At 67.3% G+C, this 55,619-nt stretch carries 55 protein-coding genes (2 of these 55 only partly in view); 22 read left to right on the top strand and 33 right to left on the bottom strand.

Features of this window, described 5'->3' with window-relative positions:
- Positions 1-92: the beginning of a hydrolase gene (locus RXV88_RS10100; protein ID WP_316292488.1), read on the bottom strand. Its footprint begins 415 nt before the window's first position; only the first 92 of its 507 coding nucleotides appear in the window; it begins with the start codon at positions 90-92; the stop codon falls past the left edge of the window.
- A gap of 135 nt (positions 93-227) precedes the next feature.
- Between RXV88_RS10100 and RXV88_RS10105 the strand changes: the two genes are divergently transcribed.
- The 4 genes from RXV88_RS10105 to RXV88_RS10120 are packed head-to-tail and all read left to right on the top strand — an operon-like array spanning position 228 to position 1,698.
- A complete protein-coding gene (locus RXV88_RS10105; protein WP_316292489.1) occupies positions 228-539 on the top strand; it encodes a DUF4342 domain-containing protein in 312 nt (103 codons plus the stop codon).
- Entirely contained in the window at positions 532-891 is a 360-nt protein-coding gene (locus RXV88_RS10110; RefSeq protein ID WP_316292491.1) for a GerW family sporulation protein, read from the top strand. The genes RXV88_RS10105 and RXV88_RS10110 overlap by 8 nt, the downstream gene beginning before the upstream one ends.
- A 7-nt stretch (positions 892-898) precedes the next feature.
- The gene (locus tag RXV88_RS10115; protein ID WP_316292493.1) at positions 899-1,453 is read left to right on the top strand and encodes a DUF2953 domain-containing protein; all 555 of its coding nucleotides are present in this window, start codon (positions 899-901) and stop codon (positions 1,451-1,453) included.
- Positions 1,450-1,698 (top strand): hypothetical protein, encoded by a 249-nt coding sequence (locus RXV88_RS10120; RefSeq protein ID WP_316292494.1) that lies wholly within the window; start codon positions 1,450-1,452, stop codon positions 1,696-1,698. The genes RXV88_RS10115 and RXV88_RS10120 overlap by 4 nt, the downstream gene beginning before the upstream one ends.
- Here RXV88_RS10120 and RXV88_RS10125 read toward each other — a convergent pair.
- The 4 genes from RXV88_RS10125 to acsA are packed head-to-tail and all read right to left on the bottom strand — an operon-like array spanning position 1,695 to position 6,878.
- A complete protein-coding gene (locus tag RXV88_RS10125; protein WP_316292496.1) occupies positions 1,695-1,940 on the bottom strand; it encodes an acyl carrier protein in 246 nt (81 codons plus the stop codon). The genes RXV88_RS10120 and RXV88_RS10125 overlap by 4 nt on opposite strands.
- Positions 1,937-3,142 (bottom strand): dihydrolipoamide acetyltransferase family protein, encoded by a 1,206-nt coding sequence (locus RXV88_RS10130; protein WP_316292497.1) that lies wholly within the window; start codon positions 3,140-3,142, stop codon positions 1,937-1,939. The genes RXV88_RS10125 and RXV88_RS10130 overlap by 4 nt, the downstream gene beginning before the upstream one ends.
- A complete protein-coding gene (pdhA, locus tag RXV88_RS10135) occupies positions 3,139-5,136 on the bottom strand; it encodes a pyruvate dehydrogenase (acetyl-transferring) E1 component subunit alpha (protein ID WP_316292499.1) in 1,998 nt (665 codons plus the stop codon). Before pdhA (RXV88_RS10135) ends, RXV88_RS10130 begins: the two co-directional genes overlap by 4 nt.
- A complete protein-coding gene (gene acsA / locus RXV88_RS10140; protein ID WP_316292500.1) occupies positions 5,133-6,878 on the bottom strand; it encodes an acetate--CoA ligase in 1,746 nt (581 codons plus the stop codon). Before acsA ends, pdhA (RXV88_RS10135) begins: the two co-directional genes overlap by 4 nt.
- Positions 6,879-7,041: 163 nt before the next feature.
- Here acsA and RXV88_RS10145 point away from each other — a divergent pair, with 163 nt between their 5' ends.
- The 8 genes from RXV88_RS10145 to RXV88_RS10180 all read left to right on the top strand — a co-directional run bounded on the left by RXV88_RS10145 (position 7,042) and on the right by RXV88_RS10180 (position 15,636).
- A complete protein-coding gene (locus RXV88_RS10145) occupies positions 7,042-8,280 on the top strand; it encodes an efflux RND transporter periplasmic adaptor subunit (RefSeq protein WP_316292502.1) in 1,239 nt (412 codons plus the stop codon).
- Positions 8,273-8,989 carry an ABC transporter ATP-binding protein gene (locus RXV88_RS10150; protein WP_316292504.1) on the top strand — a complete coding sequence of 239 codons (717 nt, stop codon included), beginning with the start codon at positions 8,273-8,275 and terminating at the stop codon, positions 8,987-8,989. Before RXV88_RS10145 ends, RXV88_RS10150 begins: the two co-directional genes overlap by 8 nt.
- Position 8,990: 1 nt before the next feature.
- Positions 8,991-10,202, top strand: a complete 1,212-nt coding sequence (locus RXV88_RS10155) for an ABC transporter permease (RefSeq protein WP_316292506.1) — start codon at positions 8,991-8,993, stop codon at positions 10,200-10,202.
- A 79-nt stretch (positions 10,203-10,281) separates the two neighbouring features.
- Positions 10,282-10,653, top strand: a complete 372-nt coding sequence (locus RXV88_RS10160; RefSeq protein ID WP_316292507.1) for a hypothetical protein — start codon at positions 10,282-10,284, stop codon at positions 10,651-10,653.
- A gap of 50 nt (positions 10,654-10,703) precedes the next feature.
- Complete coding sequence (locus RXV88_RS10165) at positions 10,704-11,732, top strand: BMP family ABC transporter substrate-binding protein (RefSeq protein ID WP_316292510.1); 1,029 nt, start codon at positions 10,704-10,706, stop codon at positions 11,730-11,732.
- Positions 11,733-11,741: 9 nt separating this feature from the next.
- Complete coding sequence (locus RXV88_RS10170) at positions 11,742-13,253, top strand: ABC transporter ATP-binding protein (protein ID WP_316292512.1); 1,512 nt, start codon at positions 11,742-11,744, stop codon at positions 13,251-13,253.
- The gene (locus tag RXV88_RS10175; RefSeq protein WP_316292513.1) at positions 13,250-14,365 is read left to right on the top strand and encodes an ABC transporter permease; all 1,116 of its coding nucleotides are present in this window, start codon (positions 13,250-13,252) and stop codon (positions 14,363-14,365) included. The genes RXV88_RS10170 and RXV88_RS10175 overlap by 4 nt, the downstream gene beginning before the upstream one ends.
- The gene (locus RXV88_RS10180) at positions 14,362-15,636 is read left to right on the top strand and encodes an ABC transporter permease (RefSeq protein ID WP_316292515.1); all 1,275 of its coding nucleotides are present in this window, start codon (positions 14,362-14,364) and stop codon (positions 15,634-15,636) included. Before RXV88_RS10175 ends, RXV88_RS10180 begins: the two co-directional genes overlap by 4 nt.
- A 2-nt stretch (positions 15,637-15,638) precedes the next feature.
- Here RXV88_RS10180 and RXV88_RS10185 read toward each other — a convergent pair whose 3' ends face one another.
- Both RXV88_RS10185 and RXV88_RS10190 read right to left on the bottom strand, forming a co-directional pair.
- Positions 15,639-16,301: a phosphoribosyltransferase gene (locus RXV88_RS10185; protein WP_316292517.1), complete on the bottom strand. Its 663-nt coding sequence runs from the start codon at positions 16,299-16,301 to the stop codon at positions 15,639-15,641.
- Positions 16,298-17,032, bottom strand: a complete 735-nt coding sequence (locus RXV88_RS10190; protein WP_316292519.1) for a DUF5765 domain-containing protein — start codon at positions 17,030-17,032, stop codon at positions 16,298-16,300. Before RXV88_RS10190 ends, RXV88_RS10185 begins: the two co-directional genes overlap by 4 nt.
- A 146-nt stretch (positions 17,033-17,178) precedes the next feature.
- Here RXV88_RS10190 and RXV88_RS10195 point away from each other — a divergent pair, with 146 nt between their 5' ends.
- A complete protein-coding gene (locus RXV88_RS10195; RefSeq protein WP_316292521.1) occupies positions 17,179-17,916 on the top strand; it encodes a glutathione S-transferase family protein in 738 nt (245 codons plus the stop codon).
- Between the two features lie 73 nt (positions 17,917-17,989).
- The gene (locus RXV88_RS10200) at positions 17,990-20,548 is read left to right on the top strand and encodes an ATP-binding protein (RefSeq protein ID WP_316292523.1); all 2,559 of its coding nucleotides are present in this window, start codon (positions 17,990-17,992) and stop codon (positions 20,546-20,548) included.
- A gap of 138 nt (positions 20,549-20,686) precedes the next feature.
- Here the strand turns inward: RXV88_RS10200 and RXV88_RS10205 are convergent, their stop codons facing one another.
- The 8 genes from RXV88_RS10205 to RXV88_RS10240 all read right to left on the bottom strand — a co-directional run bounded on the left by RXV88_RS10205 (position 20,687) and on the right by RXV88_RS10240 (position 28,704).
- The gene (locus RXV88_RS10205; protein ID WP_316292524.1) at positions 20,687-21,787 is read right to left on the bottom strand and encodes a Glu/Leu/Phe/Val dehydrogenase; all 1,101 of its coding nucleotides are present in this window, start codon (positions 21,785-21,787) and stop codon (positions 20,687-20,689) included.
- A gap of 4 nt (positions 21,788-21,791) precedes the next feature.
- On the bottom strand, positions 21,792-22,934 hold the full coding sequence (locus tag RXV88_RS10210) for a dihydrolipoamide acetyltransferase family protein (protein ID WP_316292526.1): 1,143 nt from the start codon (positions 22,932-22,934) through the stop codon (positions 21,792-21,794).
- Positions 22,931-23,911: an alpha-ketoacid dehydrogenase subunit beta gene (locus RXV88_RS10215; RefSeq protein ID WP_316292527.1), complete on the bottom strand. Its 981-nt coding sequence runs from the start codon at positions 23,909-23,911 to the stop codon at positions 22,931-22,933. The genes RXV88_RS10210 and RXV88_RS10215 overlap by 4 nt, the downstream gene beginning before the upstream one ends.
- Positions 23,904-25,025, bottom strand: a complete 1,122-nt coding sequence (pdhA, locus tag RXV88_RS10220; RefSeq protein WP_316292529.1) for a pyruvate dehydrogenase (acetyl-transferring) E1 component subunit alpha — start codon at positions 25,023-25,025, stop codon at positions 23,904-23,906. The genes RXV88_RS10215 and pdhA (RXV88_RS10220) overlap by 8 nt, the downstream gene beginning before the upstream one ends.
- A 187-nt stretch (positions 25,026-25,212) precedes the next feature.
- Positions 25,213-26,826 carry a hypothetical protein gene (locus RXV88_RS10225; protein WP_316292531.1) on the bottom strand — a complete coding sequence of 538 codons (1,614 nt, stop codon included), beginning with the start codon at positions 26,824-26,826 and terminating at the stop codon, positions 25,213-25,215.
- Positions 26,827-26,960: 134 nt separating this feature from the next.
- Positions 26,961-27,305, bottom strand: a complete 345-nt coding sequence (locus RXV88_RS10230; RefSeq protein ID WP_316292532.1) for a MerR family transcriptional regulator — start codon at positions 27,303-27,305, stop codon at positions 26,961-26,963.
- On the bottom strand, positions 27,302-28,252 hold the full coding sequence (locus RXV88_RS10235) for a DnaJ C-terminal domain-containing protein (protein ID WP_316292533.1): 951 nt from the start codon (positions 28,250-28,252) through the stop codon (positions 27,302-27,304). Before RXV88_RS10235 ends, RXV88_RS10230 begins: the two co-directional genes overlap by 4 nt.
- Positions 28,253-28,269: 17 nt before the next feature.
- Entirely contained in the window at positions 28,270-28,704 is a 435-nt protein-coding gene (locus tag RXV88_RS10240) for a thioredoxin domain-containing protein (RefSeq protein ID WP_316292534.1), read from the bottom strand.
- A gap of 245 nt (positions 28,705-28,949) precedes the next feature.
- Here RXV88_RS10240 and hydA point away from each other — a divergent pair, with 245 nt between their 5' ends.
- Together hydA and RXV88_RS10250 are read left to right on the top strand one after the other, a co-directional pair.
- Entirely contained in the window at positions 28,950-30,356 is a 1,407-nt protein-coding gene (hydA, locus tag RXV88_RS10245) for a dihydropyrimidinase (RefSeq protein ID WP_316292536.1), read from the top strand.
- A gap of 140 nt (positions 30,357-30,496) precedes the next feature.
- On the top strand, positions 30,497-31,687 hold the full coding sequence (locus RXV88_RS10250; RefSeq protein ID WP_316292538.1) for a pyridoxal-phosphate-dependent aminotransferase family protein: 1,191 nt from the start codon (positions 30,497-30,499) through the stop codon (positions 31,685-31,687).
- Positions 31,688-31,744: 57 nt separating this feature from the next.
- Here RXV88_RS10250 and RXV88_RS10255 read toward each other — a convergent pair whose 3' ends face one another.
- Positions 31,745-32,479, bottom strand: a complete 735-nt coding sequence (locus RXV88_RS10255; protein ID WP_316292540.1) for a GntR family transcriptional regulator — start codon at positions 32,477-32,479, stop codon at positions 31,745-31,747.
- Between the two features lie 135 nt (positions 32,480-32,614).
- Here RXV88_RS10255 and RXV88_RS10260 point away from each other — a divergent pair, with 135 nt between their 5' ends.
- A complete protein-coding gene (locus RXV88_RS10260) occupies positions 32,615-33,382 on the top strand; it encodes a 2-keto-4-pentenoate hydratase (RefSeq protein WP_316292541.1) in 768 nt (255 codons plus the stop codon).
- On the opposite strand, the gene RXV88_RS10265 is transcribed toward RXV88_RS10260, so the two are convergent.
- The 9 genes from RXV88_RS10265 to RXV88_RS10305 all read right to left on the bottom strand — a co-directional run bounded on the left by RXV88_RS10265 (position 33,356) and on the right by RXV88_RS10305 (position 40,734).
- Positions 33,356-34,774 carry an amidase gene (locus RXV88_RS10265; protein WP_316292544.1) on the bottom strand — a complete coding sequence of 473 codons (1,419 nt, stop codon included), beginning with the start codon at positions 34,772-34,774 and terminating at the stop codon, positions 33,356-33,358. The two genes, RXV88_RS10260 and RXV88_RS10265, sit on opposite strands and share 27 nt — an antisense overlap.
- Before the next feature lie 4 nt (positions 34,775-34,778).
- Positions 34,779-36,089 (bottom strand): TRAP transporter large permease, encoded by a 1,311-nt coding sequence (locus RXV88_RS10270; RefSeq protein ID WP_316292545.1) that lies wholly within the window; start codon positions 36,087-36,089, stop codon positions 34,779-34,781.
- Positions 36,090-36,147: 58 nt separating this feature from the next.
- The gene (locus tag RXV88_RS10275; protein WP_316292547.1) at positions 36,148-36,702 is read right to left on the bottom strand and encodes a TRAP transporter small permease; all 555 of its coding nucleotides are present in this window, start codon (positions 36,700-36,702) and stop codon (positions 36,148-36,150) included.
- 77 nt (positions 36,703-36,779) lie between these two features.
- Complete coding sequence (locus RXV88_RS10280) at positions 36,780-37,814, bottom strand: TRAP transporter substrate-binding protein (RefSeq protein ID WP_316292548.1); 1,035 nt, start codon at positions 37,812-37,814, stop codon at positions 36,780-36,782.
- A gap of 40 nt (positions 37,815-37,854) precedes the next feature.
- Positions 37,855-38,622, bottom strand: a complete 768-nt coding sequence (locus RXV88_RS10285; RefSeq protein WP_316292550.1) for an aspartate/glutamate racemase family protein — start codon at positions 38,620-38,622, stop codon at positions 37,855-37,857.
- Between the two features lie 352 nt (positions 38,623-38,974).
- Entirely contained in the window at positions 38,975-39,292 is a 318-nt protein-coding gene (locus tag RXV88_RS10290) for a hypothetical protein (protein ID WP_316292552.1), read from the bottom strand.
- A gap of 66 nt (positions 39,293-39,358) precedes the next feature.
- Positions 39,359-39,718: a hypothetical protein gene (locus RXV88_RS10295; protein ID WP_316292554.1), complete on the bottom strand. Its 360-nt coding sequence runs from the start codon at positions 39,716-39,718 to the stop codon at positions 39,359-39,361.
- 56 nt (positions 39,719-39,774) lie between these two features.
- Positions 39,775-40,521, bottom strand: a complete 747-nt coding sequence (locus RXV88_RS10300; protein ID WP_316292555.1) for an SH3 domain-containing protein — start codon at positions 40,519-40,521, stop codon at positions 39,775-39,777.
- Positions 40,522-40,548: 27 nt separating this feature from the next.
- Positions 40,549-40,734 (bottom strand): hypothetical protein, encoded by a 186-nt coding sequence (locus RXV88_RS10305; RefSeq protein ID WP_316292557.1) that lies wholly within the window; start codon positions 40,732-40,734, stop codon positions 40,549-40,551.
- Positions 40,735-41,043: 309 nt separating this feature from the next.
- On the opposite strand from RXV88_RS10305, the gene RXV88_RS10310 reads away from it, so the two are divergent.
- Positions 41,044-41,595 carry an ankyrin repeat domain-containing protein gene (locus RXV88_RS10310; RefSeq protein WP_316292559.1) on the top strand — a complete coding sequence of 184 codons (552 nt, stop codon included), beginning with the start codon at positions 41,044-41,046 and terminating at the stop codon, positions 41,593-41,595.
- A gap of 114 nt (positions 41,596-41,709) precedes the next feature.
- On the opposite strand, the gene RXV88_RS10315 is transcribed toward RXV88_RS10310, so the two are convergent.
- Entirely contained in the window at positions 41,710-43,275 is a 1,566-nt protein-coding gene (locus RXV88_RS10315) for an anion permease (RefSeq protein WP_316292561.1), read from the bottom strand.
- 275 nt (positions 43,276-43,550) lie between these two features.
- Here RXV88_RS10315 and RXV88_RS10320 point away from each other — a divergent pair, with 275 nt between their 5' ends.
- Both RXV88_RS10320 and RXV88_RS10325 read left to right on the top strand, forming a co-directional pair.
- Entirely contained in the window at positions 43,551-45,398 is a 1,848-nt protein-coding gene (locus RXV88_RS10320; protein ID WP_316292563.1) for a Na/Pi symporter, read from the top strand.
- A 48-nt stretch (positions 45,399-45,446) separates the two neighbouring features.
- Entirely contained in the window at positions 45,447-45,710 is a 264-nt protein-coding gene (locus tag RXV88_RS10325) for a hypothetical protein (RefSeq protein WP_316292565.1), read from the top strand.
- A gap of 12 nt (positions 45,711-45,722) precedes the next feature.
- On the opposite strand, the gene RXV88_RS10330 is transcribed toward RXV88_RS10325, so the two are convergent.
- Positions 45,723-46,526 carry a LuxR C-terminal-related transcriptional regulator gene (locus tag RXV88_RS10330; protein ID WP_316292567.1) on the bottom strand — a complete coding sequence of 268 codons (804 nt, stop codon included), beginning with the start codon at positions 46,524-46,526 and terminating at the stop codon, positions 45,723-45,725.
- Between the two features lie 256 nt (positions 46,527-46,782).
- Here RXV88_RS10330 and RXV88_RS10335 point away from each other — a divergent pair, with 256 nt between their 5' ends.
- A complete protein-coding gene (locus RXV88_RS10335) occupies positions 46,783-47,958 on the top strand; it encodes a CynX/NimT family MFS transporter (RefSeq protein WP_316292569.1) in 1,176 nt (391 codons plus the stop codon).
- Here the strand turns inward: RXV88_RS10335 and RXV88_RS10340 are convergent.
- The 6 genes from RXV88_RS10340 to RXV88_RS10365 form a co-directional block, all read right to left on the bottom strand.
- Positions 47,925-48,953 carry a trans-3-hydroxy-L-proline dehydratase gene (locus RXV88_RS10340; protein ID WP_316292571.1) on the bottom strand — a complete coding sequence of 343 codons (1,029 nt, stop codon included), beginning with the start codon at positions 48,951-48,953 and terminating at the stop codon, positions 47,925-47,927. The genes RXV88_RS10335 and RXV88_RS10340 overlap by 34 nt on opposite strands.
- Position 48,954: 1 nt before the next feature.
- Positions 48,955-51,000 (bottom strand): NADH:flavin oxidoreductase, encoded by a 2,046-nt coding sequence (locus RXV88_RS10345; protein ID WP_316292572.1) that lies wholly within the window; start codon positions 50,998-51,000, stop codon positions 48,955-48,957.
- 58 nt (positions 51,001-51,058) lie between these two features.
- Entirely contained in the window at positions 51,059-51,844 is a 786-nt protein-coding gene (locus RXV88_RS10350; RefSeq protein WP_316292574.1) for an IclR family transcriptional regulator, read from the bottom strand.
- Between the two features lie 13 nt (positions 51,845-51,857).
- Positions 51,858-53,216: a TRAP transporter large permease gene (locus RXV88_RS10355; RefSeq protein WP_316292575.1), complete on the bottom strand. Its 1,359-nt coding sequence runs from the start codon at positions 53,214-53,216 to the stop codon at positions 51,858-51,860.
- A gap of 1 nt (position 53,217) precedes the next feature.
- A complete protein-coding gene (locus tag RXV88_RS10360; protein ID WP_316292576.1) occupies positions 53,218-53,886 on the bottom strand; it encodes a TRAP transporter small permease in 669 nt (222 codons plus the stop codon).
- 104 nt (positions 53,887-53,990) lie between these two features.
- Positions 53,991-55,226: a TRAP transporter substrate-binding protein gene (locus tag RXV88_RS10365; RefSeq protein ID WP_316292578.1), complete on the bottom strand. Its 1,236-nt coding sequence runs from the start codon at positions 55,224-55,226 to the stop codon at positions 53,991-53,993.
- 116 nt (positions 55,227-55,342) lie between these two features.
- On the opposite strand from RXV88_RS10365, the gene RXV88_RS10370 reads away from it, so the two are divergent.
- Positions 55,343-55,619: the start of a choline dehydrogenase gene (locus tag RXV88_RS10370; protein ID WP_316292580.1), read on the top strand. It continues 1,355 nt past the right edge of the window; 277 of the gene's 1,632 nt are visible here — the first part of the coding sequence; it begins with the start codon at positions 55,343-55,345; the stop codon falls past the right edge of the window.

The following is a 55,619-nucleotide window of genomic DNA, read 5'->3' on the forward strand; positions in this document are numbered from 1 at the left end:
GTCTGGTTGTCCCAGCCGATGGGGTTGAACTTGGGGCAGCAGCCGGTGGTGTTGGTGCCGGTGTCGTAGCGGGGCAGGGCGTTGGTGTCCATGACGGGCCTCCTGTCGGCGGTAGGGACAGACTGGCATGGCGGCTGTCCGGCGGGATTGATCCATGTCACGGGGGCGCGCGCGCCGGGTGATAGCCTGCGCGGGACTCAGCCCACGCAACCTATCGGAGATTTGTCATGAACGACGCCCCCGAAGACACCAAACGCACGATCGTCGAGGAAATCGAGGTCGCCGGCAACCAGCTGGTCGACCGGGTCAAGGAGCTGGCCCAGGAAGGCAGCGTGCGCCGGATGAAGATCATCGCCGACGACGGCGACGTTTTTCTGGAAACCCCGCTCAACATCGGGCTGGCGGTCGGCGGCGTGGTGGTTCTGACCGCGCCCTGGCTGGCCATTCTGGGCGCGGTCGCGGCGCTTGTGACCAAGGTCCGCATCGAGGTCGAACGCGAGGCGGATACATCTGAGCAAAAGGAAGAGAGCCATGGATAACGTCGAAACCCTGCTCAAGGGCACTGTCGAGGAACTGGACCGCCTGCTCAACGCCAAGAACGTGCTGGGCGACCCGATCGAGCGCGCCGGCAAGACCGTCATTCCCATCGTCAGCTACGGCTTCGGCTTTGGCGCGGGCGGGTCGCGCGGCGGCAAATCGGGCGATGGCAGCGGCACCGGCGGCGGCGGCGGGATCAAGCCGCTGGGCGCGATCATCTTCGACGAGAACGGCGCGCGGGTCGAGGCGGTCAAGGGCGCGGTGTCGAACCTGGCCGAGGTGGTCGGCGACGCGGTGTCCGTGGCGATGTCCCGCTCGGGCCGTTCGGCCAAGGACGAGTCCGAGACCGGCTGACGGGGCGATGCAGACCCTCGGGCTGATCCTGCTGGCGCTGATCGGCGCGCTGCTGGCGCTGGCCGTTCTGGCGCTGGTGTTGCCGCTGCGCGTGTGGCTGGCCTTCGACACCGGCGCCAGGCGGAAACTGGCCGTGCAGGTGCAGCCCCTGGGGCGTTTCGGCCCGCGCGTTCCGGTGACGGGGCGGGCGGGCAAATCCCGCACGTCAAAGCCGAAAGCCCACAAGAAACGCCGCCCGCGCCTGCGCGGGCGAGCGATCGGCTGGGCACCTGTGAAACGGCTGATCGCCGGGGTCACCGGCGCGATTCATCTGGAGGAGGCGCGTCTCGACGCCGCCTTCGGCCTGGGCGATCCGGCCGACACCGGGCAGGCTTTCGGCCTTCTGACGCCTCTGATCTATGGCAGCGCGGGCGCGCCGCGCTCGGATGTCGTCCTGCGCCCGGTATTCGACCGGGCCTGCCTTGAGGGCACCGGCCATCTGCTCTGGCGCGCGCGGCCCGTCGCGGTGCTCTGGCCGATGGCGCGCTTTGGGTGGGAGGCCTTCGGGCCCACGGCGCGATGAGCGTCACGCTCGGCCCTTCGCACACGGTCGGGGACATCCGCTTTGCGGTGCTGTCCCGCTCTGCCGTCACGTCCCTGCCGTTCCCGCAGGGCGCGGTGGTGCACGGGGCCAAGACGCCGCTTTACGTGCTGTTCCGCTGCGGGACGCGCCTCTGGGCGCAGTCGGCAACGGGCGGCGAGGTGCCCATCGCCGAGATCGAGGCCCGCTATCCCGGTCAATGCGCGGTCTTTATGGCAGACGCCTAACCTGTCCGTGCACGCAGATAGCCCGCCAGCGCATCGAAGCTGCGCATCTGGTCGTAATCGGCCTCGGGCATCTCAAGGCCCAGCCGCTTGCCGAGGGCGGTGACCAGCGTCAGAAAATCCATTGAATCGATGTCGTATTCCTCGCGCAGGTCGGCCGCGGGGTCGGTGTCGTCGGGGTCGATGTCCGGGGCGATGCGGTGCAGTTCCTCGGTCAGGATGGTGGCGATGTCGTGCTGGGTCATAGGCTGTCCGGTGTCTGGAGGTTGCGGTCGATGGCGCGCAGGAACAGCGCGCCGCGATGGCCGTCGCTGACGCGGTGATCGGCGGCCAGCGTCAGCCGCGCGGCCAGCCGGGGTGCGACCGCGCCGTCAACGATCATCGGTTGAAGGCGCGGCGTGCCGATGCCGACGATGGCGACCTGCGGCGGGTAGATCACGCCGTAAAGCTCATCCACCCCGCGTTCGCCCAGCGACGACAGGGTGATCGTCGCGTCGGACAATTCGCGCGCCTTGAACCGGCCTGCGCGCACGCGCTCGACCAGATCGCGCATGTCGCCCATCAGCGTGTCGAGATCCTTGGTTTCGGTGTCGAAAAGCGCAGGCGCCACCAGCCCGCCGCCGCGGATGTGGATGGCGAGGCCGAGGTGGACGGCGTTGGAGGGGGTAAAGCGGTCGTCGGTGTAATGGCCGTTGAATTCGGGATATTTCTTCAGCGCGCGGGCCACCGCCTTGGCCGTCACCGCGCCCAGCAGCAGCCGCTCTTCGGGCGGGCGGTCTTGGTTGGTGGCGGTGACGAAGGCGTCGGCCGCGGTCATATCTGTCATATGCGACAGGTAGTAATGCGGGATCTCGCGTTTGGAACGCGACATCGCGGCGGCAATCGCCGCGCGCATGTCCGAGGGCGGCGGCGGCTTGGTGGTGGGTGCCAGCCCCGGAATGTCGGCGCGGGTGATCGTCTGACCGGGCGCGGCGCTCAGCGTGGCAAGGTCGATGCCCCGCTCGGTGGCCAGCCGCCGCGCGGCGGGCGTGATGCGCAGCCGCGGCGCGCCCGCCTGCGGGTCCGAGGGCGGGATCTCGGGGCCGGGCGGTTCCGGCATCGGTTCCTCGAAGGGCAGATCCTCGGGCATGGGCGGCTGCGGTGTGGGCTCTTTGACGGGCGGCTCTTCGGGCGGGATGTCGCCCGGCACCTCCGGTTCGGGCTTGTCCTGCGCGCCGGTGCTGATCGTGGCCAGCGGCGTGCCCACGGGCACCTTCGTGCCGATGGGCACCAGCCATTCGGTCAGGATACCGTCCTCGAAAGCCTCGATCTCGATCACGCCTTTCTGCGTCTCGACCGCGGCGATCACGTCGCCGCGATGCACTGCATCGCCGGGCGACAAAAGCTGTTCGACCAGCGTTCCGGCCTCCATGTCCGCGCCCAGAGAGGGCATCAGAAAAGCGCTCATGGCTTGACCTCCATCATGCGTTTCACGGCGGCCACGATCCGGGCCGTCTGGGGGATCGCCGCCTGTTCCAGATGCGCGGCGTAAGGAATGGGCGCCTCGACGCTGCACACCCGCGCCAGCGGCGCGTCGAGCTCGAAGAACGACTCTTCGGCCAGCCGCATCCCGATCTCGGCGGCGAGGCTGCCGGTCTTCCAGCCTTCGTCCACGATCAGCGCGCGGTGGGTCTTGGCGACCGAGGCCTTGATCGTGTCCATGTCCAGCGGCCGCAGGCTGCGCAGGTCGATCACGTCGCAGGAAATGCCCGCATGACCCAGCTCGCGCGCGGCCTCGATCGTCTTGAAGAGCGACCCGCCATAGGTGATCAGCGTGACATCGTCGCCCACATGGCGCAGCGCCGCGCGGTCGATATCGACCGCGCCCGCGTTCTCGGGCAGCGCGCTTTCCATGTTGTAGAGCATGACGTTCTCGAAGATCAGCACCGGGTCGGGATCCTCAAGCGCGGTCCAGAGCATCCCACGCGCATCCTCCAGCGTCGCGGGTGCCAGCACCCGCAGTCCGGGGATATGCGCGTACCAGCCCTCCAGCGAATGCGAATGCTGTGCGGCCAGTTGCTTGCCCGCGCCGGTGGCCATTCGGATGACCACCGGCACGCCGAACTGGTCGTTCGACATATGCCGCATGGTGGCGGCGGTGTTGAGGATCTGGTCCAGCGCCAGCAACGAGAAATTGACCGTCATCAGCTCGACGATGGGGCGCATTCCGGCCATCGCCGCGCCGATGCCCGCGCCGGTAAAGCCCGATTCCGACAGCGGCGTATCGCGGATGCGGTCGGGGCCGAAGCGGTCGAGCAACCCCTTGGAGACCGCGTAGCAGCCGCCGTAGCGGCCCACGTCCTCGCCCATCAGGAACACCCTTTCGTCGCGCTCCATCGCGTCCACGATCCCGGCCTTCACCGCCTCGCGGTAGGTGGTGGCGATCAGCTTGCCGGGCGGCTCGGGCGCCGGGGGCGCGGGGCGGTCGGCGGCCATGACATGGCGGGTGAGGGTCTCGACCGGTTCCCAGGTTCCGGCCTCGGCAAAGGCCACGGCTTGGGCGATTTCGGCCTCGACCTCTGCCTCGATCTGCGCCAGATCGTCGGCATGCAGCAGGTGGTTCGCTTCCGCCCAGCCCTGGAACCGCACGATGGGCCCCTTGGCGCGCCATTCGGCGATTTCCTCCTTGGGACGGTAGAGCTGGGCGTCGAACATCGAATGCGCCCGAAAGCGGTAGGTCTTGCATTCCAGGAAATAGGGCTTGCCGGTGTCCTTGATCGCCGCCAGTGCCCGCCGCGCCGCCGCCTCGACCGCGACGATGTCCATGCCGTCGACGCTTTCGGCGGCGATGTCATAGCTTTGCGCCTTCACCGCGATCTCGGTCTGGGATTCGGTCAGCGCCAGCGCCGAGCCCATGGCGTAGCCGTTGTTTTCGCAGACGAACAGCACCGGAAGATCCCAGAGCGCGGCCAGGTTCATGCTTTCGTGAAACTCGCCTTCGGCCACCGCGCCCTCACCGAAAAAGCAGGCCGTCACCCCGTCCGACCCGCCCATGCGGTCGCCGAGGGCCAGCCCCACGGCCATGGGCAGCCCGCCGCCCACGATGGCGTTGCCGCCGTGGAAATTGTGCTCGCGGCTGAAAAGGTGCATCGACCCGCCGCGCCCGCCCGCGCAGCCCTCGGCCTTGCCGTACATCTCGGCCATGATCGCGGTCATCGGCACCCCGCGCGCCAGCGCGTGGCCGTGTTCGCGGTAGGTGGCGACGACGCGGTCCTGCGCCTGCAGAACCGGGATGATGCCCGCCGCGATCGCCTCTTCGCCGTCATAAAGATGCAGAAAACCGCGGATTTTCTGCTGGGTGTACATCTCGGCGCATTTGTCCTCGAACCGGCGGATGCGGATCATTCCGTGCAGCAGCTCGCGGATATGCGCGTGATCGAGGCGGGGTTTGGTGGTGCTCATGTCTCGTCGCTTTCCAGGGTAGAGATATCGCCCTCGGGCAGGCCCAGCTCGCGCGCCTTCAGCAGGCGGCGCATGATCTTGCCGCTGCGGGTCTTGGGCAGGTTGCGGCGAAAGGCGATGTCCTTGGGCGCGACCGCCGGGCCCAGACGCGTGCGGGCAAAGCCCATCAGCTCCAGCCGCAGATCCTCTGAGGCCTCGAAGCCGGGCTTGAGCGCGACATAGGCCTTGACCAGCTCGCCCGCGGTCTCGTCGGGCACGCCGATCACGCCGACCTCGGCCACGGCGGGATGTTCGATCAGCGCGCTTTCGACCTCGAAGGGGCCAATGAGGTGGCCCGCGCTCTTGATCAGGTCCTTGTCGCGGCCCACGAACCAGAAATAGCCATCGGCATCTCGCATCGCCAGATCGCCGCTGAGATACCAGCCGTCGCGGAAGCATTTGTCGTAGCGCGCCTGTTCGTGCAGGTAGGCGCGCATCATCGACGGCCAGCCGGGGCGCAGCGCCAGCTCGCCCATGGTGCCGGGTTCGGTGATTTCCTCGGCGCCCGCGTCGGTGATCTTGACGATCCCCGCCTCGATCCCCGGCAGCGGCTTGCCCATCGAGCCCGGCTTGACGTCCATCGAGGCGTAGTTGGCGATCATGATCCCGCCGGTTTCGGTCTGCCACCAATTGTCGTGGAACGGCATGCCGAAGGTGTCGTTGCCCCAGATCACCGCCTCGGGGTTCAGCGGCTCGCCGACGCTGGCCATGAAGCGCAGGGCGCTGAAATCATGTGACTTTGCGGCGGCGGCCCCGGCCTTCATCAGCATCCGGATGGCGGTGGGGGCGGTGTACCAGACGTTGACGTGCTCGCGCTCGAGCGTGTCGTACCAGCGGTCCACGTCGAATTCCGCCTCGTCCACGATCATCGTCACGCGGTTGGTCAGCGGCGCGATGATGCCGTAGGAGGTGCCGGTGACCCAGCCCGGATCGGCGGTGCACCAATAGACGTCGCCCGCCCTGAGGTCGAGCGCCAGCCGCCCGGTGATATTATGCGCCACGACCGCCTCGTGCACATGCTGCACGCCCTTGGGCTTGCCGGTGGTGCCCGAGGTGAAATGCAGCAGCGCGGGGTCCTCCGGGTCCATCCGTTCGGTATCGAAGCTGTCGGGGGCGGCGTCCATCAGCGCCGCCAGATCCGCGGTGCCGTCCTCGGTGCCATCGATCAGGAAGACCCGGCGCAGCTCGGGCAGGCTGTCGCGGAGCTTCTTGAGCTTGCGCTTGTAAAGCCGTTTCGAGGTCAGGATGGCGTTGGCCCCGCCGATCTCCATCCGCGACTGGATGGGTTCCGGCCCGAAGGCGGAAAAGAGCGGGCAGAAGACCGCGCCCGCCTTCAGCGTGCCCAGCACGGCGATGTATAATTCAGGCACCCGGCCCAGCAGCGAATAGACCCTGTCGCCGCGCCCGATCCCTTGCGCGCGCAGGACGTTGGCGAAGCGGTTGGCGCGGTCCTGCAACTCGGCATAGGTCAGGTCCGTCCGCGCGCCCGCCTTGTCGATCCAGCGCAGCGCGATCTGGCCGCCATGCCCGGCGGCGACGTGCCGGTCCACGGCCTCGTGCGCGATGTTCAGCTTGCCGCCCGGGAAGCCGTCGATCCTCTCGCGCGCCGCGTCCCAGGTGAAGGAGGCGCGCGTCGCCTCGTAATCCGGCATGTTGCTGTGCCGCGCGGTGTCGGGGGATTTGCGTATCCTGTCGGTGCCCATCTGCCTTGCCTCCTTGACCGCACTCGGCGCCGCCTGTGGACAGGCTCTTGCCGGGGCCGACTATCGCACCGCGTCCCGGAAGGGCCCTTGATCTTGATCATTTCAGCCGCCGTCCGGGCGCGTAGGCTGGTCCGGTAAAGCGGTGGCGGAAGGTACAGGGCCGATGATCGACACCCCCGAAGAGGTTGCCGAAAAGCTCGGCCTGTCCGGCGGCAGGCGGGTTGTTCCGCCTTGGGCGCGCTACGCGGCGGCCGCTGCCGCAGCACTGGCGCTGGGGCTCTGGTGGTGGGCGGGCGCGACAGGCGGGGACGGTGTGCGCTACGTCACCCAAGAGGCCGCCATCGCCGATCTGCGCGTCACCGTGACCGCCACGGGCACGGTCGAGCCCACGAACCTGGTCGAGATCTCCAGCGAGCTTTCGGGCACGCTGGCCAGCGTCCGGGTCGATTTCAACGACATCGTGACCAAAGGCAGCGTTCTGGCCACGCTGGACACCGCCAAGCTCGAGGCGCAGCTGGCGGTCAGCAAGGCGGCGCTGGACATGGCCATCGCCCGCGTCGCCATGGCGACCGCCACGCTCGAGGATGCGCGCGAGAAATACGACACCACCCTGGCGTTGGAGGAACGCGGGATCTCGGCCCATCAGACGCTTGTGACGCAAAAGGCCGCCTTTGTCCGCGCGCAGGCAGAACTGCAATCGGCGCAGGCCGACCGCGCGCTGGCCGAGGCCAACCTGGACCTGCATCAGGCCGAGCTGGACAAGGCCTGCATATGTTCGCCCATCGACGGCGTGGTGCTGAGCCGGTCGGTCGATCCCGGGCAGATCGTGGCGGCCTCGCTCTCGGCGCCGGTGCTTTTCACCGTGGCCGAGGATCTGACCCGGATGGAGCTTCAGGTCTTCATCGACGAGGCCGATATTGGGCGCACAAAGGTGGGGCAGGCGGCGGAGTTCACCGTCGACGCCTATGACGAACGGGTGTTCCCCGCCCGCATCACCGAGATCCGCTTCGCGCCCGAGACCGTCGACGGGGTGGTCAGCTATCGCGCGATCCTGTCCATCGACAATTCCGATTTGTCGCTGCGCCCCGGCATGACGGCGACCGCCGACATCACGGTGGCAGAGCTTGACGGCGTGCTGACGGTGCCAAACGCCGCGCTGCGCTATGCGCCCCCCGCCGCGCCGGTCGAGACCGAGGACCGCAGCGGGCTGCTGGGCATGCTGATCCCCGAGCGCGAGGACCGGGCGGCCACGGGCGACGGCCGGACGCTCTGGGTGATGCGCGACGGCGCGCCGGTGGAAATCGCCATTCGCGCGGGCCAGACCGACGGACGCCGGACCGCGATCCTCGACGGGCCGCTGGCCGCGGGCGATGCGGTGGTCGTGGACCGGGTCGATGACTGAGCCGCAGGGCGCCGCCCCGCTGATCCGCCTGCGCGGTATCAGCCGGGTCTACGGCCACGGCGACGCCGAGGTGCGCGCGCTCGACGGCATCGACCTCGATGTGGAAACCGGCGAATTCGTCGCCATCATGGGGCCCAGCGGATCGGGCAAATCGACCGCGATGAACGTGATCGGGTGCCTGGATGCACCCACGGCTGGGACTTATCATTTCAGCGGGGTCGAGGTGGCCGGGCTGAGCCGGGATCAGCGCGCGCTGCTCAGGCGGCACTATCTGGGTTTTATCTTTCAGGGCTACAACCTGCTGCCGCGCACCTCGGCGCTGCACAATGTCGAACTGCCGCTGATCTACAAGGGCCTGCCCCGCGCGACGCGTCATGCGCTGGCCTCGCAGGCGCTGGCGCGGGTGGGGCTGGCCGAGCGGGCGCATCACGACCCTTCGGAACTGTCGGGCGGCCAGCAGCAGCGCGTCGCCATCGCCCGGGCGCTGGCGGGCAATCCGCAGGTGATCCTGGCGGACGAGCCCACCGGCAATCTCGACACGCATCTGTCGGCCGAGATCATGGAGGTTCTGGGCGATCTCAACCGCAACGACGGGCTGACCATCGTCATGGTCACCCACGAGGCCGACATGGCCGCCTATGCCAAGCGGCTGATCTGGATGGTCGATGGCCGGATCGAAAGCGACCGGCCGACGGACCGGGCGGCCTGACATGCTGTGGGAAACCGTAAGGCTGGCGGTGCAGGCGATCTTTCGCAACGGTCTGCGGTCGTTCCTGACGGTGCTGGGCATCGTCATCGGCGTGGGCGCGGTGATCGCAATGGTCACGGTCGGGCAGGGCTCGACCGAGCAGGTCACTTCGGATGTCGAAAAGCTGGGCAGCAACATGCTGATGGTCCTGCCCGGGCAGGACGCGATGGAAGGCGGCGCGCTGGGCAGCCCGCCGCCCATGTTCAGCACGCGCATGAACGACCTCTTGGAAGAACAGATGCCGATCATCGACGTTTCGGCCCCCATGAGCACCACGCGCGGCCGGGTGATCTTTGGCAACGAGAACCGCCGCACCGACGTGATCGGCACCGACAACCGCTATTTCACCGCCGCCCGGTGGGAGCTGGCCCGGGGCCGTCTTTTCGACGCGACCGAGCTCAAGTCCGGCAAGGCGGTCTGCGTGATCGGCGAGTCGGTGCGCAAGCAGCTTTTCGGCAGCTCGGACCCGATCGGCGAGGAGGTGCGGATCAAGACGCTCTCGTGCGAAATCATCGGGCTGACGCGGTCCAAGGGCGCGTCGACCTTCGGCAGCGATCAGGACGATTTCATCATCATGCCGCTGCGCACCTTCCAGGGCCGGATCGCCGGCAACACCGACGTCAACCTGATGATCGTCGCCGTGCGCCAGGGTGTCGACACCGACCGCGCCAAGGCCGAGATCGAGGCGGCGATGCGCGATCTGCGCCGCATCGGCGCGGGCGAGGAGGACGATTTCACCGTCATGGACATGAAGCAGCTCGCCACCATGCTGTCGGGCATCACCGACATCCTGACCGGCCTGCTGTCGGCGGTGGCCGCCGTCAGCCTGCTGGTAGGCGGCATCGGGATCATGAACATCATGCTGGTGTCGGTGACCGAGCGCACCCGCGAGATCGGCATCCGGCTGGCCATCGGGGCGCAGGCGCGGCAGGTGCTGCTGCAATTCCTGGTCGAGGCGATCATCCTGTCGCTCTTCGGCGGGCTCATTGGCATCGCGGTGGGGCTGGGGTTCGGGCTTTTGGGGGCGCACCTGCTGGCCATCCCGTTCCGCCCCGATCCGGGGATCATCCTGCTGGCCTTCGGCTTTTCCGCGGCCATCGGCATGATCTTCGGCTATTTCCCCGCCCGCCGCGCCGCGCGGCTCAATCCCATCGACGCCCTGCGCCACGAGTGATCCGCCGCGCGTGACATATGTCAATCGGCGCAGGGACCGGTCTGGCACACTTGCGCTGTTCCATGACCCGAGGAAGACCATGCAACTGGATGACGACGAAATCGGCCTGCTGCTGACATCGCTTGAGACCCGCAACGACCTCAGCGTCGCCGAGCTGGACGGGGTGGGCCACGCGCTGGCCTTCCTGCTGAAAGACCGCTTCGACGCCAAGCGCGGCGCGGCGGCCAACCTGGGCAGCACCGAAGAGGCGCTGCACATCGCCGACGAGGCCTTCCCCAACTGGTCGTTCACCATTCACGGCCGCGCCAACGACCGCGACGGCCACTGGCGCTGCACCATGCGCGAGAATGAGACCTTCGACAGCGACGCGATCATCGGCACCGGCCGGTCGCCGGTGCTGTCGCAGGCCATCGTCGCCGCGGTGATCCGGCTGGCCATGCAGGACCGCTGACCGGGCGGACGACACGCATGGGCAAGACACATGGGCAAGGAGGAAACCCGATGTTTGTACGACTGCCGAAATCCCTGATCGCCACTCTGGCGTTCGGAACCGCGCTTGCCCTTGGCGGGCCTGTCTCGGCCTTCACCGCCTGTCAGATCACCGACACCGGCGGCATCGACGACAACAGCTTCAACCAGACCGCCTGGAAAGGCGTTCTGGACGCGCAAGAGGCCTTTGGCATCGAGGGACGTTTCCTGGAAAGCCAGGCCGAAACCGATTACGAGGCCAACATCAACTCGCTTCTGGGCGGGGCCTGCGATCTGATCGTCACGGTGGGTTTCCTGCTGGGCGACGCCACCAAGAACGCGGCCGAGGCCAACCCCGATCAGCGCTTTTCCATCGTCGACTTCGCCTACGATCCGGCGCTGCCCAACGTGCTGGGGCAGGTCTATGCCACCGACGAGGCGGCCTTTCTGGCGGGTTACCTGTCGGCCGGTATGACCAAGACCAAGATCCTCGGCACCTTCGGTGGCATCAACATCCCACCGGTGACGATCTTCATGGACGGCTTCGTGCGCGGGGCGAATTACTGGAACGAACAGAAAGCCGACAGCGTCACCGTTCTGGGCTGGGATCTGGACCGCCGCGAGGGGCTTTTCACCAACAATTTCGAAAGCCTCGACGATGGCCGCGCCTTTGCCCAGAACCTCTATGAGGAAGGCGCCGATATCGTGCTGCCGGTGGCGGGGCCCGTGGGGCTCGGTTCGGCCACGCTGGCCAACGAACTGGGGACCGATGCGCTCAAGATCGTGGGCGTGGACGCGGACCTTTATTTCACCGACACCCAGCGCCAGCATGTCTATCTGACCTCGATCACAAAGCGGATGGATTCCACCGTCAAGCAGGTGATCGAAGCGGCGATGAACGACACGTTCGAGGGCGGCATTCTGGTCGGCACTCTGGCCAATGGCGGCGTGGGCCTCGCGCCGTTCCACGATATGGACGCGCTGGTGCCCGACGAGCTGAAGGCCGAGCTGGACACGATCCGTCAGGCGATCATCGACGGCAGTCTCGACATCGGCGGATAAGGTGCGCCGATGCAGGCCGAGCTGCGCAACATCACCAAACGGTTCGGCGCGACCGTCGCCAACGAGGCGGTCAACCTGACGATCCGCCCCGGCGAGGTGCTTGGCCTGCTCGGCGAAAACGGCGCCGGGAAATCAACGCTGATGAACGTGCTTTGCGGGCTTTATGCGCCCACGGCGGGCGAGATCGTGCTGGATGGCAAGCCGGTGGTCTTCGACGGCCCCGGCGACGCCATCCGCGCAGGCATCGGCATGGTGCATCAGCATTTCATGCTGGTGCCGGTCTTTACCGTCACCGAAAACGTCGTGCTGGGCGAGGAGCCGGTGGGCCCGGTCGATCATCTCGACCGCAAGACCGCCCGCGCCAAGGTGGCCGAAATCAGCGACCGCTACGGGCTGCATGTCGACCCCGGCGCGCTGGTCGAAACGCTGCCGGTGGGTGTGCAGCAGCGGGTCGAGATCCTCAAGGTGCTGTTCCGCTCGGCCGATGTGCTGATCCTGGACGAGCCCACCGCGGTGCTGACCCCGCAAGAGGTGGACGAGTTCTTCAAGATCGTCCGCGCCTTGCGCGACGCGGGCAAGGCGCTCGTCTTTATCACCCACAAGCTCAATGAAATTCTGGAAATCGCCGACCGGATCAGCGTGATCCGGCGCGGCAAGATCGTGGGCGAGGGCGATCCCAAGCAGATGACGCGCCAGGATCTGGCCGAGATGATGGTGGGCCACCCCGTGGATTTCAGAATCAAGCGTGCCGAGTTCGCGCCGAAAGAGGTGATCCTCGACGTCAGCGGCCTGACCGTTCTGCGCGCCAACCGCGAGGTCGCTGTCAACGACGTGTCGCTGAACGTGCGCAGCGGCGAGATCGTCGGCATCGCCGGGGTGCAGGGCAACGGCCAGTCCGCGCTGATCGAGGCGCTTACCGGCCTGCGGCCGGTGGCGGCGGGCCGCGTCACCTTCGACGGCACCGACATCACCCACGCCAGCGTTCGCGCGCGCCACGCCATGGGCATCGCGCATATCCCCGAGGATCGCCAGCGCCGGGGGCTGATCGTCAATTTCACCGTGGCCGAGAACATGGTGCTCGACAGCTATTACGACCGGCGCTTTTCCGGCGGGGCCGCCATCGACTGGGCGCGGGTCAGGCAAAGCACCGCCGAGGTGGTCGAGGCCTATGACGTGCGCACCCAGTCGGTCGCCTCCGCCGCCGGAACGCTGTCGGGCGGCAACCAGCAAAAGCTGGTGGTGGCGCGCGAGCTCAGCCGCGACACAAGGCTGGTGATCGCGGGGCAACCGACGCGGGGGCTGGATGTGGGCTCTATCGTCTATATCCACGAGCGGCTGATCGCAGCGCGCGACGAGGGCGACGGCATCCTGATGGTGTCGTCCGAGCTGGACGAGATCCTGGCCCTGTCAGACCGCATTCTGGTGATGTTCAAGGGCCGCGTCGTGGCCGAGTTCGACGCCTATGCCGAGGATACCGACAAACGCCGGATCGGCCTGGCGATGGCGGGGGTGGCGGCATGAGCGCGGCGATGGACAAGGCCATGCATGGCCGCTTGCTGGGCCGGACCGAGGTCGAGGATCTGATCATCGTTCCGCTTTTCGCCTTCATAGCGGCGCTGGCGCTGGGCGCGCTGACCATGCTGGCGACCCGGGTCGATCTGGCGACCATCGGGCAATCCTATGTGGCGTTGCTGCACGGCTCGGTCGGATCGCTGAACGCGCTGTCGGAAACCCTGACCGCCGCCACGCCGCTGGTGCTGGCGGGGCTGGGGCTGGCGCTGGGGTTTCGCGCGGGGCTTTTCAACATCGGGGCCGAAGGGCAGATCGTGATCGGCGGACTGGCCTGCGTGATCTTCGCCTTCAGTTTTGACGGGCTGCCCGGGGTCATCCTGATGCCCGCGTCGCTGCTGGCGGGGGCCCTGGCCGGGGCGTGCTATGCCTCGATCGCGGGCTATCTGCGCGCGGCCACCGGCGCGCATGAGGTCATCTCGACCATCATGCTCAATCTCATCTCCTACCGTCTGCTCGATTACGCGCTGCGGCTGCCTTACGTGCAGAAGGAAGGCCGCGCCGACCCGATCTCGAAATCCGTGCCCGAGGCGGCCGAGCTGCCGCGCCTTCTGACCGCGCTCGACCCCAATCTGCGGGTACATGCGGGGGTCTTTCTGGCGCTTTTGGCGGTGGCTCTGGTCTGGTGGCTGCTCTTCCGCGCCAAGCTGGGGTTCGAGTTCCGCGCAAGCGGCGAAAACCCCGATGCGGCGCGCTATGCGGGCATGAACGCCGGGCTGATCATCGTGCTGGCCATGGGGCTGGCGGGCGCACTGGCGGGGCTGGCGGGCGCCAATCAGGTGATGGGCGTGCTGGGCCGCGCCACGCCGGGGTTTTCGGCGGGCATCGGCTTTGACGCCATCGCGGTGGCGCTGCTGGGCCGGTCGCACCCGGTGGGCGTGCTGCTGGCCGGACTGCTCTTTGGCGCGCTCGAGGCCGGAGGGCGGCAGATGCAGGTCGAGGCGGGCGTCAGCATCGACCTCATCGGCATCATTCAGGCGCTGATCATCGTCTTCATCGCGGCCCCGCTGCTGGTGCGGGCGCTCTTTCCCTGGGGCTTCCGCCGCAAGAGGGCCGGGTCATGACCGCGCTGAGCGATCCGCCCCATGCCGCCCCGGCCACCCCGGTCGATCCACGCGCCGCGCGGCAGTCGCGGGTCACCGGGCTGATCCTGCTGGCGCTTGCGGCGGCGGTGGCCTTCTGGTTCGCGCCGGGGGCCGAGGCCCCCGCCACCTTCCGCATCTCGCGGCCCGGAGACGCGCTTTTCGTGCCCGACCTCATCGTGCCCGCGGGCGCGTTTCTTTATGCCGCGACGGGGCTTCTGGCCTTTCTGGGCGCGCGGCAGTTCCTGCGCGGCGGCGCGCGCTGGTCGTCGCTGTCGCTGGCCGCGGGGCTGATCCTGGCGGTGGCGGCGCTTTTGGTCTGGGCCACCTCGGGCAAGGCGTTTTCGCTGACCGGCATGATGCAGGCCACCATGGTGCGCGCCGTGCCCATTGCCCTGGGCGGCATGGCCGGGGTGCTGAGCGAACGGGTCGCCGTGGTCAACATCGCCATCGAGGGGATGCTGCTGGCCGGGGCCTTCACCGGGGCGCTGATCGGATCGGTGCTGGGGGGCGTCAGCGGGCTGTTCGCCGCCGTCGCCGTGGGCGGGCTCTTCGGCTTTATCCTGGCCGCGCTGGTGGTGACTTACCGGATGGACCAGATCATCGCCGGGGTGGTGATCAACCTCTTCGTGCTGGGTCTGACATCCTATGTCAGCAGCCAGGTGTTTCAGGAATACCGCGCGCTCAACAACGCGCCGGTGTTCCGCCCGATCAAGGTCCCCCTGCTGGGGGACATTCCGCTGATCGGTCCGATGCTGTTCAACCAGAACATATTCGTCTACGGCGCCCTGATCATGGCGGGGGTGGCGACCTATTACCTCTTTCACACCCGCTATGGCCTGCGCGCGCGGGCGGTGGGCGAACACCCGCGCGCCGCCGACACGCTGGGCATCAACGTCTACCGCACGCGGTATATCAACGTCACCATGGCGGGGATGGTGGCGGGCTTTGGCGGGGCGTGGTTCACGCTGGGCTCGGTCGGGCGGTTCGACGAGAACATGACCGGAGGGCGCGGGTTCATCGGGCTGGCGGCGATGATCTTTGGCCGCTGGCACCCGGTCGGCGCGCTGACCGCGGCGCTGGTCTTTGGCTTTGCCGATGCGATGCAGCAGAAGCTGGCGCTGTTGCAGACGCCGATCCCGTCAGAGTTCCTGGCCATGGCGCCCTATATCGCCACGATGATCGTGGTGGCCGGGCTGGTGGGCCGCGCGCGCCCGCCTGCGGCGGACGGCAAACCCTACGTAAAGGAATAGGCTCAGCCGTTTTGGTCCGGCGTGGGCCGGGCCAGATCGTCGATCAGGCGCATCACCTCGGCATCGCTGGTCTGCGAGAAATCGCGGTATCCCTGACCCACCGCGTAGAACCGCGCGGGCGTCTCGAGGCAGATCACCTCGTCGGCGAGGGCCCTGAGCTCTTGCAGGCTGTCCTCGGGCCCGATGGGCAGGGCGACAATCAGGCGCTTGGGCTTGCGCGCGCGCAGGGCCCGCAGGCTGGCGCGCAGGGTGGCCCCGGTGGCGACGCCGTCGTCGACGACCACCAGCGTCTTGCCCGACAGCGCCGGCTGCGCCTTGTCGCCCAGATAGGCCGACCGCCGCCGGGCGATCTCGGGCAAGAGAGCGCGGCCCATCTCGGCCACCTCCTTTTCGCCGATCCCCAGATTGCGGGCCAGCGGATGGTTGACCTCGACCAGCGGGTCGGGGCCGTCGACGATCGCGCCAAGCGCCAGCTCGGCATGGCCGGGCGTGCCGATCTTGCGCACGAACACCAGATCGAGCGGCAGACCGCGCGCCCGGCAGATCTCGGCCGCCACGGGCACACCGCCCCTTGGAAGGGCGATCACCACCGTGTTTTCGGGATCGAGCGGCGGCAGCGCCTGGGCCAACCTTTGCCCGGCCTCCTTGCGGTTCTTGAAGATCATGTCGCGCCCTCCACCTGTCGACCCCACCATGTCCGCGTGCTGGCCACGCGCCTTACGGCCGGGCTGAGCGCGACCAGCAGGATCATGATCGAAAAGAGACACCAGACCGCCGGCATCTCGTTGAGATTGTCCGTCAGCGCATGGGCCAGGACCGGCCCGGACAGCAGATGCATCCCCACGAACCGCCAGGCTCCGTAGAGCAGAGGCACCACAAACACCGCGATCATGTAGCTGGGAAAGGCGGGCCTGATCCCCAGCGCGTCCTCAAGCGGCAGCGTCAGCCCGTTGTAGGGAATGTTCCAGGCGATGTGCCAATCGCCCGACACGGTGCAGAGCGCCTCGGCACAAAGCGCAAAGCCCGGGCGGCAGGGGCCGACCCCCGGCGGCGGCGCGACCTGCGCCAGCATGACGGCCGTGGCCAGCGCCGCCGCCCCCAGCGCCCAGACCCGCGCCCGCGCGCGCACCGGTGCGGGCACCAGTTCCAGCGCGAAGGCGTTGATGAAGAGCGGCTGAAAGGCGATGTGCAGATAGGACAGCCACGTCACCGCGCGGTTTGCGGGCGTGCCGCATTGGTCGATGACGGCGTATCCGGCCAGCTGCAACACCTCCATCAGGGTGAAATAGCCCAGCGTCAGCCAGATCGCCGGCGGATGGCCCCGCATCCGGCTGGCCACGGTCGCGGCTCCGCCGACGGCGGTCATCGCAACGGTCGCTTCGACGCTCCAGCACATGGGGATCGGCGCTCCTTTCCCAACGACCCTACGCGGTTCGCGCGTGGCGCGACTTGATACGGCTCAAGCCGTCGCAGCGGTACAGACAAGCCTGCCCGCGCCGAAGCGGCTTCATTTTCGAGGGGCAAAGGGCTAGGCTGGGGCCCATGTCGCTGCCAATCCTCTACGATCACGCCGGGTCGATCTGCTCGCAGATGGCGCGTCTCGCGCTGGTGGAAAAAGCCGTGCCGTTCCAGCGCCGCCCGGTCGACATCATGGACACCAACGAACAGTTCGAACCGTGGTACGTGGCGCTCAATCCCAAGGCCGTGGTGCCGACGCTGGTGATCGGCAACAAGGTCGTCACCGACACCATCCGGATCGTGAACCGGGTGCAGAGCATGGACGGCCCCGACTTGTCGGGGGACGCCACCACGCAGGGCTGGCTGAAGGACATCATGGCGCCGCATTACGGTGTGCTGCTTTACCGCAACCGGCTGGATCCGGACGGCACCGCGCCGCAGATCGTGGCGCGGGGGAAATTGCTGAAGGCGCTTCTTCGGCAGCATCCCGAAATGGCGGACCTGCTGGAGGGCCGGATCGCGGGCAACCGGCGGTTTCAGGCGCTCTTGCGCAACCCCGAAGAGATCGAGACGCATCTGGCCTCGACCCGGACGCTGATAGACCGCATGGCGGCGGCGGTCGCGGATCAGCCCTTTATCGCCGGGCCGGCCTATTCGGTCGCCGATTGCTTTGCCACGGCAGCGCTGGCGCGTTTCCGGATACATCGGCTGACGGAGTGGTGGCGCGGCACCGCGCTCGAGGCCTATTACGACCGCATGAGGGCCCGGCCGAGTTTCGAGGCGGCCGGGGTCATCGACACCGGCAGCGAACGCGATATCTGACGCCGGCGCCGAAACCGGGCCGCGCACCGGCCTAAAATCTTAGCCGTATTTGCATATTTCCAAGCCCGCCGCCTTGGCGCAAAATCAAACCGGAGGCGTCTGCGAAATTTGGGCCCCTCAGGGCGGCGGATGGAGTGGCCCGGTCGTTGCACGGGCCGGAAGAGAGGACCCCATTATTGCAAATGCGGGAGGATACGGGGCGCGAAACGGCGTCGGTCACGACGGAGAGGCCCGGCTGCGGCTTCTTCTCGGGCTGTCGGATGCGATCAACGCGCTGGCCGACCCTTCCGAGATCACGCAGGAGGCCTCGCGTCTTCTGACCGAGCATCTTGACGTCGACCGCGGATATTACGTCGAGCTGGACGAGGCCGCCGGCACCGGGGTGGTCATGCGGGATTTCGTGCGCACCGACGTGCCTTCGCTCGCAGGCGACTATGCGCTGGATGAATTCAAATGGTCGATCGACAGCCTGCGGCGCGGCGAATGCCTTTTTATCACCGATGTCGGTGGCTCTTCAGCTTTGTCCGGCACGGAACGCGCGGCGCTGCTCGGCATTGGCATCGTCGCCATCATCGGCGTGCCGCTCATCAAGCAAGGGGCGTTGGTCGGGGCCTTTTGCGTGACCACCTCGCGGCCGCGGGACTGGACGCCCGGAGAGGTGTCGGTCTTGCGGGACGTTGCGGACCGCATCTGGGCCGCGATCGAAAAGGCGCGCGCCGAGGCGTCGCTGCTGGAAAGCGAGACGCGGCACAGGGCGCTGGTCGATTCGATGGACGAAGCGGTCTGCGTCTTCGAACGCCTGCCGCTGCGCCCCGACGGGCTGCGCGACTATCGCTATGTCTCGATGAACCCCGCGATGCAGAAGATGTTCGGCATCCCGGATCTGAGCGGCCAGTCAATCCGCGACAATTTCCCCGACGAGGCCGAGACGTGGTACGACGATTACGACCGCGTGCTTGAGACCGGCCAGCCGCTCCGGATCGAGCGCGCCTCGGATCCGCAGGACATGGTGCTCGACATGTTCGTGACGCGCATTGACGACGGCAGGAACACCCGCCTGCTGGCGGTGATCCGGGATATCTCGGCGCAGCGGCGGGCCGAAAGGGCCTTGCGGAAAAGCGAGGCGCGCCTTCGCGCCCTGGTGAACGCCAGCTCGGTACTGATCTACAGCCTGAACCCGGATTGGAGCGTTCTGAAACGGCTGGACGGGCAGGGCGTTCTTATGGACACCTCCGAACCGCGGCAAAGCTGGGTGAACGACTACATCGACCCCGAAGACCAGGACATGGTCCTCAAGGCCGTGCAAAAAGCCATCCGCACCGAACAAATGTTCGAGCTGGAACACAGGATCCGGCGGGAGGACGGCAGCTTGGCCTGGGTGATGTCGCGCGCGGTTCCGATCCGCGGCGAAAACGGCGAGATCGTCGAATGGTTCGGCGCCGCCATCGACGTCACTAGCCACCACCAGGCGATGGAGAGCCTGTCGGAGGCGCAGCGGCTCGAGGTTGTGGGCCGGCTCTCGGGGGCGATCGCGCATGATTTCAACAACCAGCTTCTGGTGATCATGAACAACATTCAGCTGGCGCAGATGAAGACGACAAGCGCCGAGGGGGAAAAATTCCTCGCCTCCGCCATGAAGGCCGCCGAGGTCGGCAAGAGCCTGATCAAGCGGCTGGTGGTCTGGGCCGGCGAAAGCGAGTCGCATCCGCAACGGGTCAATCTCAACACGCTGGTCACAGAGATGAGCGGCATCGTCAGCCGGATGCTGGAGGATCGCATCGCCTTCGCCACCGATCTGGCCGCCGATCTGTGGCCGGTCTCGGTGGATCCGGTCGATCTGGACAATGCGATCCTGAACCTTGCGCTGAATGCGCGGGACGCGACCGCCGATGGCGGGCAGATCAGCCTTGCGACCTCGAATGTGACCTGGGCGCAGACCGACCCCGACCGCCCCCCGGGCGCGCGGCCCGGCGATTACGTCTGCCTGTCCTTCACCGATACCGGCGCGGGCATGACCGAAGAGGTGCAGGCCCGGGCGTTCGAGCCGTTCTTCACCACCAAATCGCAGGGCACCGGCCTGGGATTGTTCAGCATCCGTGACGCGTTCCAAAGGTCTGGCGGGCATGTAACGCTCGACAGCGGGCCGGGGCGGGGGACATGTGTGAAACTCTATATCCCGCGCGCCAGCGACGAGCGGCCCCGCGAAGAAACGCCGCCGTCGACGGGCGTCAGCGCCAGGCCCGCGACCCTGCTGCTGGTCGATGACGATCCGGCGGTGCGTCAGACGGTGCGCCAACTGGTCGAGGCCATCGGCTACCGCGTGGTCGAGGTGACCGACGCCGCCGAGGCGCTTGCCCGGCTTGAGGCGCATGACGATATCCGCATCGTGCTGAGCGACATCTCGATGCCGGGGCCGATGAACGGCCGCGATCTTGCGCGCCATCTGATGACCGAGCGGCCCGACATCGGCGTCATGCTGACCACCGGCTTCAATCTGGGTCCCGACACGGGGGCCGACATCGACCGTGACACCGGCGCCGCGATCCTCCGCAAACCCTACCGGCTGAAGGATCTTGAAGCCGCGCTCGCGCGGCTTCTGCGGTCCCCGCGCAGGCCCTCCGCTCGGCCCTGAGGGCGCAAGACGGCGTCACGGGCAAAGTGCAGCGCGTCTGACGTGTCGTCGATATGCGGGATCGGACGGTGGTGCCGCAGCGACCGGTCCCCGGCAACCAGAGCGGGCGGGTTGCTCCGAGTGCCAAAGCTCGGGGCGTCAGCCGAAACGGCGCAGCGCCATGGCGGCGCGGACCCGCGCCTCGGCCATCTCGTCCGCCGCCGCGCGGGGCATCGCGCCGGTGGCGCGCGCGCGCTCCAGCACCTCTTGCGTGTTGGCGGCGATCTTCTCGGCCACGGCGGCGCGCGCGCCGGATTCGGTGCCGCCATGGTATTCGACCGACGCGCAGATCACACCGCCCGCGTTGGCGATGAAATCCGGCACCACCAGAACGCCCCGGTCGTGCAAGAGCCGTTCGGCGGCCACCGAGGCCGGGATATTGGCGCCCTCCAGCACCAGCCGCGCCTTGATGTGCGGCGCATTCGCCTCGGTGATCACGTCGGGCCGGGCGGCGGGAATCAGGATATCGCACTCTGCGGTGATCGTCCGCTCGGCGCGGTCCGTGGTCGCGCCCGGCAGGTCGGTCACGCTTTGCCCCGCCGCCTTCAGCGCGATCAGATCGTCGACGGGCAGGCCTTTATCGTCGAAGACGGTGCCGCCGCTGTCCGAACAGGCGACGATCCGCGCGCCGCGTTCCGCCAACGCGCGCGCCGCGTGCTTGCCCACCGCGCCGAACCCCTGAATGGCGACCCGCGCCCCGTCCAGACGAATGTCGCAAAAGCGCTCGGCGACCTCGGCGGCGATGCCGAGCCCGAAGCCGGTGATGCCGATCTCGTCCAGCGGGATGCCGCCCAGCACCCGAGGCAGGCCGAGGCTGCGCCCGGTCTCGTCCCGGATCCAGGCCATGGCGGTCTCGTCGGTGCCCATGTCGGGGCCGGGGATATAGCCCTCCTGCTCAGCGATGGCGCGGGCGAAGGCGCGGATCAGCCGTTCCTTGCCGGGCTCTTTCGGGTCGCCGACGATCACCGCCTTGCCGCCGCCGTGCGGCAGGCCCGCCGCGGCGTTCTTGAAGGTCATCGCCCGGGCCAGCCGGCTACATTCTGCAAGCGTCACGTCGGGCGCCATGCGGATCCCGCCGATCGACGGGCCGGCGGCGGTGGTGTCGATCACGACGATGGCGCGCAGCCCGGCGGCGGCGTTCTGCACGAAAACGGTCTTTTCGGGGCCAAACGCGTCTGCAAGCGCAAAGGGGTCGTTCATGCGGTTATTCTTCCGAAGGCGGTGGCGGGGTTTCGAGATCGGCGCGCAGAGCGGCCAGAAAGCGCGCCGCTTCGCCGCCGGTGACGACGCGGTGGTCGAAGGTCAGCGACAGCGGCAGCACGCGTTGCGCCACGGGCTGGCCGCCCTTCAGGATCACCCGGTCGGTCATCCGCCCGGCGCCAAGGATGGCGACCTGCGGCGGGCTGACGACCAGCACCGCATGGGTGCCCCCGAGGGTGCCGAAATTCGACAGCGTGAAGGTGCCGCCCCTCAGCGCCTCGGGCGGGATGGAGCGGTCGCGCACGGCGGCTTTGAGGCGGTTCAGCGACGTGCGGATGTCCGGGTCGCTGTCGGCGTTGCGCAGGACCGGGGTGAAAAGACCGTCGGGCGTGTCCACGGCAATGGTCAGATCGACATGATCGAAGAGCTGACGGCGGTCGCCGTCGAACCAGGCGTTGAGCGCGGGCTCGTCCCTGCAGGCGCTTGTTACGGCGCGGATCAGGCGCAGGGTCGGGTCCTCGGTGGCGGGCCAGGCGTCGATCACGGCGTGATCCATGATCGTGGCGGGCACGACAGCGGCGCGTGACCGCTCCATCGCCCGCGCCATGGCCCGGCGCGCGCCGCGCAGCGCGTCGCCGGGGCCGCGCGCGACGGCCAGAACATCGGCCGAGAGGACCGCGCCGCCGGGGCCGCTGCCCGCGACCCCGGCCAGATCGACGCCCTTGTCGCGCGCCAGCTTGCGCACCGCCGGACTTGCCGCCGGTCTCGGCGACTTGCCGGGATCGCCCGCGTCCGGGCCGCTCTCAGGCGCGATTGCCCCTGGGCCGACGCCCCTTTCGCGTGCGGGTTGCCGCTCCGCCGGTGTCCGGGCTGCGCCCAGATCCCCGACGATGGCGCCTGCGTCCTTGCCGGCCTCGGGGTCGATCTCGGCAAGCGCGCCGCCGGTTGGGACGATGTCGCCGACCGCCGCGATCAGCCGTGTCACGATGCCCGGTCCGGGCGCGGGGATCTCGACCACCGCCTTGTCGGTCTCGACCGACAAAAGCGGCTGGTCCGCCATCACCCGGTCGCCCTCGGACACATGCCAGGCGACGATCTCGGCGTCCGTCAGGCCTTCGCCCAGGTCGGGGAGGGTGAACACGCTCATGCGAAGGTCATCGCGGATCGGACGGCGTCGAGGATGCGCGCGGTCGTTGGCATGTAATGCGCCTCGAGCCGGGGGTAGGGCATCACCGTGTCGTAACCGGCGACCCGGCGGACCGGAGCCAGAAGCGCCGTCAGCGCGTGTTCGGCCAGATCGGCGGCGACTTCGGCCCCGAAGCCCGCGGTCAGCGGGGCCTCGTGGACGATGACGCAGCGGCCGGTTTTCAGGACCGATGCCCGCACCGCGCGCCGGTCGTAGGGTTTGAGTGTGGCAAGGTCGATCACCTCGGCCGCGACGCCCTCGGCGGCCAAAGCATCGGCGGCCTCGAGCGTCTCGGTCACCATCGCGCCCCAGGTCACCAGCGTGACATCGCCGCCCTCGCGCAGAAGAAACGCGGTGTCGAGGGGCAGGGCCGCGCCGTCGTCCGTCACCTCCCCACGCGCCGCGCGGTAAAGGCGCTTGGGTTCCAGAAAGACCACCGGATCGGGATCGCGGATCGCCGCCAGCAATAGGCCGTAGGCCCGCGCGGCAGAGCTGGGGATCACCACCCGCAACCCCGGGATATGGGCCAGCATCGCCTCCATGCTTTCGGAATGGTGTTCGGGGGCCTTGATGCCGCCGCCGTAAGGCGCGCGGAGCACCATCGGGCAGGTCAGCCGCCCCCGCGTGCGGTTGCGTAGCCGCGAGGCATGGTTGGCCAGCTGGTCGATGGCGGAATAGAGAAAGCCCATGAACTGGATCTCGGCCACCGGCCGCAGCCCGTGCGCCGCCGCCCCGACAGCGACCCCGGCGATCGCGGTTTCCGACAGCGGCGTGTCGCGGACGCGGGCAGCGCCATAACGCTGGACCAGCCCGTCGGTGGCGCGAAAGACGCCGCCGTCGATGCCCACGTCCTCGCCAAAGACGATCACGTCCGGGTCGTCCTCCAGCGCGCGGGAAAGCGCGGTGCGGATCGCCTCGATCATGGTCATCTCAGCCATGGCCTGCGTCCTTTGCCTGTGCTTTTAGATCCTCGGGCATGTCCGCGAAGAGGCTTTCGAACATCGCGCGCGCCGGTGCGGGGCCGGTCGCGATGTAACGCTCGGCGGCGGCCTCGACCTCGGCGCGTGCGTCGTGCAAAAGCGCCTCTTCCTCGTCCTTGGTCCAGCCCTGCGCCTCGGTCAGATGGGTGCGCAGGCGGGCGACCGGGTCTTCCTTCCAGTGCGGGCGCACCTCTTCGTCGTCGCGGTAGCGGCGGGCGTCGTCGGCGGTGGTGTGATCGCCCAGCCGGTAGCTTTGGCATTCGATCAGCGCCCCGCCGCCGCCCGCGCGCGCCCGCGCCAGGGCGTGGCCGACCGCATCGCGCACGGCGATGACGTCGTTGCCGTCCACCTGGACGCCCGGGATGCCCGCCGCTACGGCCTTTTGCGCAAGCGTCTGCGCGGCGGTCTGGTCGCGGCGCCGCACCGAGATGGCCCATTGGTTGTTGTTGATCACGAAGACCGCAGGCAGGCGCCAGGCGCCGACAAGGTTCATCGCCTCGTAGAAATCGCCCTTCGAGGTCGCGCCGTCGCCGCCCACCGCAACGGCGACGCCCGCCTCGCCTTTTTGCACCATCGCCAGCGCGACCCCGGCGGCATGGGGAAATTGCGAGGCGACGGGGATGCAGACGGGGAAATCCCGGCGCGGGCCTTGATAGTCGTTGCCGCGCTCGTCGCCGCCCCAATAGAGAAAGAGCTCGTCCAGCGTCACGCCCCGCACCAGCTGCGCGCCGTGCTCGCGGAAGGAGGGCAGGAACACGTCCTCGGCGCGCATGGCGCAGGCGGTGCCGACGGCGACGGCCTCTTGCCCGAGGCTCGAGGCATAGGTGCCCAGCCGCCCGGTGCGCTGCAGCGCGATGGCCTTCGCGTCGAAGGCGCGGGTTGTCACCATGGCGGTGTACATTGCCACCAGCGCGGCCCGGTCCCCGGCGAAATCGGGCAACGGTTTCAGCGCTTGGCCCGAGGGGTCCAGAAACCTGGCGACCGGGGCGGCCCGCGATTGCGCCGGGTCCTGCCCGGATTGCGGATCGGCGCGCCCCTGCGCCGCGCCTGATGTCGGGTCGTTGCCGGCCATGCCGCCCCCTCGCCGGGGCCAAGCCGCCCCGGGATGCCATTGCGAATGCTCTTGAGGTCGAAGGGTAACGCGGGAACGCGGCGGGGAATTGACTTAAGGCAAAAGCGCCGGATTTGCGTGGCTCGGGACGGCGTTCGAAGCCGGGGCGATCCGGGGGCCAAAGCCCCCGGGCCTCGTTGGCCTTGGCCTATTGGCGTCCGAAGCGGGCGGGCAGGTCCTGACCGATCCAGGCCTCCATCGCGAGATCGCTGGCGCGCGCCTCGCTCTCGGCCCAGGCCTCGGTCGCGTCGGTGCCCGCGCGGGCGGCGCGCTGGTCGATCTCTTCCAGCAGCGCGGAGCCTTCGGCATCCCCGGCGGCCTTGGCGATCATCGCCCACATGGCCGCGATCATGTAATTCCTGGGCTGCCCGGTGCCGGTCAGCCGGGCGCGTGCCTCGGCCTTCACCGCCGCCACGCTGTCCAGCGGGTCGAGAGGATGCGGCCGGTCGCCCTGAACCTCGGCCTGCACGCTCAGGATGTCGGCGAAAGGCAGGCTGCGTTCCAGCCGGTCGAGCCGCGCCATAGCGCCTTCGGCCCCGTTCGCCGCCGCGATCAAAGCCCAGCCATAGGCGTTCCTGGGGTCGCGCGGTTCCAACGCTTCGGAAAGCGCCGAGGCGGCGGCGATATCGCCGTCGCGGGCGAGGCCCACAAGCAGCCCTATCCCTGCATTGACGCTGCGCGGCGCGCCGACGCCGGTGACCAGCGCGCGGCCCACCGTCAGCTTCTCGTCTGCCGACAGGTCGGTCTCTTCGGCGGACAGGGCCCGGCGAATGGTGTCGGCGGGAAGCGCCTTGGTCGCCGCCGACGGCACCAGCGAGACGCGCGGCGCGAGAACGTTGAAGACCTCTGCCGGTTCTTCCTCCCAATAGACGAAATCGAGGTATTGCGGGTTGTCCGGGTCGATCTGCGTCTCAAGCACGAGCCGCTGGGGGGCGGCCAGAAAACCGCCCCAGGCCGTGGCCGCCGCCGCGATAAAGCCTTGCTGCGCGTCGGTTAGCGGGGGCGGCGCATCGCCCGGCTCGGCGCCGGCCCGGTTCATGTCGGTCAGCATCTGGCTCAGCATCCCGGTGACCGCATCGGGTGCGGCGGCGGGATCGGTCAGGGACGGAGGCAGGATGTTCGACACCTTGTCCCAGACGCCGAGGTTTTCCACCGACAGGACCGCCGAGTTTAGGAAGGCGACGGGCTCGGGCTCTTCCATATCCTGCGATCCGTCGAACCAGAAGTAATCGAAATCCGCTGCCAGATCGACGGCCATGAGGCCGTCGGCGACCACATGCGCCCCGACCCGCGCGCCGGCGGAGGGGATGTGGTAATCCACGGAAATCGTCGCATGGGGCACGGAGGGTTCGGCAAGCTGGAGCATGGCGAACATCGGCCAGCTGTCCGGCGGAAAGCAGGCCCGGTGGGTCTTTACCCCGTAAAGGCTGGCGCGGAGCCGCAGGTTGTCGATGTCCCCCGCCGGGGCCGAGGTCAGGACGACCCGGTCGACAGAGACCTTGCAGGCCCCCTCGTCGTCCCAGACGGGCAGCGGGTAAAGCTCGAGCTCGGTTAGCACGGCGCGGCCGGCCAGCATATCCACGGTAAGCGCCTGATAGGTCAGGTCGACCTGTGTGCGGGCTGCCAGGATGCCGTATTGGATCAGCCCTTCGGCAATACGGTCCGGGTCGAACAGATCGAGCCAGCTTTGGGCCTGTGCAGAGGCGGTCACCGGCGTGACCGTCAGGGCGAAGGCGGTGAGCAGAGAAAATGGTTTGCGCATGAAAAACCCCCGATGAAAAAAAGGTCAGGGGGCGATGGTACGGCGTTTGCCGGTGTTTGGGCAATGAATTTGGCAGGATTGCCGTCCCGGCCAGCGAACGCAGGCCCAGCCGTGGGGTCAGGCCCGCTGGCGGGTCACCTGTCGCCAGCCCCGTCCGCAGGGTTGCGCAGGGCGGCAAGAACCGCCCGGCGCACCTCGGCGGGCTGGGCGTCGACCGCCTCGGAGATGCGGCGCAGGTCGCGGCGGGTGCGGTGCAGCTGGTCGAGCAGCGTCAGCACCGTCGGCATCGCGTCCGCGGGCAGGCCGATGTCCTTGCGCAGATCGCACAGGAGCCTGAGGCGCGCCATGTCGAGATCGTCGAAGACCGGGCCGCGCGCGCCCTGGGCGGGGCGGACCCAGCCCTGGCGGACCCAGAGCCGCAGCTCGCGCAGGGTCAGGCGCTCGATCCGGGCGATGACTTTGCGTTCGTCGAGGCTCATGTCGCCCTCCTGATGTCAGCGCGCGGGTCGAACGTGGACGTCTCGCGCCAGCGCTCGGCGAGGGCGCGCATCTCGTTGTCGATCTCTTTCGGCAGCACGATCTTCAGCCGGACGGTCTGATCGCCCGCTGTGCCGCCGCGCCGGATGCCCCGGCCCTTGAGCCGCAGTCGCTGGCCCGAGGAGGCGCCCTTGGGGATGGTCATGGAGACAGGGCCGGAAATGGTCGGCACATCGACCTTGGCGCCAAGCACGGCCTCGTCGAAGGTGATCGGCAGCTCGATCTCGACGTCGTCGCCGTCGCGGGTGAAGACGGGGTGCGGTTTGACGCCGATGGTGACCAGCGCGTCGCCCGCCGGGCCGTTCCCCATGCCGGGCGCGCCCTTGCCGCGCAGCCGCAGGGTCTGCCCGTCGCGGATGCCCGCGGGCACCGCGATCTCGATCGACTTGCCGTCGGGCATCGTGACCGCCCGCTTCGCACCGCGCGCGGCATCGAGAAAGTCGACATCCAGATGATACCGCAGATCGGGCCCGCGCGCATGGGCCTCGCGCGCCCCGCCCGCGTGCCGGGCGCGCTGGCCGAAGAGCCCCGCGAAGAGGTCCGACAGGTCCTCGTCCGTGCCCGGCCCGAAGCAATGATCGTAGCCGTGGCCATAGCCCCCGTCATAGCGCGCGCCCGCGTCCTGCCCGGCGTAGTGGTGGTAGAACTGGCGTTCGGGCCGTTCCTGGCCCGATGCGTCGATCTCGCCCGCGTCAAAGCGGCGGCGCTTTCCGGGGTCGCCCAAGAGGTCGTAGGCGGCCGCGACCGCCTGGAATTCGGCCTGCTTGGCTGGGTCGTCGGGGTTCAGGTCGGGGTGCAGGGTCTTGGCCAGCCGGCGGTAGGCCTTTTTGATGGCCTCCTGCGAGTCCGACTTGGACACCCCCAGTATCTTGTAAGGATCGTCACTCATCTTTGGACATCATCCTTTCATTTTCCGGCGCTGGCGCCGACCCAATCCGCGATCTCTTGGGCGGGCGTCACACCTGTTCGACGGCCGATCTCGCGCCCGCCCCTGAACGCGATCAAAAGCGGGATGCCGCGGATGCCGTAACGGCCCCCCGCCGCAGGGAAGGCCTCGGTGTCAAGCTTGGCGAAGCGCGCGACGCCCTGCAAGGCCTGCGCCGCCTTGGCAAACTCGGGCGCCATCATCCGGCAGGGTCCGCACCACGCGGCCCAGAAATCGACGATGAGCGGGAGGTCGTCCATCCTTTCGGCCTTTTTCAGCACGTCCAGAGAGATCTCGACCGGCGCCGCACCCACCAGAGGCGCGCCGCAGGTGCCGCATTTGGGCTTGGCGCGCAGCCGGTCCTGCGGGATCCGGTTCGCCTGGCCGCAGGAGAGGCAAGTCAGTTTGATGTTCATCGGAGAGGCCCCCATACATTCCCGTTCTTGCATATATAGGGGGCCCGTGGGTGGTTGAGAATGGGCAGTTCGGAAATATCCGCAGGGGCAGAGGTTCGGAGTATGGGGTAATTTTGAGTAAAATAAATAACATAAAAACAATATATAACGCGCAATTTGATTTAATATGCTTGCGGTGCTACCGTCGCCGCTGCAAGCGCCGAATCCGGTCCGCCTCGCAAATGACATCAGCAGGGAACCCATCCATGTCCGAATTCGATCTCGTCGTGCGCGGCGGAACCATTGTGACGGCGTCCGACCGGTTTCGCGCCGATCTGGGCATCCGGGATGGGCGCATCGTCCAGATCGGTCACGACCTGTCTGGCGCGCGCGAGGTGCTGGACGCCACCGGCCGGCTGGTCCTGCCCGGCGGCGTCGATGCACATGTCCATCTGGCGCAGCCCACAAGCGACGGCACGATCATGGCCGACGATTTCGACAGCGGCACGCGCGCCGCCGCCGCGGGCGGGTCGACCACCGTTCTGCCCTTCGCGCTGCAGGAGAAAGGCAAATCCCTGCGCGAGGCCGTGCGCGACTATCACGCCAAGGCCGAGGGGAACTGCCATGTGGACGTGGCCTTTCACTTGATCGTGTCGGACCCCACGCCGCAGGTTCTGGGCCAGGAATTGCCCGCGCTGATCCGCGACGGCTATTCCTCGTTCAAGGTCTTCATGACCTACGACGACCTGCGTCTGACCGATGCCGAACTGCTCGACGTGTTCGAGGTCGCGCGGCGCGAAAAGGCGCTGGTCATGGTCCATGCCGAGGGGCACGACGCGATCCGCCACATAACCCGCAAGCTCGAGGCGGCGGGCCAGACCGCGCCCTATTACCACGCCATCGCCCATTCCGAGATCGCCGAGCGCGAGGCCACCCACCGCGCCATCAGCCATGCGCAACTGGTCGATGTGCCCATCGTGATCGTCCATGTCTCGGGCCGCGACCCGATGGAGCAGATCCAGTGGGCGCGCAAACGAGGACTCAGGGTTCATGCAGAAACCTGCCCGCAATATATCGCGCTGACGCGGGACGACCTCAAAGGGCTGAACATGGATTTCGAGGGCGCGAAATACGTCTGCTCGCCGCCGCCGCGCGACACCGCCGCGCAAGAGGCGATCTGGGAAGGGCTGCGGGACGGGACGTTCGACCTTTTCTCGTCGGACCATGCGCCCTTCCGCTATCAGGGCGAGGCCGGCACCGGCAAGGACAACCCCCGCGCCCGCACCTCGTTCAAATGGGTGCCGAACGGCATTCCGGGGATCGAGACCCGCCTGCCGATCCTCTTTTCCGAAGGGGTGTCGAAGGGGCGCATCAGCATCGAGCGGTTCGTCGAGCTGACCGCCACCAACCCAGCCAAGCTGTACGGGCTGTATCCGCGCAAGGGGTCCATCGTCGTCGGCGGCGATGCCGATCTGGTGCTCTGGGACCCGGAAGAGGCGCGGACGATCACCCAAGGCGATCTGCATCACGGGTCCGATTATACGCCCTACGAGGGGATGCAGGTGACCGGCTGGCCGCAGGTGGTGGTGCTGAAGGGCCAGGTCGTCGTGCGCAACGGCGTGGTCGACACCGACGCACGGCGTGGCGGGCATATCGACCGGACGGCGATCTAGGCTGGACGGCTGCGGCCTCTTAGAGAGGTCGCAAGGGTAATCGTCAATAAATCAGTGCGTTACGCTAAAGTTGATTAAATATCAAAATTCGCATAAACTGCTCTCACAAAATCCCTTTCCTGATTCTGGAGACCACAGACATGCGCAGACCCGGACGCCACTTTTTGCAGATCCCCGGCCCCAGCACGGTGCCCGACCGCATCCTGCGGGCCATCGACAACCCGACGATGGATCATCGCAGCCCGGAATTCGGCGACCTGGGCCGCCGGGCGCTGGACGGGATGAAGACGATCTTCGGGACGGAAAGCGACGTGATCATCTACCCGGCCTCGGGCACCGGCGCGTGGGAGGCCGCTTTGGTCAACACGCTGTCGCCCGGCGACCGCGTGCTGATGTGCGAGACCGGCCAATTCGCCTGGCTCTGGCAGCGGCTGGCCAACCGTCTGGGGCTGACCCCCGAAATCATCGAGACCGACTGGCGGCAGGCCGCCGATGCCGACGCCATCGAAGCCCGCCTGCGGGCCGACACCGGGCACGAGATCCGCGCGGTCTGCGTGGTGCACAACGAAACCTCGACCGGCTGCACCTCGGACATCCCGGCGGTGCGGGCGGCCATCGACGCGGCAAACCACCCGGCGCTGCTGCTGGTCGATACGATCTCTTCGCTGGGGTCGGTCGACTATCGCCACGACGAATGGGGCGTCGACGTCACCGTGGGCGGGTCGCAGAAAGGGCTGATGCTACCGCCGGGGCTGTCGTTCAACGCGGTCAGCGGCAAGGCGCTTGCCGCCTCCCAGACCGCCGCGTTGCCGCGCTCGTTCTGGGATTGGGGCGAGATGATCGCGGCGAACAAGACCGGCTATTTCCCCTACACCCCCGCGACCAACATGCTTTACGGCCTGGTCGAGGCCATCGACATGCTGCACGAGGAGGGGCTGGAGGCGGTCTTTGCCCGGCATCGGCGTCACGCCGCCGCCACAAGGCTGGCGGTGGAAACCTGGGGGCTCGAGGTGCTCTGCCGGATGCCCGAGCATTACTCGCCCGTGCTGACCGCCGTCATGATGCCCGAGGGGCATTCTGCCGACGCCCTGCGCGGCATCATTCATTCCCAGCTGAACATGTCGCTGGGCAACGGGCTGGGCCGGTTGCAGGACCGGGTGTTCCGCATCGGCCATCTGGGCGATTTCAACGACCTGATGCTGCTGGGCACGCTTTCGGGGATCGAGATGGGCCTTGTCCGCGCCGGGGTGCCGCACCGCAAGGGCGGCGTGCAGGCGGCCATCGACCTTCTGGCCGATGGCGCGGCTCAGGCCACGACCCGCGCGGCCTGAGCCACGTTTGAAAGCTGACAAAGGCCGGGCCGCAACGCCCGGCCTTTTTGCGTTGGGCTATTGCGCGGCCGTCGCCCCGGCGTCTTCCTTCCACTGCGCGACCAGGCGGCAGGTCTCGTTCCCGGCGCGTTCCAGATGCGTCTGCCAGATGTCCCGGGCGGCCTTCGCGTCACGTTCGCGCAGCGCCTGCATCAGCGCCTCGTGATCGGCCATGGACCGGTCGCGGTGGGGCGTCGTGCCGACCGACAGAAAGCGCGCGCGTTCGACGTGAAAGGCAAGGCTGGTGCGCACGCGTGTCAGATCGGGGTTCTTGGCGGCCTCGACGACCAGATCGTGGATCTGGCGGTTGAGGTCGAAATAGCCGGGCAGATCGCCCGTCTCGTGGCAGTCGCGCATCCGCGCGTGCAGGTCTTCGAGAACCGCCAGCTCATCGGCGGTGATCCGTTCGGCGGCCAGTTCCGCCGCCAGGGATTCAAGCCGCGAGATCACCTCAAAGAGGCTGCGCGTGCCCTCGACCGTGATCTCGGACACCCGCGCGCCGCGGTTGGTGGTCAGCTCGACCAGGTTTTCCTTGTCGAGGATCTTGAGCGCCTCGCGCATGGGTGTCAGCGATACGTCCAGTTCTTCGGCCAGTTCGGACACCCGCACCTTTTCGCCCGGCGCCAGATCGCCGGCCACGATCATCGAGCGGATTTCGCCCGCCACCTGTTCGTGCAGTGGCACCCGGCTGATCGCCTGCTTGCCCCGGCGGTCGACCCGCCTGCGCGGATGGTCCGATCTGCGTGTCTTCATCTGGGTCTCCTCCCCGGCAGATGCGTGGCAACGGCGGCCCGTATCCGCCTGACCTTTCTATGCGAAGCGGCTTGTCGCTGGAAGCGTCAAGATTTATAATTAAAATAACGTTATCATCATGAAAGAAATTATGAAATGAAAAATGATTTTCATGCGCCCGAGGCCCGGACCCTGGCCGACGCCCTGCTGAAGGCCCGTAAGGAGGGGCGCGCGCTGGCTGCCCATGCTTTGCCCGCCACGGTCACAAAGGCCGCCGAGGCCTATCGGGTGCAGGCGCTTGTCGCGCGTGCCTGCGGCCCGGTCGGCGGCTTCAAGGTCGCGAACAAGCCCGACGCCCCGCGCATCATGGCGCCGATCCTTGCGCCGGATATCATTCCCGCCGGGGCGCGGCTGGCGGTGCCCGGCGACGAACAGATCGGCATCGAGCTGGAGGTGGGCTTTCGCATCGACGCCCCGCTGCCCGAGGCGGGCGCGCCCGACCGGCGCGCGGCTATTGCGGGGTGTCTCTCGGCCGTGCCGGTGATCGAGATCGTGCGGACGCGCCTGCCGATGGACGCCCCGCCGATGATGAAGCTGGCCGACAACCAGATCAACGGCGGGCTGGTCGTGGGGCAGGCGGTCAAGGACTGGCAGGGGCTGCGCCTCGGGCCGGTTCAGGCCTGCCTGACCTTTGGTGGCGAGACCGTGCTGGATGGCGACGCCGCAGTGCCCGGCGGCGACGCGTTCGAGAATTTCCTCGTGCTGGAAGAGATGATCGGCGATCACTGCGGCGGGCTGACGCCGGGCCAGGTGGTGATCACCGGTTCCCTGAACGGTCTGCCCTATGTGCGCGGGGGGATGCGCGTCGAGGGCCGGATCGACGGGCTGGGGGCGGTGTCACTCGACCTCGACACCCTTGCCTGACGCGGTGCAGAGCGCGGGCCAACGCCAGCCGGGCCCGCGCCGTTCCAGCGCGCCGGCAAGGCGGATCAGCCGGTCTTCGCCGCCCAGATCGCCGATCAGCTGGCAGCCGATGGGCAGGCCCGCGCGGTCGAATCCGGCAGGCACCGCCAGACCGGGGTGGCCCGAGGCGTTGACCCAGCCGGTATAGATCGCATGACCGCGCGGGCCGACCGGCGTACCGGCGATGGTCTCGGGGTGGGTCTTTTCGGCGGGCCAGGGCTGCGCCGCGGCGGTGGGCATCAGGATGACGTCCCACTGCGCGAAAAGCTGCGACATGGCGGAGCGTAGCGCGCGCACCGCCTCTATCGCATTAAAGAGCGCCGGGGCGGGCAATGCCGCGCCGGCCTCGGCCATCTGCAGGTAGAGCGGCCCGGCCTTGGCGGCCATCTCTGGCAGCCTGTCGCGCAGGGCGGCGAGGCCGATCTGCCCGAAGCTGCCCCAGAACGCGCCCACCGGATCGAGGTCGATGGGCAGGGGGCCTTCGCTGACGTGATGGCCGAGGCCGGACAGCCGGTCGGCCAGCGCGCGATGGGCGGTCAGGATCTCGGCGTCGCAGGGTTTCTCGCCCAGCAGCGGCACCGACAGGATGCGCAGCCCCTCGGCGCTGTCGGGCACGGCTGGCAGGGCGCGCGAGGCGGGATCGCCCCGGTCGGCCCCGGCCAGCACGCGGTAGAGCAAGTCGAGATCGGCACAGTCGCGGGCGAAGGTGCCGATCACCTCGAAATCCAGCAGGATCTGCGGCAGCCCGCCGCCGCGCGCGATGCGCCCGATGCTGGGTTTCAGCCCGTAGAGGCCGGTATGCCCCGCGGGTCGCCGCGTCGAGCCGCCGCCATCGGTGCCGATGGCCAGCGTCGCCAGCCCCGCCGCCACCGCCGCCACCGATCCGCCCGAGGACCCGCCGGGCGTCAGCGCCGGGTCCCAGGGGTTCCGCGTCACGCCGAAACGGGCGTTGGCGGTATAGCCCTCGACCGCGAATTCGGGCGTGTTGGTCTTGCCCACCAGGATCGCTCCGGCGGCGCGCAGGCGGGCGACGGGCAGCTCGTCCGCGCCCGCCACGGTGTCGAACGTGTGCCCGCCCCAGGCCGTCCGCATTCCGGCGACATGCAGGTTGTCCTTGATCGCCACCGGCACGCCGTCGAGCGGCGAGAGCGGCTTGCCCGCCTGCCAGCGCCGCTGCGACGCGCGGGCCTGTTCGGGCAGGTCCTCGGCCAAGGCCACATAGGCGTTCAGCACCGGGTTCAGCGCGGCGATGCGCGCGGTCAGCTCCTCGACGACGGCGACCGGATCGGCGCGGCCGTCGCGGTAGGCGGCCGTCAGATCGGCCGCCCCCAGGGTCCAGAAATCCTGGCGCATGGCCTTAACGTCCGAGCATCGTTTCGGGCAGCCACGTCACGATGCCCGGCACGAAGATCAGCAGGATCGTGAAGAGCACCATGATCAGCGCGTAGGGGATGGCCCCCAGCACCACGTCGCGGAACGGCCCTCCATCGGTGCGCACGCCCTGCACAACGTAAAGGTTCATGCCCACCGGCGGCGTGATCATGCCCAGCTCGCACATCAGCACGATGAAGATGCCGAACCAGATCGGGTCGACGCCCACGGCGGTCACGATCGGCAGCGCCACCGGAATGGTCAGCACCTGCATCGACAACACGTCCATGAACATGCCGAGGAAGAGGTAGAACACGATCAGCGCCATCAGAAGTGCGGCCGGCGACAGCCCGAACGAGGCGACCCACTGGGTCATCGTTTGCGCGATGCCCCCCAGCGCCAGCGTGACGTTCAGCATGAAGGCGGCGGTGATGATCAGCAGGATCATGCCGGTGGTCTTGGCGGTCTGGCGGAAGCAATGGTCGAAGAATTCCAGGCTCAGCTTGCCCTCGCGGGCGGCGAAGGCCAGGGCTGCGACCACGCCCAGGGCGGCGGATTCCGTCGGCGTGGCGATGCCGAAATAGATCGACCCCATGACAACAGCAAAGATGATGGCGGGGGGGATAAGGTGCTTCAGCGCCGCGATTTTTTCCGACAAGGGCACGCGGGGTTCCTCGGAGGCGTCGCCGGTGACCGGGATGAAATAGGATTCCGCCGCGATATAGAGCATGAAGAGAAGCGTCAGCGCGATGCCGGGAATAATGCCCGCGATGAAAAGCTGGCCGATGGATTCATTGGCCAGCGAGCCGTAGATCAGCAGGTTCACCGACGGCGGGATCAAGATGCCCAGCGTGCCGCCCGCGGCCAGCGACCCCAGCGCCTGGCGCGCGCCATAGCCCCGAGCCTTGAGGTTGGGTAAAGCGACCGTACCCACGGTCGCGGCGGTGGCCACCGACGAGCCGGAGGTTGCGGCGAAAAGCGAACAGCAGCCGATGTTGGTGTGCAAAAGCCCCCCCGGCAGCCGGTTCAGCCACAGCGCCAGCGCGCCGTACATCCGGTCGGCGATGCCGCTGCGCAGCAAGAGTTCTCCCAGCAGGATGAAAAGTGGGATCGCGGTCAGGATGTTTTCGTTCTGCACCCCCCAGATCACCGGCCCCATCGAATTCAATAGCGGCCAGCCGAACAGCAGCACGCCGCCCAGCACCCCCAGAATGACCATGATGACCGCAATCGGGAAGCTCATGAGCAAAAGGCCCATCATCCCGAAGAAGCCCGTGAAAACCGATGCTACACCCATGTTATCCTCCCAAGATCCGGGGCCTCGGCCCCGCGTAACGTGATGATCGGAGCGTCGGTCAACGACGCTCCAGATCGCTCATTTCTTCTTCGAGTTCTTCGATGGCCCCCTTGGGGTGGAACTCGGCGCTGACCTGGTCGAGCCGGCCGTTGATGACGTGCACCGTGGCGCGGACGGCCATGTAGATGGCCGACAGCGCAAAGAGGGAAAGCGCTGCATACCAGGCGGCCTGCGGCCAGATCAGCGGCGTCGCCCAAGGCGTCGGCGCGGTCGACCCATAGGCCAGCGTGTCAACGATCACGATGCGGCCCACGTAGAGGATGAAGAGCCCCAGCAGCGCCAGCGACACGATCGACAGCCAGTCCATGATCGCCTGCAACCGCTTGGGAAAGCGCGCGTGCAGCACGTCGATCCGGATATGCGCGCGGTCCACCAGCGCCACGACGAAAGCCAGGCTCGATCCGACGGCCAGCACATAGCCGCCCAGCTCGTCCGCGCCTTCGAAGGAAAAGTTGAACAGTTTCCGCGCCACGGTCTCGACCGAGACGAAGAGCGACAGGGCGACGAGGGCGATCCCGAAAAGCCGTGAGGCCAGTGCGGCGAAGGTTTCCATCTGGGGCGCTCCTGCAAGGTGGCTCAGGGCCGAACGGGGGGACGGGGCCTGAACGGCCCCGTCGCTGGTCTGATCGGTCATTGGGTCATCACGGCGCCCATGGCCGCCTTCCAGTCTTCCGAGCAGGTGGGATTTTGCTTGTCGCAGACCTCGGCCCAGGTCGGGAACGAGATCTCGTTGACCGCGCTCTCGATGATCGCCTTGTCGGCGTCGGTGATCGGCACCAGCTTCAGGTCGTATTTCTTGACCGTCTCGCAGGGGTCCTGACCGACGTTGCAGCGCACCGCGTCGTCAAAGAGCTCTTCGGAATAGGTCCAGATGTCTTCGACCAGCTGGTCGAACCCGGCCTCGAGCTTGACCTGATCCTCCGCCGAAAGCTTGTTCCAGGCGTCAAGGTTGATGCCATAACCGTTCACCGCCAGCTGGAAGGCCACCGGCAGCATGTAGTTGGTCACCTCCGGCCAGCCCGCGGAATTGGCCGAGCTGGGGCCTGTGATGGCGCAATCCACGACGCCGCGGGCCAGCGACTGGTGCACGTCGGGAAAGCCGATGGGCACCGGTGTGCCGCCGACGGACGAGACGAAATTGGCGAGGTTCTGGTCGTAGACCCGCACCTTCTTGCCCTGAAGGTCCGAAAGTTGCGCGATTTCGGGCTCGCAGAACAGCACCTGCGGGCCGAACGGCCAGACGCCCAGCAGCTTGGTGTTGAACTTGGCCTGCAGCTGCGCATCCACCTTGTCGGCGAAGGCGGCGATGGTCTTGCGGCCGGTGTCGTAATCGGGGTTCAGCCCGACCAGATCGAGGCCGAGGATCGTCGGCTCGTCGCGCGACACCTGGCTCATGCGCAGCGACACGATGTCGAAAAGCCCCGCCTTGAGAATGCGCAGCTGTTCGGTGTCCTTGATGCCGGTCACGTCGAGCGGCTTGTAATCCACCGTGGCGTCGATGCCGGTCTTTTCGGCGAAATTCTCGAAGAAGGGCTGTTCCACGTTCTTCTGGATCAGGCCGGTGGCGACGGGCTGGCCGAGCGCCTTGAAGGCGTAGCTCTCGGCGCTGGCCACGGTCGCCGTGGCGATCGTCGCGGAAACCGCGAGGGTGATGAGTGACTTCATTTCAGTTCTCCCTTGTTAGGATCTGTCGTTCGTTCAGGCGTCACGCCGGGATCGGCGCGCCGTTTCGCTGGTCGTTGGTGGGTAGGTCGCACTCGAAAATCCGCCCCCAGCCCGACAGGGCCGACGTATCCATGCCGGCGAGCCGGAGCGCGTGCCACATCGTGACCGAGATGCTGTCGAGGACAGGCACGCCGGTCTCTTTCTCGACGCGCGGCGCCACGCGCGTTCCGTCGAAATTGGTGCAGAAGACGGCGATTGCGCCGGGGCCTTTGCGGGCCACCTCGCGGATCAGGTCCGCCACGGTGTCCTCGTCATAGGTGGCAAAGCTGAAATTGCCCGGGTCGCCGAGGTGCCGTTCGGCCACGCAGTCGAAACCGGCGGCGGCGAAATTGGTGCAGATCGCCTGCTGCACGTCGTCGAGGTATGGTGTCGCCAGCCCGTAGGTGTCCGCGCCCAGGGCGCGGAAGCCGTCCAGCGTGGCCAGCGTCGACGTGGTCGCCGGAACCCCGGTCAGCGCCGTGATCCGGCGGCAGAGATCGCGGTCGTTCTCTACGCCCAGCCAGCCGCCCGAGGTGCCGCCCCAGGCGATCACGTCGCACTTGGCGTCTGCCAGAAGGTCCGCGGCCTGCAACTGCGGCTCGAACGTGAATTGCCCAAGCGCGTCGTCGCTCATGGCGATGCGGGTGACGCGGAAGCGCCCGAAATGGGCTGTCACCAGGGGCAGGTCCGCCAAAAGCGCGCCGACCCGCGGCTCCATCACGGTGTTCGACGACGGTGTGAGCAAGCCGATCCGTATCCTGCTGACCATCTGAAACCTCCTGAGTTCTGTCGGGGATGATGGTGTGTGAGGTGCGATGAAATTACAAATAAAAAATTATAAATGATGTAATAGGATGTTTAGTAATAATAAAATTTAGTGTAGCAGGCGGCTTGCCCGAAGTTTGAGCAGACCGCGAACGAATCGCGAGGCCCGGCTGACGGCCTCTGAAGGCAGGAGGTCCGGTCGCACGGGCACGCGCCGTTCCTCTTGGCAAAGAGACAGCAAAGCGCTCTGCGGCACGGCTGGGGCGTGGCAATGTCAGAGAAGCGCGGCGCCCGGTATCGCCGGGCCGCCGCTCAGGCGCGTGCGTTCAGCCGGAGGGGCGGCGCGCGCGGAAAACTCAGTTCGCGTATTCGCTGAAGACGGTCACGCGGCCGTCGTCTTCCAACCGGCAACTCAGGCGCTGGCCGCCCGCGTCAAGCACCAGAAGCGGCCCGCCGCCGGTGCGAATGCGGTTGACGAGGTCGATGTCCACCGCCGGGGCGCCGCTGAAGGCGGCCGCCTGATCGATACAGGGGGCGGTCATGGCGTTGAATTGCGCCTCGGTGCCGCTCAGCCCATCGTCGGCCATGGTGTCGGCGGTCTCGGCACAGCCTGCAAGCGCTGCGGCGGTTGCGGCCAGTGCCGTCAATTTGATGAACGGGTTACCAAAGACCATCGGTTATTCCCTTCGGCGTCAGAGGTAAGTCAAGGGGCGGCCTGGGCCGCCCCGCCGGCCCAGGTGTCAGAGCGTGCCCTCGTTCCCCACGAACATCAGCGACGGGTTCGACCCGTCGCCGGATACCAGGCAGCGCCATGGCGCGCCGTTTGCGCCGACCCGCATGTAGACCGCTGTCGCGGCCTCTGAAAACTCGCTGCCCACGACGACCACGTCGCCATCGGTCTCTGCATCGAGCGTGGTGCGGCAGGCGGTGACGGCTGCGTCGCTGACCGACACGTCCATGGTCTCGATGAAGGGCGGGCCCGAGGGATCGGGCGCCATCTGGCCGTTCTCCATGACCGGCTCTGCGTCACCGATACTGTCGCAACCGGTCAGGGCCGCCGCAGTCAGGGCGAGGGTGGTGAGTTTGAGAAAAGTATGCATGAAATGGTCCTCCTTTCAATGTGTTGGCAGGTTGGGCGCGGGGGCACGCCCCGTGATCACTGCAGATACCGGGCGTTGACCCAGCCGCGTTCGCGCATGTCGGTCTGCATCTCGATCTCGCACCAGCGCGCGCTGCCGACATCCTCACAGCCGAGCCTGCGCACGCGGTCGTCATTGCCGAGCGCGCCGACGATGGCGTTGCCGGCGCCCGGCCCGCTGCGGACGTTGAGCAGATCGTTGTCCGGCACACCGGCGACCCGCATCATGTCGCCGCCGCCTGACGCCGCCCCCTGGTCGCCCGGCCCTGGCAGGCCGAGAAAGCGCGCCGCGACCCAGCCGATCACGCCGCCGCTCGAGGCCTGGACCTGGCACCATTGCTGGCCGTCCGACATGGTGCAGCCGCCCGCGTTGCGCAGGACCGTGCCGTTGCGGTGCTCGCCGATCTTCTGGGCGCTGGCGCGCGGTGCGTCGCGGACGTTCAGCACGCCGTTCCCCGACAGGCGCACGACAAAGAAATCCTCTTCGGGCAGCAGACCCGCATCCGACCCGCCCGAACTCTGCGATGCGCCGCCGGGCGCGATGTAGACGTCGATGGAAAAGCCCACCGTCTTGCCCGCGTCGCGGTCGTTGCCCATCAGGTAGACCCGGATCGCCCAGTCGCCGCTCGAGGGAAGCGTCACCTCGGCGCGCTGGCCGTCCATGCTGCCGTTGAAGAGCGCCGGATAATCCTGCCCCCCCGGCAGGATGTTGAAATAGATTGACCCGTTGCCGTTGGTCCCGGTGACGGCAAGCGAGGCGACCATGGTCTGACCGCCCTGCGCCCCCAGCACTTAGTCGATATATTCATCCCCGACGATCGTGCCGTTGATGGTGGCGCTGGTGGCGCCGGGTTCGAACTGGATCCGCACGCTGTCTTGCGCCAAGGCGGGCGACAGCCCGCCGCCGAAAAGGGTGGCCGCGAGGCCGAGCGCGGCGGCGGCAAACAACGTGGCCAAGTGTCTTGTCTTTGCGGTCATTCCGGGTGTCCTCCTTTGTGCGTCTTGTCCGGATAACGTCAGGTCGATGGGGCGCGCCGGGGTTCGGGCGGTCCGATCCGGCAACTCAAATCCTCATCATGTTAACCGCACTGCGGTGTTACGCAAAGGAAACCGGATTGATGGCGTTCCTCGAACCGAAGCTCGGCGAACGGGGCCGGGCAAGCGCCGGCTAGGTGCGCGCATCCATATCGGCTTTGGCGACAGGGCCGCCGCGATCTCACGGATATCGCGGCTTTCTGCTATACTCCCGTCGCGGCGCATTGCCGCCCAAGCACGGGGGAGGACGTCATGAAAAGGGTATTCGGCGCGGTCACATGGGGCGCGGTTTGTCTGGCGGGGGCGGCCCTGGCCGGCGGCGACTGCGCAGAGCTTTGCGATGCGGGCTATTACGCAACGGCGACAGCCGACAGCGTCCGGCAACTGATCGACGCGGGCACGGATGTGAACGCGCGCGACGAGGTGGGCAAATCCGCGCTGCACTGGGTCGCGACGGCCAGGCCCGAGGTGATTGCCGCGCTTCTTGCAGCCGGTGCCGACGTGAACGCCAAGGACGAATGGAACCGCACCCCGCTGCATTTCGTGGCGGCGACCGGCGCGGTCGAGAACATCCGCCTGCTGCTGGATGCGGGGGCGGAGGTGAACGCCAAGACGGCCAACGACTGGACCCCGATCCACGGTGCCGCGAAATTCGGGTCGGAGGATCAGATCATGGTCCTGCTCGATGCGGGCGCCGATACGGCCGCCAGAACCGAGATGGGCGAATCCGCCTACGACTTCGCGGTCGGCAACGCGCGGCTGGAGGGCTCCGACGCTCTCAGGCTCTTGCAGGAGGGGCAGTAAGGACAGCCCGATCCGCGCGGGGCTCTTATGCCCCATGGACCCGTGTGGTGCGCCGGTTCTGCGGGGTTTCCGCCCCTTCGACCGGACCGCGCCGCATCTGGCGGGATCAACCGGTCAGGGCAGCAGCATCCCCCGCAGCATGAAGAAGAACATCGCCGCCAGGATCGCCGCCAGCGGCACGGTGATCAGCCAGGCCGCCGCGATCCGCAGCAAGAGGTTGCGTTTGACCAGCTCGACCCGGTGCACCCGCCCCAGCGCCCTGCGCTCGCGTTTGGCCAGCAGCCGGTCTTGGGCGGTCTGTGCCTTCATCGTGCGCAGCATCTCGCCCTTGCTGGCCACGTCGGCGGCCTCGAAGCGGGTCAGGAAATGCTCAATCGCCTTGGGGTCCTGATCGGCGTGGTGTTCGCGGATCTCGGCCAGCATCCGCGCGTAGCTCGACTTGATGTATTCGCGAAGGAAGCCCACACCAAAGACGCCGCCGACCGCGATATGGGTCGAGCTGACCGGCAGGCCCAGCTGCGAGGCGATGATCACCGTGATCGCCGCGGCCATGGCGATGCAGAAGGCGCGCATCTTGTCGAGCTCGGTGATCTCGCTGCCCACGGTGCGGATCAGCTTGGGACCGTAAAGCGCCAGTCCCAGCGAGATGCCGATCGCGCCCACCGCCATGACCCAGAGCGGGATCGACGCCTTGGCGGCGACACCGCCCGCGACGATGGCCTCGTTGATCCCGGCCAGCGGACCCACCGCATTGGCCACGTCGTTGGCGCCGTGGGCAAAGCTTAAAAGGGCTGCGGCAAAGATCAGTGGGATTGTGAAAAGGTCGTTGACGCTGGATTTGTGGTTGCGCAGCGTCCGCGTGGCGCGCCGGATGTAGGGGCGCATGATCAGGTAGACCAGGGCGGCCGCCGCCAGCCCGATGACCAGAGCGATGGGAAAGCCGACCTTGATCAGCTTGGTCACCCCCTTGAGCATCAGATACGTGCCAAAGGCCCAGGCCATGACCGCCACCAAGAGCGGCACCATCCGGTTCGCCGCCCCCAGAACGTCGGTCTGGTAGGTGATCGTGCGCTTTATCACATAGAGAAACCCGGCGGCGATCAGGCCGCCCAGCACCGGCGAGATCACCCAGCTGGCGGCGATCATCGCGACCTGGTGCCAGTTGGCGATGCCCCAGCCCGCCGCCGCGATCCCCGCCCCCAGCACGCCCCCGACGATGGAATGGGTGGTCGAGACCGGCGCGCCGATGGCAGTGGCGAAGTTGAGCCACACCGCCGCCGCCAGCAATGCGGCGATCATCAGCCAGATAAAGGTGTCGCGGTTGGCCACCAGCTCGGGGTCGATGATGCCCTTCTTGATCGTGCCGACCACGTCGCCGCCCGCGATCAGAGCGCCGCCCGCCTCGAAGAACGCGGCGATCAGGATCGCACCCGTCAGGGTGATCGCCTGCGAGCCGACGGCGGGGCCCACGTTGTTGGCCACGTCGTTGGCGCCGATGTTCATCGCCATGTAGCCGCCGATCATCGCGGCTACGACCAGCAGGATGCCGTCCATCCCGCCATCGGTGCGCACGATGGTGAAAAGCATGATGCCGACGATAAAGATCAGCGCGGTCCCGAAACGGAAAAGCTCGTCCCGGTTCCGCTGGACGGCGGTCTCGATGTTTTCGGTTCTCAGCAAGGCTCAATCCCCCCGTTGGCGCCCGTTCGGATGGGGACACCATCCCGCACCCGGGCGAAACGCCAATGATCCACGTCAAGGACCGGGGCACAGGCGGGCGGTACGTATCGAATTCACAACGGTTTCATCTGACGGGCCGGGCGGTGTGGCGCAGAGGAGGCGCGGCAGTTCCGGCCAGGGAGCGCATTCGGAATGACAAGGGACGCCGTCTCATGCCCCGCGCCCCGTGGGCGTAAGTGCCTTTCAGGCGCAGGTCATGCGGTTCGGGGGGCCGCATGACGCGCTACGGTCTGCCGGTCGCGATCGCGGCGCTGCTGGCGACGTTCTGGTTCAGCCCGGATGCGCAGGAGATCGCCGCCGGGGTTGCGATCTTTCTGTTCGGGATCCGGATGCTGGAGGACGGCTTCAAGCTCTTCGGCGGCGGCACGATGGAGCGCGTGCTGGAAAGCGCCACCGGCTCGACCCCGCGCGCCATCGCTTTCGGGATCGTGTCGACCTCGCTCTTGCAGTCGAGCTCGCTGGTGTCGGTGATCACCATCTCGTTCCTCAGCGCCGGGCTGATTTCGCTGATCGGCGGCGTCGGGGTGATCTTCGGCGCCAATATCGGCACGACGACCGGAGCCTGGCTGGTCGCGGGGCTGGGGCTCAAGGTCAACATCGCCGCCTATGCGATGCCGATGCTGGCGCTCAGCATCCTGCTGGTCTTTCAGAAGTCCAAGCCCCTGCGGGGCGTCGGTTTTGCCCTGGGCGGGCTGGGGTTTCTGTTCCTGGGTATCCACTACATGAAAGAGGGGTTCGAGGCGTTCAAGGATCAGATCGACCTGACGCAATTCGCGCTGTCGGGGCTTCTGGGGCTGGTGGTCTATTCGCTGACGGGCATGGTCGCCACGGTGATCATGCAATCCAGCCACGCGACGATGGTGCTGATCCTGACCGCGCTGGCCGCCGGTCAGATCAGCTATGAGAACGCGCTGGCGCTGGCCATCGGCGCGAACATCGGCACCACGGTTACCGCGATCATCGGCTCGCTCGGCGCGAATTTCCAGGGCCGGCGGCTGGCGCTTGCGCATCTGGTCTTCAACGTGGTCACGGCCGCCGTTGCGCTGGTCTTCATCGCCCCGCTGCGCGACAGCGTCGACTGGATCAGCGCGGCGGTGGGGATCGCCGAGGGCGATTACGCGATGAAGCTGGCGGTGTTCCACACGATCTTCAACGTGATCGGAGTGGTTCTGATGGTGCCGATGTTGCGCCGCCTGATCGTCTTCATCGAGCAGCGGATCGTCGAGCCGGTGCCGGATGTCAGCCGCCCGCGTTACCTCAACGAGGCGGTCGACGCCTTCCCCCAGACCTTCGAGACCGCTTTGCGCAAAGAGGTTCAGCACCTTTACGAAAACGCCTCGGAGCTGATCATGCACGGGCTCAACCTGCACAGACAGCAGGTCTATACCAGCGACAACCTGGCCGAGACCGTGCGCCAGAGCCGCAGGCGGCTCGAGCTGGACATCGACCAGGATTACGAGCGCCGGGTCAAGACGCTCTATTCCGCCATCGTCGAATTCACCACCCGCGCCGGGGACAAACGGCTGCCGCCCGACATCGCGGGCCGGGTCTATGCCCTGCGCGATGTGGCCAGCGACATCGTGCAGGTGGTGAAATCGGTCAAGCATCTTCGCAAGAACATCCTGCGCTATACCACGCGGCCGCAGGGGGCGGTCACCGGGCTTTACGACGATCTTCGGACCGAAATCGCGCGCATCGCCGTCGAGATACGCAAGCTGGGCCGCGCCGCGCCCGAGGACCGCAGCGCGCTCTGGCTGGACGAAGAACGCGCCCAGATCGAGGAGGCGGCGCAAAAGGCCACCGGCCGGGTCGACGCGCTGATCCGCAGCGGCGACCTCAGCCCGGCGGCGGCGACGTCCTTTCTCAACGATTCAGGCTATGCCTACAGCGCCATGCGCGACTTGATCGCGGCGGCCCGCAGTTACTACATCGAACGCGACAGCGCCCTGGCCGAGGTCGAGCGCATCCTGACGCTGGATGACGAGGAAATCGCCGAGGCGGTCACGCAACGGAACGGCGCGGCTGCGCAGACGGCAAAGCCGACGGTCACGAAACCGTCTTGAAACAGGTGTAGGATGCGGCCGACGGGCCGCGGATCGGAGACACAGGACATGGGACTGAAGAACCTCGCCGAGAAGGTGGTCGAGTACAACGCGCGGCTCGAAGACGGCAAGGCCAGCAAGATCAAGCCCGGCCATGTCGAGAAGGTGCTTAAAAAGCTGCGCAAGAAGGCCGCCGCGCTGGAATCCGAGATCGCGGTGGCGGACACGCCCGACAGAAAGACCCGGCTGGAAAAGAAGCTGAACATCGCGCGGGAGCATGTGGAGCGCGCGGAATGGCTGCTGAACGAGATCGGCGGCGCTGGCGGGGCCTGAGCCAAGCGCCCGTCAGGGTGTCCCGGCGCGCAGCGCGCTGATCATCCGCGCATTATCAAGCGCGATGACGCTCTGGTCGGCAAAGCATTGCGCCAGCGTCGTGGCCTGTTCGGTGAAGGGCCGCACATTCTGGCGATAGATGGTGAAGGCCCCGACCAGCCGGTCGCTCGACATCATCGGAATGGCCACGAAGGACCGCGCGCCGCCGTGGAACGCGGTGGCGTATCGCAGCGGATCGTCGCCGTGAAAGATCTCTTCCGCGCGCACGTCGGGAATTGCGACGATCCCGTGCCCCGCCGCCAGCCGCCCCAGACCCGTCTGAGGGCTGACCGCAAAGGTGCCCTGCGCGTCGAGCCAGTCGCGGAACGCGTCGGGGATGCCACGGATGTGGCTGGCCGAAAAACGCCGGTCGCCGTGATAGTCGAAGAGTATGCCGAATTCCGCCTCGCAGAGATCGAGCGCGAAGCCCAGGATCGCCGACATGACCTTGTCGATCTCGCCGTCCGACCGGCTGATGATGCGCAACACCTCGCCCAGGGCCTTCTCGCGGCGCAGCGCCTCTTCGAGGCTGAGCGCAAGCTCGGACACGATGGCGGCGTGATCGGTGCGCACCTCTGGGTCGGGGGAGGCCCCACTCAGCCGGGCGTGAAGCTCGAGCTTCGATGAGACGTCGAGCTTGCGGTAGATCGTGGCCAGATGCGTCCGCACGGTCGAGGGCGCAATCCCCAGCCGCCCGGCGATGGCCTGATAAGTGTCGCCGCGGGCATAGGCGCTTGCGATCTCGGTCTCGCGCGGGCTGAGGATGTCATGGGTCAAAACGGTCGAACGGGTCCTGAAAAGTCTGTCCACCGATCCTGTCGCAGCTTGGCCGGGCGGGCAATCCTGCAGATGATGTAGGCGAATACCGCAGCGGTTGCGGGCAGAATACAGCAAACGGCGGATACCGTGCGGGCTGCCGGGGGCGCATGATGCCGCCACCCCAGACGGAGGATCGGCGGATGCACAGGCTCAAGGCCGCAGGAGGCCATTTCAACACCGGGCGGTTTGCGCTCTTTCATCCAAAGGACCTGTGATGCGCTGGCGCATCCTCGCCCTGCTGTTCGCCGCCCGTGTCGGGCTGGGGCTGCAATTTCAGACCATGGCCTCGGTCGGTGACGATCTGGCCGGGGTCTTCGGGCTCGATTACGCCGACATCGGGCTGATGGTCGGCCTCTTCATGGCGCCGGGGCTGTTCCTTGCGTTGCCTGCCGGGTTTTCGGGCCGGTTCGCGTCGGATCGCACGCTGGCCGGGCTGGGGTTGGCGGCGCTGGCGCTGGGCGGGGCGGTGTCGGCCACGGCGGCGGGGCCCTGGACGGTCGGGGCCGGGCGCATGGGCGCCGGTCTGGGCTTCGTCTTTGCCAACCTCTATTTCACCAAGATGGCCGCCGACTGGTTCGACGGGCGCGAGATCGCCACGGCGATGAGCATTCTGGTCATGAGCTGGCCTTTCGGCATCGCCATGGGGCAGGTCGGCCACGCCGTCCTGACCGAGCTTTACGGCTGGCGCGTGCCCTTCGCGGTGGCGTCGGTCTATTGCGCGCTTGCGGCGTTCGGCATGTTCACCCTCTACCGCACCCCAGAGGTCCGGGCGGGGGCCGCGCCCGGCCGGATGACCTGGCTCTTGCCGCGCGAATGGGGGCTGATCCTCTGCGCCGGGGTCGCCTGGGGCGTGTTCAACGCGGGATACGTGGCCTACCTGACGTTCGGTCCGCTGATGCTCGAGGCGCGGGGCACCGATCCGCTGGCGGCGGCATCGGTGATCAGCGTCGGCAGCTGGCTGATGATCCTGTCGGGCGCGGCCTGCGGGCAGATCGCCGACCGCTTCGGGCGGCGCGACACGATCCTGACGGTGTGTATCGGCGCAGGCGTCGTCGCGCTGCTGCTGCTGAAACTGCCCGGCGCGGGGCTGGCGGCGAGCCTGATCTTCGGCCTGCTGGGCGTCGCGCCCGCCGGTGTGATCATGGCGCTGGCCGGGCAGGCCGTCGCGCCCGAGCGGCGGGCCTTCGGGATGGGGATTTTCTTTACGGTCTATTACGTCGTCATGACCGCGGCCCCGCCGTTCGCAGGATGGCTGTCGGACCGAAGCGGTACGCCCGATTCGGCGATCCTGTTCGGCGCGGTGCTCTTTGCGCTGGTCCTGCCGGCAGCGTTGGCCTTTCGCCTGCTCAAGGCCGCTCAGCGCGCGCCCCAGGTGTCCGAGAGGCGGTAGCCCTCGGGCCAGGGGTCGGACGGGTCGAGCATGTGCTGGTGAATGCCGGTGATCCAGCCGCGCCCCGAGATCTCGGGCACGATCGCCTGGCGGGCGCCCACTTTGGTTTCGCCCAGGATGGTGCCCGCGAAGGTCGAGCCGATCAGCGAGCGCGCCGTCAGCCGGTCGCCCACCCGCATCCGCCCCCGCGCATGCAGCACCGCCATGCGCGCCGACAGCGCCGTGCCGGTGGGCGAGCGGTCGACCTTGCCGGGCTGGATCGCCACGGCGGCGCGCGTGGCCAGCCCTTGCGCGCCCTCCTCCAGCCCACCGGCGAAAAGGCAGAACGAGATGTGCCGCCAATCGGGGTTTTCGGGATGCGTGAAACCAAGCTGAGCGTTGGCGGCGTCGGTGATCCGGACGCCCAGCCGGGCGATGTCATGCGCCTCGGTATCGGTCAGCGCGAACCCCAGCGCGGGGGCGTCGACGATCACGAAGCTGTCGCCGCCATAGGCGGTGTCGACGGTCAGCGTGCCCAGCCCCTCGACCTCAAGCGACTGGCCGAGCGCGGCCGCGAAGGAGGGCAGGTTGCGGACGTGGATCCGTTCGGCCTTGCCGTTCCGGCACTCGGCCCGGACACGCACCAGCCCGCCCGGGGCCTCGAGCACCAGGTGGGTTTCGGGCTCTTGCATCGGCACCAGACCGCCGTCGAGCAGGACCGTCGCCACGCAGATCGCATTCGATCCGGACATGGGCGGGGTGTCCTCTGGTTCCATGATGATCCAGGCGGCCTGCGCCTCGGGGTGTTTGGGCGGCACCAGCAGGTTCACATGCCGGAACACTCCGCCGCGCGGCTCGTTCAGCACGAAGTTGCGCAGCGTCCCGTCCCGCGCGATCCAGCGGCTCTGCGCCCAGATCGTGTCGCCCGGAGGCGGCAGCACGCCGCCGACGATGACGTCGCCGACCTCGCCCTCGGCATGGGCGGAAATCACGTGTATGGTCTTGACCGAGCGCATGTCAGATGTCCTTGACCAGCCGCAGCGCGTCGTAGATCGCCGCGTGGGTGTTGCGCGCGCTGACCGCGTCGCCGATGCGGAAAAGCTGAAACCGGCCGTCCGGGTTTCGCGTCACCCGCTGCGGGCGGCCCGCGATCAGCGCGTCGTGATCGACCGCGCCCGCGTTCGACGACAGCGGCCTGAGGTCGAAATAGAGATCTGCCAGCGGCAGGGTGCCGTAGTTCACCACCACCTGATCATAGGTCTTTTCAAAGGTCACATCGCTGTAATCCGTGCCGATCACTGCGCAGAGCCGGTTGCCGTCGCGCACAACGTCCCGCAGGCGGCGCGCCACCGTGAATGTCACGTCCTTGTCCTGCAGCGCGCGCATGTAGGGCACCAGGTTCATGCCCATGACCTCGGGGGCGACGCCGCGGTCGGGGGTCATCACCTCGACCTTCGCGCCGGCGTTCGCGGCCACCTCGGCGGCCATGAGCCCGGGATGATCGCCGCTTTCGTCGTAGATCAGTACCTCGTGGCCCGGCTTCGCATCGCCCGAGATCAGATCCCAGGCGGTGATCACATGCGGTGCGTCCTGGCCGCTTTCGAAAAGTTCGGTGTTGGGCAGCCCGCCGGTGGCGACGATCACCACATCGGGGTTCAGCGTGGTGACATCCGCCGCCTCGGTCCAGGTGTTGAAATGGAAGGTCACGTCGTGGGCGGCGCATTGCGCCATGCGCCAGTCTATGATCGAGATCATCTCGCGCCGGCGCGGGTTCTGCGCGGTCAGCCGGACCTGCCCGCCGGGGTCGGGCTGGGCCTCGAACACGATCACCTCGTGCCCGCGTTCGGCGGCCACGCGCGCGGCCTCGAGCCCGCCAGGCCCCGCGCCGACGATCACCACCCGCTTGCGGGTTTCGGCCGGGGCGATGTCATGCGGCATGGTCAGCTCGCGCCCCGTGGCCGGGTTGTGGATGCAAAGCGCCTCGCATCCCTCATAGATCCGGTCGAGGCAATAGGTGGCGCCGACGCAGGGGCGGATGTCGTGCTCGCGCCCTTCGATGATTTTGCGCACGATATGCGGGTCGGCCATATGCGCGCGGGTCATGCCGACCATGTCCAGAAGGCCCGATGCGACCGCGTGGCGGGCGGTGGCCACGTCGGGGATGCGGGCGGCGTGGAAGGTGGGCAAACCGGTGGCCGCGCGCACCGCGCCCGCGAAATCCAGATGCGGGGCGCTTTTCATGCCCTGCACCGGGATCACGTCGGTCATCGCCGGGTCGGTGTGGATGCGGCCCCGGATCACGTTGAGGAAATCGACCATGCCACAACCGGCCAGCCGTTTCGAGATCTCGATGCCCTCGCTGGGCGTGATCCCGCCTGCCGCGACCTCGTCCGCGGTGTAGCGCAGACCGACGATGAAGTCCGCGCCCACCCGCGCGCGGATGCCCGTCAGCACGTCCATCAGCAGTTTCATCCGGCTTTCCAGCGTCTGGCCGCCGTAGGGCCCCTCGAGATCGTTGGTCAGGGGCGACCAGAACTGATCGAGCAGGTGTCCATAGACCTGCAGCTCGATCCCGTCCATGCCGCCCTCTTTCATCCGCTCGGCCGCATCGGCGAAATCGCCGGTGATGCGCTCGATGTCCCAATCCTCGGCCAGCTTGGGGAACATCCGGTGCGCCGGTTCGCGGTGTCTGGACGAGGACAGGGAAGGCAGCCAATCGCCCTTGGACCAGCCGGTGCGGCGGCCCAGGTGGGTGAGCTGGATCATCACCGCGCAGCCGTGATCGTGGCAGGCGTCGGTCAGCCGGCGGATCCAGGGCACGACCTCGTCCTTATAGGCCAGGATGTTGTTGAAGGCCGGCGGGCTGTCGCGCGACACCGAGGCCGACCCGGCGGTCATCGCCAGCGCCACGCCCGCCTTGGCGCGTTCGGCGTGATAGGCCGCGTAGCGATCCTTCGGCATTCCGTCTTCGGGGTAGGCCGGTTCGTGGCTGGTGGTCATGATCCGGTTGCGCAGGGTCAGATGCCGGAGCCGGTAGGGCTGAAGCAGGGGATCGCTGGACATCGGACGCTCCTTTGTTGGCGGTGGTCCGTGCCCAAGGAATGCGATTTGTCCCGGCGGATCAATCCTCTTCGCTGTCGGTCACCAGCTGTGACAGATCGCGCGCCGCCTCGCGCAGCGGTTGCAGAAAGTCGAGCGCCCGGTCGATGCCGAACCGCTGCGTGGGGGCGTGGAACGACAGTGTGGCCATCAGCCGGTCCTGCACGTCGAGGATCGGCACGGCGAGCGCGATCATGTCCTCCATGAACTCTTCGCGGTCGAGCGCATAGCCCTGCTTGCGCACCTCGCGGATCTCGTCGAGCAGCCGGTCGTGATCGGTGATCGTGTTGGGCGTCCGCGGTTCCAGCTCGGTCGCGTCCAGGTATTTGCGCAGGTGGTTCGCGGTCAGCGAGCTGAGGTACATCTTGCCGCTGGCGGTGCAGTAGAACGGCACGCGGGTGCCGATGGGCAGCTGGATGCGCAGCGGCCATTCGGTCTCGACCCGTTCGAGATAGGTCATCGCGTCGCGGTCGGGCAGGGCGATGTTGCAGGTCTCGCCGATCTCTTGGCTGAGCCGCCGCAGGATGGCCTGCCGCGCGCTGCGGATGCGCCGCGACGACAGGACGCTTCCGGCTAGGGTCCGCAGGCGGGGGCCGGGCGAATACCGCCGCCCGTCCAGATCGCGCTGCAAAAAGCCCTCTTCTTCCAGAGTGTTGAAGAGGCGGTGGATGGTCGGCTTGGGCAATCCGATTCGGGCGTTCACCTCGGTCGGGGTGACCGGCACCCCGGCCCTGGCGATCTCTTCGATCACCATCAGCAGCCGGAGATTGGTCGGGATCGTCCCCTCTTTGCCGGTGTTGCCATCCATATGTTCGCCGTCCTCATCGTTGCGGGAGCAATGCCGTCGAGAGGGTCGGCACAAGCGCCACGACGAACCAAACCGCGATCAAAGCCACAAGGTAGAGCAACGTGTAGCGCAAAAGGCGGAAATACGGAACTCCGGTCACGCCGGACGCCACATAGAGGTTCAGCCCGTAAGGCGGGGTGATGAACCCGATGGACGCGCCCACAAGGAAGACCACCGCGAACTGCACCGGCTCGACCCCGACGGAATGCGCGATGGGGGCCAGGATCGGGGCGAGGATGATGGTCACCGGCAGGCTTTCCAGCACCATCCCCGACACAAAGACGATCGCCATCGAGGTGAAGAGCACCGCGTGATAGCCGCCCATCGAGGTGACGAAATTGCCGATCGTCTCTTGTGCGCCCAGAACCGACAGAATCTGCTGCATGACCACGGACACGGCGATCAGCGGCGCGAGGATACCGGTGATCTGCGCCGAGCGCATGGTGATCGAGGGCAGCTCGAGCGGGCCGAAGCCCTGCACGACCAGCATCTGGGCGAGTGGCTTGGTCTCGATGTCGCTGTCCTTGTCGCCGCCCAGCAGGCGGTGCAGCGGCAGGCAGACGAAGCCCACGATCACGCAGAAGCCCACGGTCACGCCCGCCGCCTCGGTCGGAGAGAACTTGCCGGTGTAGATACCCCAGAGCACGAGGCCGATGGCGAAAAAGCCCAGCCATGCGCCCACGGCGGTCTTGATCACCCGTACCGGGCTCAGCGGGATCAGAAAGCCCCAGCCGTTGCGCCAGCAGATCAGGAAGCAGGCGATCATCATCCCGCCCACCATCATCGCGCCGGGAATGATACCGGCGACGAACAGGTCCGAGATCGGGAGGTTCAGCAGGAACCCGTAGACGATGAAGATGATCGAGGGCGGGATGATGATGCCCACCGTCCCGCCGGCGGCGGCGGTGGCGGCGGAAAAGCGTTCGTCATAGCCGCCCTTGACCATCTCGGGATGCAGCATCGACCCGATGGTCGCCGTGGTGGCCGAGTTCGAGCCAGAGATCGCGGCGAAAAGCCCGCAGGCCCCCAGCGACGCCATAGCCAGCCCGCCGCGGATCCAGCCCAGGCAGGAATAGGCGAAATCGCTCAGCCTTCGGGCGATGCCCGAGCGGTTGATCAGGTCCCCGGTCAGGATGAAGAGCGGCATGGCCAGCAGTGCGAAACCGTCGGTGAAGACATCCGCCAGCGCCGCGCCGATGTTGTCCAGCGACAGCCCCAGCACAAAGGACATCCCCAGCACCCAGTAGCCGATGACCACGAACACCGGGACGCCCAGCATGAAAAGGAACGTCACCCCAAGCGAAATGAGCGTGATGATCGTCGAATCGGCCATGTCAGTCCCCTCCGATGACGGCTTGTTCGATCAGGGTGCCGCCCGACCGGTATCTGTCGAAGTCGATCAGCAGGTTCTCGAGAACCCGGGCCACCAGCACGGTAAAGGCCAGCGGGACCGAGATCAGGAACCACCATTGCATGACGTTGTCGGTGCCCAGCATGATCTGGAAATTCGAGGCCGAGTTGGCGGCAACGCGGCTCGATGTCACCACGACGATCCAGGAAAACACGATCCACAGCGTCGCATCCAGCAGCAGGCAGGCCATCTGCCCGCCCCGCGGCATGGCGTTGCGGAATTCGGCAAAGGCCAGGTGCGTGCGCAGCTTGACGTTATAGCTGCAGCCGAACCACGTCATGATCAGGAAAAGGAACGGCGGCAGCGTGGTCGACCACGGCGCCTGTTCCGACAGCACGAAGCGCCGAAACACCTCGACAAAGATGATGCCGCCGATCGCCAGGTAGGAGATCACCATGACGGTGGGTTCGAAGTTTCTTTCGAACCAGGGGCTTACGCGGTAAAGCAACAGGATGAGAACCGCCGCGACCAGCATCGCGATCAGCCCCAGGGGCCAGATCGCGGGCTGACCCATCGCCTCGCTCAGCATCCATGAATCGCCTGCGGAGAGGGCGCTCAGGATCTCGCCTGTGCCCTGGAACCAGCCGGTCATTCCCCATTCCTCCCTTTGGGTCGCCGTATGTCTTTGCCGCGAACGTGATCGCGGTCTTGGTCGAACCGGGCCGCCGTGGGGCGGCCCGGTCCGGGATCGTCAGGTCAGGCCGAACGCCACCAGCGGCGCGGCTCGACGTTTTCGGGCAGCGTGTCGGTGGGGATCTGACGCGCGACGTCGTAGATGCCCTGATAGGTGTCCAGACCGCCGGCCCAGTTGTTGAGCCGCTCGCGCCACTGCGCCCAGGGTTCGGGGTTGAACTCGGGCGAGCACATTTCCTCGGCCGTGCGGACCTCTTCGTCCGACAGGAACGCCGCGCGCACGTTGTTTTCGGCAAAGATCGTGCCGGGCAGCTGCGGGTCGCTGAAGCCCACGGTCTTGACCAGCGCGGCCTCGTTGGCGGCCTGCACATGGACCTGCGCCAGATAGGCCGATTCCATGATCGCGTCCTGAAGGTGCGCTTCCATCGCGTCAAAGACCTTGGCCGACATCGAGGTATGTTCGGTGCCGCAGAAGAACCGCAGGTCGACCGACTGGCTGACCACCGGCGCCATGTTGGCGTAAGCCACCGCCGACGCCCAGGTCTCGGCCCCGTCGATCAGGCCCTGCTTGAGCCCGTCGAGCGTTTCTTCCCAGGCCACCGGCACCGGGTTGAGGTTCAGAAGCTGCATCGCGATGCGGCCCAGCTGCGTGCCCGTCACGCGGTTCTTGGTGCCGAAGAGCTCTTCCAGCTTGGTCACGGTCGGCTTGTCGGCGAACGACTGGCCCAGCTGGATGCCGCGCAATTCGCAATGGCTGAAGAGGAACTTCAGACCGTGCCGCTTTTCCAGAGGCTCGCGCAGCAGCTTCATCGACTCGGGGCTGTAGAGGAAATGGTACTGCGCCGCCCGGCTTGGGAACATATAGGCATAGTCCAGCACGTTGAGGTAAGGCGCGCCGCCGGCCGAGTTCTGGGTCGAGGCGGCGTACATGTCCACGACGCCCAGCTGGGTCTTCTCGACGCAGTTGAGCTGGCCGCAGATCTGGTTGTCGCCGATGAACTCGACGCGAATCTCGCCCTCGGTCCGCTCCTCCAGGTCGCGGGCGAATTCCAGAACGCCGGCGCGTTCGATCAGCAGGTTGCGCGCGTTAAAGCCCGACGCGCCCTGCTTGAGCGTGTGCTTGGGCTCTTTCGAAAAGCGCTTTTCATAGGTGCTTTCCGCCGCCTTCGCCAGCGACGGCAGGCTGACGGCCCCGGCGAGCGTGCCCGCGCCCAGCACAACCGAGGACAGGCCGAACTGGCCCGACAAGCGGAACAGATCGCGGCGGGAAATCCCGCTCAGAGCTTTCGATACTTTCATGGTCTCCTCCCATTTTGAAAATATTGATACTTGTGGTCTCAATATCGGTAGATTTATGCTGGTCGTGGCAAGGGAAAACTTTCCCTGCCGGGGAGAGCCGAGGAGGTTACTGAAAAATGTCTGAGATTACCGCGGATTACGTGATCGTCGGCGCAGGCTCTTCCGGATGCGTGCTGGCGAATCGTCTGTCGGCCGATCCATCGATCAAGGTGGTGCTGATGGAGGCCGGGGGGCGCGACTGGAACCCCTGGATCCACATCCCGGTCGGCTATTTCAAGACGATGCACAACCCGTCGGTCGACTGGTGCTATCGCACCGAACCCGACCCGGGGCTCAACGGCCGTCAGCTCGACTGGCCGCGGGGCAAGGTGCTGGGCGGGTCGTCGTCGCTCA

The organism is Aestuariicoccus sp. MJ-SS9 (genome assembly GCF_032586235.1).
Lineage (GTDB): Bacteria > Pseudomonadota > Alphaproteobacteria > Rhodobacterales > Rhodobacteraceae > Aestuariicoccus.

Bases quoted from the DNA above. Each gene is read 5' to 3' on its own strand.
- RXV88_RS10105 (WP_316292489.1), top strand. From the start codon at position 228: ATGAACGACGCCCCCGAAGACACCAAACGCACGATCGTCGAGGAAATC.
- RXV88_RS10110 (WP_316292491.1), top strand. From the start codon at position 532: ATGGATAACGTCGAAACCCTGCTCAAGGGCACTGTCGAGGAACTGGAC.
- RXV88_RS10115 (WP_316292493.1), top strand. From the start codon at position 899: ATGCAGACCCTCGGGCTGATCCTGCTGGCGCTGATCGGCGCGCTGCTG.
- RXV88_RS10120 (WP_316292494.1), top strand. From the start codon at position 1,450: ATGAGCGTCACGCTCGGCCCTTCGCACACGGTCGGGGACATCCGCTTT.
- RXV88_RS10125 (WP_316292496.1), bottom strand. From the start codon at position 1,940: ATGACCCAGCACGACATCGCCACCATCCTGACCGAGGAACTGCACCGC.
- RXV88_RS10130 (WP_316292497.1), bottom strand. From the start codon at position 3,142: ATGAGCGCTTTTCTGATGCCCTCTCTGGGCGCGGACATGGAGGCCGGA.
- pdhA (WP_316292499.1), bottom strand. From the start codon at position 5,136: ATGAGCACCACCAAACCCCGCCTCGATCACGCGCATATCCGCGAGCTG.
- acsA (WP_316292500.1), bottom strand. From the start codon at position 6,878: ATGGGCACCGACAGGATACGCAAATCCCCCGACACCGCGCGGCACAGC.
- RXV88_RS10145 (WP_316292502.1), top strand. From the start codon at position 7,042: ATGATCGACACCCCCGAAGAGGTTGCCGAAAAGCTCGGCCTGTCCGGC.
- RXV88_RS10150 (WP_316292504.1), top strand. From the start codon at position 8,273: ATGACTGAGCCGCAGGGCGCCGCCCCGCTGATCCGCCTGCGCGGTATC.
- RXV88_RS10155 (WP_316292506.1), top strand. From the start codon at position 8,991: ATGCTGTGGGAAACCGTAAGGCTGGCGGTGCAGGCGATCTTTCGCAAC.
- RXV88_RS10160 (WP_316292507.1), top strand. From the start codon at position 10,282: ATGCAACTGGATGACGACGAAATCGGCCTGCTGCTGACATCGCTTGAG.
- RXV88_RS10165 (WP_316292510.1), top strand. From the start codon at position 10,704: ATGTTTGTACGACTGCCGAAATCCCTGATCGCCACTCTGGCGTTCGGA.
- RXV88_RS10170 (WP_316292512.1), top strand. From the start codon at position 11,742: ATGCAGGCCGAGCTGCGCAACATCACCAAACGGTTCGGCGCGACCGTC.
- RXV88_RS10175 (WP_316292513.1), top strand. From the start codon at position 13,250: ATGAGCGCGGCGATGGACAAGGCCATGCATGGCCGCTTGCTGGGCCGG.
- RXV88_RS10180 (WP_316292515.1), top strand. From the start codon at position 14,362: ATGACCGCGCTGAGCGATCCGCCCCATGCCGCCCCGGCCACCCCGGTC.
- RXV88_RS10185 (WP_316292517.1), bottom strand. From the start codon at position 16,301: ATGATCTTCAAGAACCGCAAGGAGGCCGGGCAAAGGTTGGCCCAGGCG.
- RXV88_RS10190 (WP_316292519.1), bottom strand. From the start codon at position 17,032: ATGTGCTGGAGCGTCGAAGCGACCGTTGCGATGACCGCCGTCGGCGGA.
- RXV88_RS10195 (WP_316292521.1), top strand. From the start codon at position 17,179: ATGTCGCTGCCAATCCTCTACGATCACGCCGGGTCGATCTGCTCGCAG.
- RXV88_RS10205 (WP_316292524.1), bottom strand. From the start codon at position 21,787: ATGAACGACCCCTTTGCGCTTGCAGACGCGTTTGGCCCCGAAAAGACC.
- RXV88_RS10210 (WP_316292526.1), bottom strand. From the start codon at position 22,934: ATGAGCGTGTTCACCCTCCCCGACCTGGGCGAAGGCCTGACGGACGCC.
- RXV88_RS10215 (WP_316292527.1), bottom strand. From the start codon at position 23,911: ATGGCTGAGATGACCATGATCGAGGCGATCCGCACCGCGCTTTCCCGC.
- pdhA (WP_316292529.1), bottom strand. From the start codon at position 25,025: ATGGCCGGCAACGACCCGACATCAGGCGCGGCGCAGGGGCGCGCCGAT.
- RXV88_RS10225 (WP_316292531.1), bottom strand. From the start codon at position 26,826: ATGCGCAAACCATTTTCTCTGCTCACCGCCTTCGCCCTGACGGTCACG.
- RXV88_RS10230 (WP_316292532.1), bottom strand. From the start codon at position 27,305: ATGAGCCTCGACGAACGCAAAGTCATCGCCCGGATCGAGCGCCTGACC.
- RXV88_RS10235 (WP_316292533.1), bottom strand. From the start codon at position 28,252: ATGAGTGACGATCCTTACAAGATACTGGGGGTGTCCAAGTCGGACTCG.
- RXV88_RS10240 (WP_316292534.1), bottom strand. From the start codon at position 28,704: ATGAACATCAAACTGACTTGCCTCTCCTGCGGCCAGGCGAACCGGATC.
- hydA (WP_316292536.1), top strand. From the start codon at position 28,950: ATGTCCGAATTCGATCTCGTCGTGCGCGGCGGAACCATTGTGACGGCG.
- RXV88_RS10250 (WP_316292538.1), top strand. From the start codon at position 30,497: ATGCGCAGACCCGGACGCCACTTTTTGCAGATCCCCGGCCCCAGCACG.
- RXV88_RS10255 (WP_316292540.1), bottom strand. From the start codon at position 32,479: ATGAAGACACGCAGATCGGACCATCCGCGCAGGCGGGTCGACCGCCGG.
- RXV88_RS10260 (WP_316292541.1), top strand. From the start codon at position 32,615: ATGAAAAATGATTTTCATGCGCCCGAGGCCCGGACCCTGGCCGACGCC.
- RXV88_RS10265 (WP_316292544.1), bottom strand. From the start codon at position 34,774: ATGCGCCAGGATTTCTGGACCCTGGGGGCGGCCGATCTGACGGCCGCC.
- RXV88_RS10270 (WP_316292545.1), bottom strand. From the start codon at position 36,089: ATGGGTGTAGCATCGGTTTTCACGGGCTTCTTCGGGATGATGGGCCTT.
- RXV88_RS10275 (WP_316292547.1), bottom strand. From the start codon at position 36,702: ATGGAAACCTTCGCCGCACTGGCCTCACGGCTTTTCGGGATCGCCCTC.
- RXV88_RS10280 (WP_316292548.1), bottom strand. From the start codon at position 37,814: ATGAAGTCACTCATCACCCTCGCGGTTTCCGCGACGATCGCCACGGCG.
- RXV88_RS10285 (WP_316292550.1), bottom strand. From the start codon at position 38,622: ATGGTCAGCAGGATACGGATCGGCTTGCTCACACCGTCGTCGAACACC.
- RXV88_RS10290 (WP_316292552.1), bottom strand. From the start codon at position 39,292: ATGGTCTTTGGTAACCCGTTCATCAAATTGACGGCACTGGCCGCAACC.
- RXV88_RS10295 (WP_316292554.1), bottom strand. From the start codon at position 39,718: ATGCATACTTTTCTCAAACTCACCACCCTCGCCCTGACTGCGGCGGCC.
- RXV88_RS10300 (WP_316292555.1), bottom strand. From the start codon at position 40,521: ATGGTCGCCTCGCTTGCCGTCACCGGGACCAACGGCAACGGGTCAATC.
- RXV88_RS10305 (WP_316292557.1), bottom strand. From the start codon at position 40,734: ATGACCGCAAAGACAAGACACTTGGCCACGTTGTTTGCCGCCGCCGCG.
- RXV88_RS10310 (WP_316292559.1), top strand. From the start codon at position 41,044: ATGAAAAGGGTATTCGGCGCGGTCACATGGGGCGCGGTTTGTCTGGCG.
- RXV88_RS10320 (WP_316292563.1), top strand. From the start codon at position 43,551: ATGACGCGCTACGGTCTGCCGGTCGCGATCGCGGCGCTGCTGGCGACG.
- RXV88_RS10325 (WP_316292565.1), top strand. From the start codon at position 45,447: ATGGGACTGAAGAACCTCGCCGAGAAGGTGGTCGAGTACAACGCGCGG.
- RXV88_RS10335 (WP_316292569.1), top strand. From the start codon at position 46,783: ATGCGCTGGCGCATCCTCGCCCTGCTGTTCGCCGCCCGTGTCGGGCTG.
- RXV88_RS10340 (WP_316292571.1), bottom strand. From the start codon at position 48,953: ATGCGCTCGGTCAAGACCATACACGTGATTTCCGCCCATGCCGAGGGC.
- RXV88_RS10345 (WP_316292572.1), bottom strand. From the start codon at position 51,000: ATGTCCAGCGATCCCCTGCTTCAGCCCTACCGGCTCCGGCATCTGACC.
- RXV88_RS10350 (WP_316292574.1), bottom strand. From the start codon at position 51,844: ATGGATGGCAACACCGGCAAAGAGGGGACGATCCCGACCAATCTCCGG.
- RXV88_RS10355 (WP_316292575.1), bottom strand. From the start codon at position 53,216: ATGGCCGATTCGACGATCATCACGCTCATTTCGCTTGGGGTGACGTTC.
- RXV88_RS10360 (WP_316292576.1), bottom strand. From the start codon at position 53,886: ATGACCGGCTGGTTCCAGGGCACAGGCGAGATCCTGAGCGCCCTCTCC.
- RXV88_RS10365 (WP_316292578.1), bottom strand. From the start codon at position 55,226: ATGAAAGTATCGAAAGCTCTGAGCGGGATTTCCCGCCGCGATCTGTTC.